57 protein-coding genes and 1 tRNA gene (2 of these 58 only partly in view) are annotated in these 57,671 nt (G+C 39.7%); 28 read left to right on the top strand and 30 right to left on the bottom strand.

Annotated elements, in window-relative coordinates:
* The 3 genes in view from mlaD to ACMUMJ_RS01400 are tightly spaced (at most 1 nt apart) and all read right to left on the bottom strand, a layout consistent with a single transcriptional unit that may run on beyond the window.
* On the bottom strand, positions 1-203 hold the 5' end (the start) of the coding sequence (gene mlaD / locus ACMUMJ_RS01410; protein ID WP_414677010.1) for an outer membrane lipid asymmetry maintenance protein MlaD. 265 nt of this gene lie to the left of the window's left edge; only the first 203 of its 468 coding nucleotides appear in the window; its start codon is at positions 201-203; its stop codon lies off the left edge, out of view.
* Position 204: 1 nt separating this feature from the next.
* Entirely contained in the window at positions 205-987 is a 783-nt protein-coding gene (gene mlaE, locus ACMUMJ_RS01405; RefSeq protein WP_414677009.1) for a lipid asymmetry maintenance ABC transporter permease subunit MlaE, read from the bottom strand.
* Positions 984-1,757: an ATP-binding cassette domain-containing protein gene (locus ACMUMJ_RS01400; RefSeq protein ID WP_414677095.1), complete on the bottom strand. Its 774-nt coding sequence runs from the start codon at positions 1,755-1,757 to the stop codon at positions 984-986. Before ACMUMJ_RS01400 ends, mlaE begins: the two co-directional genes overlap by 4 nt.
* Before the next feature lie 199 nt (positions 1,758-1,956).
* On the opposite strand from ACMUMJ_RS01400, the gene ACMUMJ_RS01395 reads away from it, so the two are divergent.
* The 9 genes from ACMUMJ_RS01395 (at position 1,957) to yjgA (ending at position 8,942) form a co-directional block, all read left to right on the top strand.
* Positions 1,957-2,919, top strand: coding sequence for a calcium/sodium antiporter (locus ACMUMJ_RS01395; RefSeq protein ID WP_414677008.1), 963 nt, complete (start codon positions 1,957-1,959; stop codon positions 2,917-2,919).
* Positions 2,920-2,951: 32 nt separating this feature from the next.
* Positions 2,952-3,512, top strand: a complete 561-nt coding sequence (gene lptC / locus ACMUMJ_RS01390; protein WP_414677007.1) for an LPS export ABC transporter periplasmic protein LptC — start codon at positions 2,952-2,954, stop codon at positions 3,510-3,512.
* Positions 3,487-4,002 (top strand): lipopolysaccharide transport periplasmic protein LptA, encoded by a 516-nt coding sequence (gene lptA / locus ACMUMJ_RS01385; RefSeq protein WP_414677006.1) that lies wholly within the window; start codon positions 3,487-3,489, stop codon positions 4,000-4,002. Before lptC ends, lptA begins: the two co-directional genes overlap by 26 nt.
* Positions 4,002-4,727 carry an LPS export ABC transporter ATP-binding protein gene (lptB, locus tag ACMUMJ_RS01380; protein ID WP_414677005.1) on the top strand — a complete coding sequence of 242 codons (726 nt, stop codon included), beginning with the start codon at positions 4,002-4,004 and terminating at the stop codon, positions 4,725-4,727. The genes lptA and lptB overlap by 1 nt, the downstream gene beginning before the upstream one ends.
* A gap of 74 nt (positions 4,728-4,801) precedes the next feature.
* Positions 4,802-6,283 (top strand): RNA polymerase factor sigma-54, encoded by a 1,482-nt coding sequence (locus tag ACMUMJ_RS01375; RefSeq protein ID WP_414677004.1) that lies wholly within the window; start codon positions 4,802-4,804, stop codon positions 6,281-6,283.
* A gap of 17 nt (positions 6,284-6,300) precedes the next feature.
* A complete protein-coding gene (locus ACMUMJ_RS01370; protein ID WP_414677003.1) occupies positions 6,301-6,756 on the top strand; it encodes a PTS sugar transporter subunit IIA in 456 nt (151 codons plus the stop codon).
* A 2-nt stretch (positions 6,757-6,758) separates the two neighbouring features.
* The gene (locus ACMUMJ_RS01365) at positions 6,759-7,028 is read left to right on the top strand and encodes an HPr family phosphocarrier protein (protein WP_414677002.1); all 270 of its coding nucleotides are present in this window, start codon (positions 6,759-6,761) and stop codon (positions 7,026-7,028) included.
* Positions 7,029-7,052: 24 nt separating this feature from the next.
* Positions 7,053-8,405, top strand: coding sequence for a magnesium transporter (mgtE, locus tag ACMUMJ_RS01360; protein ID WP_414677001.1), 1,353 nt, complete (start codon positions 7,053-7,055; stop codon positions 8,403-8,405).
* A gap of 6 nt (positions 8,406-8,411) precedes the next feature.
* A complete protein-coding gene (gene yjgA, locus ACMUMJ_RS01355) occupies positions 8,412-8,942 on the top strand; it encodes a ribosome biogenesis factor YjgA (protein ID WP_414677000.1) in 531 nt (176 codons plus the stop codon).
* Positions 8,943-8,981: 39 nt separating this feature from the next.
* Here the strand turns inward: yjgA and ACMUMJ_RS01350 are convergent, their stop codons facing one another.
* The 7 genes from ACMUMJ_RS01350 to ACMUMJ_RS01320 all read right to left on the bottom strand — a co-directional run bounded on the left by ACMUMJ_RS01350 (position 8,982) and on the right by ACMUMJ_RS01320 (position 18,060).
* Positions 8,982-9,809: a carbon-nitrogen hydrolase family protein gene (locus ACMUMJ_RS01350; RefSeq protein ID WP_414676999.1), complete on the bottom strand. Its 828-nt coding sequence runs from the start codon at positions 9,807-9,809 to the stop codon at positions 8,982-8,984.
* Positions 9,810-9,815: 6 nt separating this feature from the next.
* Positions 9,816-13,610, bottom strand: a complete 3,795-nt coding sequence (locus ACMUMJ_RS01345; RefSeq protein ID WP_414676998.1) for a YhdP family phospholipid transporter — start codon at positions 13,608-13,610, stop codon at positions 9,816-9,818.
* A 12-nt stretch (positions 13,611-13,622) separates the two neighbouring features.
* A complete protein-coding gene (gene rng, locus ACMUMJ_RS01340; RefSeq protein WP_414676997.1) occupies positions 13,623-15,077 on the bottom strand; it encodes a ribonuclease G in 1,455 nt (484 codons plus the stop codon).
* Positions 15,070-15,681 (bottom strand): Maf family protein, encoded by a 612-nt coding sequence (locus ACMUMJ_RS01335; RefSeq protein WP_414676996.1) that lies wholly within the window; start codon positions 15,679-15,681, stop codon positions 15,070-15,072. The genes rng and ACMUMJ_RS01335 overlap by 8 nt, the downstream gene beginning before the upstream one ends.
* Before the next feature lie 12 nt (positions 15,682-15,693).
* Positions 15,694-16,167, bottom strand: a complete 474-nt coding sequence (mreD, locus tag ACMUMJ_RS01330) for a rod shape-determining protein MreD (RefSeq protein ID WP_414676995.1) — start codon at positions 16,165-16,167, stop codon at positions 15,694-15,696.
* Positions 16,164-16,946: a rod shape-determining protein MreC gene (gene mreC / locus ACMUMJ_RS01325; protein ID WP_414676994.1), complete on the bottom strand. Its 783-nt coding sequence runs from the start codon at positions 16,944-16,946 to the stop codon at positions 16,164-16,166. The genes mreD and mreC overlap by 4 nt, the downstream gene beginning before the upstream one ends.
* Before the next feature lie 70 nt (positions 16,947-17,016).
* Entirely contained in the window at positions 17,017-18,060 is a 1,044-nt protein-coding gene (locus ACMUMJ_RS01320) for a rod shape-determining protein (protein ID WP_414676993.1), read from the bottom strand.
* A gap of 249 nt (positions 18,061-18,309) precedes the next feature.
* Here ACMUMJ_RS01320 and gatC point away from each other — a divergent pair, with 249 nt between their 5' ends.
* The 3 genes from gatC to gatB are packed head-to-tail and all read left to right on the top strand — an operon-like array spanning position 18,310 to position 21,520.
* Positions 18,310-18,597: an Asp-tRNA(Asn)/Glu-tRNA(Gln) amidotransferase subunit GatC gene (gatC, locus tag ACMUMJ_RS01315; RefSeq protein WP_414676992.1), complete on the top strand. Its 288-nt coding sequence runs from the start codon at positions 18,310-18,312 to the stop codon at positions 18,595-18,597.
* Between the two features lie 14 nt (positions 18,598-18,611).
* The gene (gene gatA / locus ACMUMJ_RS01310; RefSeq protein WP_414676991.1) at positions 18,612-20,075 is read left to right on the top strand and encodes an Asp-tRNA(Asn)/Glu-tRNA(Gln) amidotransferase subunit GatA; all 1,464 of its coding nucleotides are present in this window, start codon (positions 18,612-18,614) and stop codon (positions 20,073-20,075) included.
* Positions 20,075-21,520 carry an Asp-tRNA(Asn)/Glu-tRNA(Gln) amidotransferase subunit GatB gene (gene gatB, locus ACMUMJ_RS01305; protein WP_414676990.1) on the top strand — a complete coding sequence of 482 codons (1,446 nt, stop codon included), beginning with the start codon at positions 20,075-20,077 and terminating at the stop codon, positions 21,518-21,520. Before gatA ends, gatB begins: the two co-directional genes overlap by 1 nt.
* 126 nt (positions 21,521-21,646) lie before the next feature.
* Here the strand turns inward: gatB and ACMUMJ_RS01300 are convergent, their stop codons facing one another.
* Positions 21,647-22,885: a diguanylate cyclase gene (locus ACMUMJ_RS01300; RefSeq protein WP_414677094.1), complete on the bottom strand. Its 1,239-nt coding sequence runs from the start codon at positions 22,883-22,885 to the stop codon at positions 21,647-21,649.
* Positions 22,886-23,056: 171 nt separating this feature from the next.
* On the opposite strand from ACMUMJ_RS01300, the gene ACMUMJ_RS01295 reads away from it, so the two are divergent.
* Together ACMUMJ_RS01295 and ACMUMJ_RS01290 are read left to right on the top strand one after the other, a co-directional pair.
* Positions 23,057-23,320 carry a YkgJ family cysteine cluster protein gene (locus ACMUMJ_RS01295; protein WP_414676989.1) on the top strand — a complete coding sequence of 88 codons (264 nt, stop codon included), beginning with the start codon at positions 23,057-23,059 and terminating at the stop codon, positions 23,318-23,320.
* A 17-nt stretch (positions 23,321-23,337) separates the two neighbouring features.
* Positions 23,338-25,014 (top strand): L,D-transpeptidase family protein, encoded by a 1,677-nt coding sequence (locus ACMUMJ_RS01290; protein ID WP_414676988.1) that lies wholly within the window; start codon positions 23,338-23,340, stop codon positions 25,012-25,014.
* Between the two features lie 77 nt (positions 25,015-25,091).
* On the opposite strand, the gene rlmM is transcribed toward ACMUMJ_RS01290, so the two are convergent.
* From rlmM to puuE, 5 genes are all read right to left on the bottom strand, one after another.
* Positions 25,092-26,144 (bottom strand): 23S rRNA (cytidine(2498)-2'-O)-methyltransferase RlmM, encoded by a 1,053-nt coding sequence (gene rlmM, locus ACMUMJ_RS01285; RefSeq protein WP_414676987.1) that lies wholly within the window; start codon positions 26,142-26,144, stop codon positions 25,092-25,094.
* Positions 26,145-26,209: 65 nt separating this feature from the next.
* Positions 26,210-26,887: a pseudouridine synthase gene (locus ACMUMJ_RS01280; RefSeq protein WP_414676986.1), complete on the bottom strand. Its 678-nt coding sequence runs from the start codon at positions 26,885-26,887 to the stop codon at positions 26,210-26,212.
* 52 nt (positions 26,888-26,939) lie between these two features.
* On the bottom strand, positions 26,940-28,031 hold the full coding sequence (locus tag ACMUMJ_RS01275) for a GGDEF domain-containing protein (RefSeq protein WP_414676985.1): 1,092 nt from the start codon (positions 28,029-28,031) through the stop codon (positions 26,940-26,942).
* A gap of 131 nt (positions 28,032-28,162) precedes the next feature.
* Positions 28,163-28,687, bottom strand: coding sequence for a 2-oxo-4-hydroxy-4-carboxy-5-ureidoimidazoline decarboxylase (uraD, locus tag ACMUMJ_RS01270; RefSeq protein WP_414676984.1), 525 nt, complete (start codon positions 28,685-28,687; stop codon positions 28,163-28,165).
* A gap of 42 nt (positions 28,688-28,729) precedes the next feature.
* Positions 28,730-29,641 (bottom strand): allantoinase PuuE, encoded by a 912-nt coding sequence (gene puuE / locus ACMUMJ_RS01265; protein WP_414676983.1) that lies wholly within the window; start codon positions 29,639-29,641, stop codon positions 28,730-28,732.
* Between the two features lie 368 nt (positions 29,642-30,009).
* On the opposite strand from puuE, the gene ACMUMJ_RS01260 reads away from it, so the two are divergent.
* The 7 genes from ACMUMJ_RS01260 to ACMUMJ_RS01230 all read left to right on the top strand — a co-directional run bounded on the left by ACMUMJ_RS01260 (position 30,010) and on the right by ACMUMJ_RS01230 (position 37,170).
* The gene (locus tag ACMUMJ_RS01260) at positions 30,010-31,557 is read left to right on the top strand and encodes an ABC transporter ATP-binding protein (protein WP_414676982.1); all 1,548 of its coding nucleotides are present in this window, start codon (positions 30,010-30,012) and stop codon (positions 31,555-31,557) included.
* Positions 31,554-32,627: an ABC transporter permease gene (locus tag ACMUMJ_RS01255; protein ID WP_414676981.1), complete on the top strand. Its 1,074-nt coding sequence runs from the start codon at positions 31,554-31,556 to the stop codon at positions 32,625-32,627. Before ACMUMJ_RS01260 ends, ACMUMJ_RS01255 begins: the two co-directional genes overlap by 4 nt.
* Positions 32,628-32,630: 3 nt before the next feature.
* Positions 32,631-33,563: an ABC transporter permease gene (locus ACMUMJ_RS01250; protein ID WP_414676980.1), complete on the top strand. Its 933-nt coding sequence runs from the start codon at positions 32,631-32,633 to the stop codon at positions 33,561-33,563.
* An 80-nt stretch (positions 33,564-33,643) separates the two neighbouring features.
* A complete protein-coding gene (locus tag ACMUMJ_RS01245; RefSeq protein ID WP_414676979.1) occupies positions 33,644-34,711 on the top strand; it encodes a BMP family ABC transporter substrate-binding protein in 1,068 nt (355 codons plus the stop codon).
* Between the two features lie 160 nt (positions 34,712-34,871).
* Positions 34,872-35,225 carry a hydroxyisourate hydrolase gene (uraH, locus tag ACMUMJ_RS01240; RefSeq protein WP_414676978.1) on the top strand — a complete coding sequence of 118 codons (354 nt, stop codon included), beginning with the start codon at positions 34,872-34,874 and terminating at the stop codon, positions 35,223-35,225.
* A gap of 72 nt (positions 35,226-35,297) precedes the next feature.
* Positions 35,298-36,128: a xanthine dehydrogenase accessory protein XdhC gene (xdhC, locus tag ACMUMJ_RS01235; RefSeq protein ID WP_414676977.1), complete on the top strand. Its 831-nt coding sequence runs from the start codon at positions 35,298-35,300 to the stop codon at positions 36,126-36,128.
* Between the two features lies 1 nt (position 36,129).
* Positions 36,130-37,170 carry an adenosine deaminase gene (locus tag ACMUMJ_RS01230; protein WP_414676976.1) on the top strand — a complete coding sequence of 347 codons (1,041 nt, stop codon included), beginning with the start codon at positions 36,130-36,132 and terminating at the stop codon, positions 37,168-37,170.
* Between the two features lie 16 nt (positions 37,171-37,186).
* On the opposite strand, the gene ACMUMJ_RS01225 is transcribed toward ACMUMJ_RS01230, so the two are convergent.
* Positions 37,187-37,615, bottom strand: coding sequence for a GNAT family N-acetyltransferase (locus ACMUMJ_RS01225; protein WP_414676975.1), 429 nt, complete (start codon positions 37,613-37,615; stop codon positions 37,187-37,189).
* Positions 37,616-37,817: 202 nt separating this feature from the next.
* Here ACMUMJ_RS01225 and ACMUMJ_RS01220 point away from each other — a divergent pair, with 202 nt between their 5' ends.
* The 4 genes from ACMUMJ_RS01220 to ACMUMJ_RS01205 all read left to right on the top strand — a co-directional run bounded on the left by ACMUMJ_RS01220 (position 37,818) and on the right by ACMUMJ_RS01205 (position 41,929).
* Complete coding sequence (locus ACMUMJ_RS01220) at positions 37,818-38,543, top strand: substrate-binding periplasmic protein (protein ID WP_414676974.1); 726 nt, start codon at positions 37,818-37,820, stop codon at positions 38,541-38,543.
* A gap of 223 nt (positions 38,544-38,766) precedes the next feature.
* The gene (locus ACMUMJ_RS01215; RefSeq protein WP_414676973.1) at positions 38,767-41,364 is read left to right on the top strand and encodes an intermembrane phospholipid transport YdbH family protein; all 2,598 of its coding nucleotides are present in this window, start codon (positions 38,767-38,769) and stop codon (positions 41,362-41,364) included.
* A gap of 36 nt (positions 41,365-41,400) precedes the next feature.
* Positions 41,401-41,598, top strand: coding sequence for a YnbE family lipoprotein (locus ACMUMJ_RS01210; RefSeq protein WP_414676972.1), 198 nt, complete (start codon positions 41,401-41,403; stop codon positions 41,596-41,598).
* 10 nt (positions 41,599-41,608) lie between these two features.
* A complete protein-coding gene (locus ACMUMJ_RS01205) occupies positions 41,609-41,929 on the top strand; it encodes a YdbL family probable chaperone protein (protein ID WP_414676971.1) in 321 nt (106 codons plus the stop codon).
* 425 nt (positions 41,930-42,354) lie between these two features.
* On the opposite strand, the gene ACMUMJ_RS01200 is transcribed toward ACMUMJ_RS01205, so the two are convergent.
* The 9 genes from ACMUMJ_RS01200 to ACMUMJ_RS01160 form a co-directional block, all read right to left on the bottom strand.
* Complete coding sequence (locus ACMUMJ_RS01200) at positions 42,355-42,951, bottom strand: class I SAM-dependent methyltransferase (RefSeq protein ID WP_414676970.1); 597 nt, start codon at positions 42,949-42,951, stop codon at positions 42,355-42,357.
* Between the two features lie 199 nt (positions 42,952-43,150).
* A complete protein-coding gene (locus tag ACMUMJ_RS01195) occupies positions 43,151-44,377 on the bottom strand; it encodes an ABC transporter substrate-binding protein (RefSeq protein ID WP_414676969.1) in 1,227 nt (408 codons plus the stop codon).
* A 448-nt stretch (positions 44,378-44,825) separates the two neighbouring features.
* On the bottom strand, positions 44,826-45,155 hold the full coding sequence (locus ACMUMJ_RS01190; protein ID WP_414676968.1) for a hypothetical protein: 330 nt from the start codon (positions 45,153-45,155) through the stop codon (positions 44,826-44,828).
* Positions 45,152-45,322: a hypothetical protein gene (locus ACMUMJ_RS01185; RefSeq protein WP_414676967.1), complete on the bottom strand. Its 171-nt coding sequence runs from the start codon at positions 45,320-45,322 to the stop codon at positions 45,152-45,154. Before ACMUMJ_RS01185 ends, ACMUMJ_RS01190 begins: the two co-directional genes overlap by 4 nt.
* A gap of 403 nt (positions 45,323-45,725) precedes the next feature.
* Positions 45,726-46,235, bottom strand: a complete 510-nt coding sequence (locus ACMUMJ_RS01180) for a hypothetical protein (RefSeq protein ID WP_414676966.1) — start codon at positions 46,233-46,235, stop codon at positions 45,726-45,728.
* Positions 46,236-46,697: 462 nt separating this feature from the next.
* On the bottom strand, positions 46,698-47,129 hold the full coding sequence (locus ACMUMJ_RS01175; RefSeq protein WP_414676965.1) for a GNAT family N-acetyltransferase: 432 nt from the start codon (positions 47,127-47,129) through the stop codon (positions 46,698-46,700).
* A gap of 162 nt (positions 47,130-47,291) precedes the next feature.
* Positions 47,292-49,220 (bottom strand): molecular chaperone HtpG, encoded by a 1,929-nt coding sequence (gene htpG, locus ACMUMJ_RS01170; protein WP_414676964.1) that lies wholly within the window; start codon positions 49,218-49,220, stop codon positions 47,292-47,294.
* Between the two features lie 161 nt (positions 49,221-49,381).
* The gene (locus ACMUMJ_RS01165) at positions 49,382-50,083 is read right to left on the bottom strand and encodes an O-methyltransferase (RefSeq protein ID WP_414676963.1); all 702 of its coding nucleotides are present in this window, start codon (positions 50,081-50,083) and stop codon (positions 49,382-49,384) included.
* Entirely contained in the window at positions 50,073-50,804 is a 732-nt protein-coding gene (locus tag ACMUMJ_RS01160) for a DUF599 domain-containing protein (RefSeq protein WP_414676962.1), read from the bottom strand. Before ACMUMJ_RS01160 ends, ACMUMJ_RS01165 begins: the two co-directional genes overlap by 11 nt.
* A gap of 343 nt (positions 50,805-51,147) precedes the next feature.
* On the opposite strand from ACMUMJ_RS01160, the gene ACMUMJ_RS01155 reads away from it, so the two are divergent.
* Positions 51,148-51,232 (top strand) — tRNA-Leu (locus ACMUMJ_RS01155).
* Positions 51,233-51,384: 152 nt separating this feature from the next.
* On the opposite strand, the gene pyrC is transcribed toward ACMUMJ_RS01155, so the two are convergent.
* The 3 genes from pyrC to ACMUMJ_RS01140 form a co-directional block, all read right to left on the bottom strand.
* Entirely contained in the window at positions 51,385-52,419 is a 1,035-nt protein-coding gene (gene pyrC, locus ACMUMJ_RS01150) for a dihydroorotase (protein ID WP_414676961.1), read from the bottom strand.
* 159 nt (positions 52,420-52,578) lie between these two features.
* Complete coding sequence (locus ACMUMJ_RS01145; protein WP_414676960.1) at positions 52,579-53,145, bottom strand: hypothetical protein; 567 nt, start codon at positions 53,143-53,145, stop codon at positions 52,579-52,581.
* 474 nt (positions 53,146-53,619) lie between these two features.
* Positions 53,620-55,488: a DEAD/DEAH box helicase gene (locus tag ACMUMJ_RS01140; RefSeq protein WP_414676959.1), complete on the bottom strand. Its 1,869-nt coding sequence runs from the start codon at positions 55,486-55,488 to the stop codon at positions 53,620-53,622.
* A 615-nt stretch (positions 55,489-56,103) separates the two neighbouring features.
* On the opposite strand from ACMUMJ_RS01140, the gene ACMUMJ_RS01135 reads away from it, so the two are divergent.
* Complete coding sequence (locus ACMUMJ_RS01135) at positions 56,104-56,418, top strand: hypothetical protein (RefSeq protein WP_414676958.1); 315 nt, start codon at positions 56,104-56,106, stop codon at positions 56,416-56,418.
* A gap of 128 nt (positions 56,419-56,546) precedes the next feature.
* The gene (locus tag ACMUMJ_RS01130; RefSeq protein WP_414676957.1) at positions 56,547-57,227 is read left to right on the top strand and encodes a helix-turn-helix transcriptional regulator; all 681 of its coding nucleotides are present in this window, start codon (positions 56,547-56,549) and stop codon (positions 57,225-57,227) included.
* Between the two features lie 122 nt (positions 57,228-57,349).
* Here ACMUMJ_RS01130 and ACMUMJ_RS01125 read toward each other — a convergent pair whose 3' ends face one another.
* Positions 57,350-57,671, bottom strand: partial view of a methyl-accepting chemotaxis protein gene (locus ACMUMJ_RS01125; protein ID WP_414676956.1) — the 3' end only. Its footprint extends 1,496 nt past the window's final position; the window shows 322 of its 1,818 coding nt (coding positions 1,497-1,818); its start codon lies beyond the right edge, outside the window; the stop codon is at positions 57,350-57,352.

Raw genomic sequence — 57,671 nt, 5'->3', positions numbered from 1 at the left:
ACACTACCGATAGTCACCCCCGCAACAGCAACTTTTGCTCTTGCGGTTAATCCACCTATGTCATCGAATCTAGCAACAATTTGGTACGATTTTTTTTTATCTGAGAAAGCCAGCCCACTAACTTGAATGGCTAAGTAAGCTAATGCAAAAAAACCAAACACAATAAAAACACCAACGAGCAATTCAATTTGCTTGTTTCTCATATTAAAAATCCCCAAACATAGCAGCAGTCAAAATAAAATCTAACACCAAAACAGATAATGACCCCAATACAACGGTTGTTGTTGTCGCCTTACCAATACCTTCAGAAGTCGGAGTACACTCATACCCTTGATAAACAGCAATCCAAGTAACTGCAATCGCAAAGCAAAAAGATTTAGTGACACCATTAATCACATCATTACTGAATAATACAGACTGCTGCATCAAACTCCAAAAACTTCCATCATGAATTCCCAGCCAATCTACAGCAACAAACTCCCCTCCCATAATGCCAACGGTTGAGAAGATAACGCTTAAAATTGGCAAACAAATTAAACCAGCGATAAATCGCGGAGCGATAATCCGGCGATAAGGGTCTACCCCCATCATCTCTAAACTTGATAATTGCTCTGTGGCTTTCATCAATCCAATCTCAGCGGTTAGCGCAGAACACGCCCTTCCAGCAAATAATAAAGCAGTCACTACTGGACCAAGCTCTCGCAACAAGGTTAACGCAACCAGTTGGCCTACCGATTGTTCAGAGCCAAATTTCACTAAAATCGAATACCCTTGAAGAGATAAGACCATCCCAATAAACAAACCTGACACAACCACAATCACCAGAGATAAAAATCCCACTGAGTAGATTTGTTTATTTAATAACGTCAATGCCCCCATGAATGAACGTGGCCGATGAAAAACCGACTGACAGAGTAATAACCCCGCTCGGCCGACGGCTTCCAGCCAATCAAACACAACGCCACCTAAAGTTGAAATACGCTTCATTGTTTTTTCAAACCCAAATCGTCCAAATAAGAACTCGCAGGATAATGGAACGGAACAGGCCCATCTGGTAAGCCCCCTAAAAACTGCACCACTCTCTCATCTTCAGAACTGCGAATTTCATCAGGCGTCCCATGGGCAATCACGCTCGCATTCGAAAGAATGTACACATAATCTGCAATTGAAAGAGATTCAGTAACATCATGAGAAACTAATACTGACGTAACCTCTACAGAGTCATTCAAGCGTTTAATAAGCTCCACAACCACCCCCATAGATATAGGGTCCTGTCCAGTAAAAGGCTCATCATACAAAACCAAATCAGGATCAAGAGCAATAGCCCTTGCTAGCGCCGCTCGCCTAGCCATGCCACCTGAAAGTTCGGATGGCATAAGTTGAGCCGCACCTCTTAAACCAACACTTTCAAGTTTCATTAAAACGATGTCTCTAATAATGTCTTCTTTATAGGCTGTGTGCTCTCTTAGTGGGAAAGCCACATTATCAAAAACAGTCATATCCGAAAATAAAGCACCGCTTTGAAAAAGCATGCCCATTTTTTTTCGTAACAGATAAAGGTCTGATCGAGAAAGCAAAGGCACCTCTTGATCATTTACAACAATGCGCCCTTTTGAAGGATACAACTGCCCACCGATTAAACGCAGCAAAGTTGTTTTCCCCGTACCGCTTGGCCCCATAATCGCCGTAATTTTCCCTTTTGGAATACGAATAGAAACATCTTCATAAATGGCTCTATCACCCCGAGAAAAACTCATCCTTTGAATATCAACATAGTATTCTGACAAAGACCCTTCCTTCTTTCATACGCTATAAAGCGATACTACCATCGACATTAATTAAAGAGAATGCAAATAGAAAGGATTTATCTGGATATAAACCGAGGTCAAGTCTTGAATTTAACTCATAAACTTCATTAAATAACACTCCTTTCGAAAAATGAGAGTTAAACCTTAAATGCTACTTTTTATTGCTGCACTGATATCTGGCTTAATCATACTGGTTATTAGCTCTGATAAGTTTATTGAGCACTCTGCATTAGTCGCAGAAAAATTGAATATTAGCCCTATAATTATTGGCTTAACACTTGTAGCATTAGGAACCTCAGCGCCTGAAATGGTTGTTTCTGCAATCGCTGCAATAGACGGTGCGCCTGAAATTGCTATCGGTAACGTTTTAGGCTCAAATATCGCCAACGTCGCTTTGGTGTTTGGGTCAACCTTATTCATTAACGCAATATCAATAAAAAAAGGCTTGACTACAAAAGAAGTGCCTTTATTAATGTTTATCACCTTACTTGTTGGTGCAGTTCTTTACGACTTACACCTTAGTCTCTTTGATGGTCTCATACTTATCAGTGCTTTCATTGTGGTATTAACCCTTCTTCTCAGAGGAGGAAATAGCCTTGAAGAAGAATTTGGCGATGAATTACCAGATGCCGATTCTACCACCTTATCAAAATCTCTTTTAATTGCTCTTATCGGTCTTGCTGCGCTAATAGGCAGTTCAAAACTATTGGTTTGGGGCGCCATTGGCATCGCTCAGTTCTTCGGTGTCAGTGAATTATTAATTGGCTTGACCATCATCGCTATTGGCACCAGTTTGCCTGAGCTGGCAGCATCAATAACCAGCGTAAGAAAAGGTCATCACGATATTGCAATCGGTAACATCCTTGGGTCCAACTTATTCAACCTTGCCACAGTACTTCCATTACCAGCAATTCTCGCTCCTGGAATTATCTCCAGCAGCATTTTAAACCGAGATTATTTATGGGTGCTTGGCACAACAACACTCTTTTGTTTGCTTATTATTTTGTTCAATACAAGAAAGCAATCAAGCATACCGAAATGGGTAGGAATTCCACTCATTGCAGGGTACGCATCGTATTTGTATATCCTTTATCAATCCAGCATTAGCTAACCAGAAACTCACGACAACCAAAAGGCTAGCAAATGAAAAAATGGCAACTCCTCTCCCTATTTATTGGTGGATTACTCTTGTTTTTTTTCGCTTTTTACATGGGACTTACACCTAAAAAATCCTTGATTGAAACTAGGGCACTCGATAGTGCCCCTGACTATTTCTTGATTGATGTAAACATTATGGCATTTGATCTCACAGGCAAACAAATTGAGACACTCAATGCAAAAGAGCTAAAACACTACAATAAATCAAACGAATCACATTTAGAAAAACCAGATTTAGCTCGATTTCAACAAGGAAAAAGTTGGATTGCAAAAAGTGACTTTGGCCTTATAAATGAATCAACTAAAGACATCATATTAAAAAGTAACAGTGAAATTATTCATACTGGAAAAACGGGTAATGCTATCCATTTAAACTCGGATAAAATAACCTATAACGAAACAAAGCAGCAGTTTCTTGCCTCAGGCAACTCAATCTTACAGTCAGGCGAAGGCGTCACTCAAGCTAACATAATTAGCGTGAACATTAATGACGAAAAAATATCATTAAGCGGAGAAGTAAATGGTCAATACACAACAGCTAAGTAAACAACTGATCGCACTCGCCATCTTAACTTCCAGCACTCTAACATTCGCGTTAGACAATGATTTACAGAGCCAGTTAAACATCGAAGCGGATACAGCCTATTTCGATCAAAAGACGGGAACTGCTATTTACGAGGGCAATGTCACTGTCAGTCAAGGCTCCATCTTAATTTCAGCAGACTACCTAAAAGTTACCAGCACACTTGATACAAAACAATTCAATCAACTTGATGCCACAGGCTCTCCTGCAAAATTCAGCCAGCAAATAGATGCCGATGGAAACAAGATAATCAGCCATGGAGATAAAATTCTTTATCGAACAGTAGACGCAATACTTGAACTGAATGGCCAAAGCTATGTAAATTTAAAAGGGGATGAAATAAAAGCCGACTTCATTCAGTACATGATTGATAAAGGCACTTTCACAGCTCGGAAAAATAACTCTGGCCGAGTTAATATGACCTTAACACCACAGACAAAAGAAGCACAATAATGGCATTACTAGAAGCAAAAAATCTTGCCAAAAGCTACAAGAAACGACCTGTGGTAATCGATGTTTCTCTCTCTGTCGAGTCAGGCCAAGCGGTTGGGCTCTTAGGGCCAAACGGAGCAGGTAAAACAACCTGTTTTTATATGATTGTTGGTATGGTAAAAAACGATGCAGGTGAAATTTTAATTGACAGAGAGCCTGTCACACACTTAGCAATGCACTCGCGAGCTCAAAAAGGCATTGGCTATCTTCCTCAAGAAGCATCCATATTTCGTAAAATGTCTGTAGAAGATAACATCCACGCTATTTTAGAAACAAGAAAGGATTTGAATACAAGTCAACGTAAAAAAGAACTTGAAAAGTTACTGGAAGAATTCCACATCACACACATCAAAAAAAACCTAGGAATGGCACTTTCTGGTGGAGAACGCCGACGAGCTGAAATTGCTAGAGCGTTGGCAACCAACCCAAAGTTCATTTTACTTGACGAGCCCTTCGCGGGCGTCGATCCTATTTCCGTTGGCGATATCAAACAAATAATTAGACAACTGCAAGATAGCGGCATTGGCGTACTCATTACAGACCATAATGTTAGGGAAACATTAGATATTTGCGATAAAGCCTACATAGTAGGAAATGGTCATATTATTGCATCTGGCGATGCAGAGACTATTATTAATAACGATCAAGTAAAAAAGGTTTATTTAGGAGAGAACTTCCGTCTTTAGTCTTTTAATTTTCCCTAAAAAGGGAGTACTATGCATAACTCGTTCCAACATAACCACACAAAAAGCGTTTCTATATGAAGCAGTCTCTACAATTGAAAATGGGTCAGCAACTGACCATGACACCACAGTTGCAGCAAGCAATACGCTTATTGCAACTTTCTACCATCGACTTACAACAAGAAATTCATGAATTCCTTGAATCGAACCCATTATTAGAAATTGATGATGAAGAAAATGCATCTGAATCTACTCAAAACGAATTAAACTCAGAATCGGATCAAAAAAAACAAGAAGACTTAAACCATCAAAATCAAGAAGAAGCCAAACTTGAATCTGAATGGACAGACAATATCCCTGAAGAGTTGTCTATCGATAGCTCTTGGGAAGATACATTTCAAAGCTCAGCAGCTGTTTCTGATTCTCAAAGTTTTGAAGGTGATTTTGACTTCGAAAGTCGAAACTCTGCTGCGGAAAGTATACAAGACCATCTAATCTGGCAATTAAATCTCACAACAATGTCAGATAGAGACCTTGAAATAGCTTATTCTTTTATAGAAAGCGTGCAACCTGATGGCTACCTGAGCACACCTATTAATGAAATATGGGTGTCCTTACAAGAGCACATTGACGATCTGGAAGAAGACGAGATTCTTGCTGTCCAACACAGACTTCAGCGCTTTGATCCTATTGGGGTATGCTCTGTTGATTTAAGAGAGTGTTTATTAGTTCAGCTAGAAGCTTACTCAGCACACCCTCTATACAAAAACACCCGTCTGGTTGTTGATCAGTACTTACACCTTTTAGGAAACAGAGACTTTGCTCAGCTTTGCCGACGAGCAAAACTCAAAGAAGACACCTTAAAAGAAGTCATTCAACTTATTCAACAACTCAATCCACGCCCAGGAAGCCTGATCGACGTAGATGATACAGATTATGTCATTCCGGATGTATCGGTGAAAAAGAAAAATGGTGTGTGGCAAGTAGAACTCAATAATGATGCATTGCCTCCAGTGAAAATCAATAAAGCCTATTCCACTATTGCGAGCACACTCAAAAACACCGAAGATGCAACGTACATAAAAAACTCCTTACAAGAAGCCAAGTGGTTTATTAAAAGCCTTCAAAGCCGAAATGAAACACTGTTAAAGGTAGCGAGTTGCATCGTAAAAAAACAAATAGACTTTTTTGAACTCGGTGAAGAAGCAATGAAGCCAATGGTTTTACATGATGTTGCCGAGGAAGTCGGCATGCATGAATCCACGATTTCCCGAGTTACAACACAAAAATACATGCATACACCAAAAGGAATCTTCGAGCTAAAATACTTTTTCTCTAGCCATGTAAACACCGCATCAGGTGATGGATGCTCATCAACAGCAATTAGAGCAATGATTAAAAAACTGGTTGCGGATGAACCCGCAAAAAAACCGTTAAGCGACAATAAATTAGCCACTATACTGGAAGAACAAGGCATAAATGTAGCAAGACGAACTGTTGCAAAATACAGAGAAGCAATGAATATTCCACCATCAAATGAAAGAAAACGTTTAGTTTAATTTTGGATTAAAGACTCATGTCACTTATCACTATGTTAAAACCGGAACTTGTTCTGGCAAAACAAAATATAGTTAGTAAAAAGCGAGCCCTAGAAAGCATCGCCAACGCGGTATCCGATAGATTGCATTGCGATAAAAATGCCATATACAGCGGTTTATTATCAAGAGAGAAACTCGGAAGCACAGGCATTGGCGAGGGCATTGCCATCCCCCATTGCCGTTTAGAATCCGCTAACCATGCTGCTATTTTAATCATGTCTTTGGAAAGTCCTATTGATTTCGACTCTATTGACCGTAAACCAGTAGATTTAATTTTCGCACTAATTGTGCCTCCGAATGAGTGCGATGCACATCTTTCGACACTTGCACAAATTGCGCAGTTGGCCCAATCTCCTAATGGCTTAAACTCATTAAGAGAAACACAAACCAATGAATCATTATTTGTAGCGTTCGAAAAATTACTACAAGGATAATTATGCAAGAACAATCTATTACTATCATCAATAAGTTAGGCTTGCATGCTAGAGCGGCAGGTAAACTAGTAGAAACAACGTCTCGGTTTGGTTGCGACATTACCATTGAAAAAGACGGTCGCAATGTCGACGGAAAAAGCATTATGGCAATGATGATGTTAGCGGCAGGCAAAGGAACTGAGATTACGATTAAAGCCAATGGTGACGATGAAGATAATGCATTGGTAGCGATCATTGATCTTATCAACAATCGTTTTGGTGAAGAAGAGTAGATTTTTACCTAAGAAAAAGAAAACATGTCTAAGCAAGAAACTTTAAAGCATTTAAAAACCGTTACAGCGTCTTTAGAAGCTGGCACTACTTCTCAGATACGTTATCTACTTAATGGCGCACTTCCTGCTCAGGATGTAGCTCGCCTATTAGAATCCTCTCCTCCAAAAGAAAGGCAACTTCTCTGGGACTTTGTCGATGATGAAAATGAAGGAGAAATCCTACAGTATTTAACAGAAGACGTTAGTATCCCCTTTTTAAAAAAAATGGATACCAAACAACTTCTCGCTGTATCAGAAAAGTTTGAAACCGATGATCTTGCAGACATTCTTCAACACCTACCAGAAACCATTGTTACAGAAGTGCTGGCATCCATGTCAGCACAAGACCGCTCTAGAGTCGAAACACTATTAAGCTATCCAGAAGACTCTGCCGGCGGCTTAATGAATACCGATACGATAACAATCCGCCCCAACATTACCGTAGACATTGCCTTTCGCTTCTTAAGAAGACACAACAAACTCCCAGACATGACGGACAATTTATTAGTCGTAAGTCGGTCTGATCGATTTTTAGGAACACTTCCACTCACTAAATTACTTGTCGCAGACATTAACTCAACCATTCGTGAAATAATGGATACGGAAACAACCATTATTACAGCCAATACTTCATCAAGCGAAGTCGCCCAACTATTCGAAAAATTAGATTTAGTCTCAGCTCCAGTAATCGATGAAAAGAACGGTAAACTATTAGGCCGAATAACAATAGATGACGTAGTTGACGTTATACGAGACGAAGCAGAGCACTCCATGCTAAGCATGGCAGGTCTTGATGATGACGAAGACACCTTCGCCCCTGTAATGAAAACAACCAGACGAAGAGCCGTTTGGCTAGGCATTAACTTAATTACCGCATTTATTGCCTCTTATGTTATAGGCCTTTTTCAAGGCACATTAGACCAAGTCGTTGCCCTAGCCATCCTGATGCCCATTGTTGCCAGTATGGGGGGTATCGCTGGCTCACAAGTTCTTACATTAGTGATACGGGGGATCGCATTAGGACAGATTGGATCGACAAATACACGTTGGTTATTAAACAGAGAAATCATTGTTGGCGTGCTAAATGGCATACTCTGGGCCACAGTTGTAGCCATATTAACTGCATTCTGGTTTGACAACTTCAAGATAGCCTATATTATAGCTGGCGCAATCATTATTAACCTTTTGTTTGCCGCTATGACAGGTACACTTTTGCCAATAGCATTGAATCGCCTTGGAATTGACCCAGCCCTTGCAGGAAGCGTGATCTTAACCACAATAACAGATGTAGTGGGATTCCTTTCCTTTCTTGGATTAGCAACAATATTTCTTATTTAGGTTAACATGACAGAATTCGAACAGTTAGAAGACGACGAAAACTACAAAAGTAAAACTCAGATAAAAAGAGAAGTAGAAGCCTTACAAGTAATTGGTACTAAATTACTTGCTTTGAGTAAACAGCAACAGTTAAAAGTTGAGATGTCAGAAACATTGCGTGCAGCTCTTTTAGAGGCCACTCGAATAAAACAACGAGAAGCAATGCGCAGACACATGCAATACATTGGTCGCATTATGCGCAATGAAGATCATGAAGCTATTGCAGCAAGAATTGCTTTGTTTGACAGCTCATCAGCCGCTCATAACAAATTATTTCACTCTTTAGAAAGTCAAAGGGATTCTTTAATTGGAGAAAATAGCGCGACTGAAGTGCAAAAATATTTAAAAGAAAACCCAAGCATCGATATTCAGCACTTTAGACAGCTTGTTAGACAGTCAATAAAGGAACTTGCTGAAGGTAAAAAAACATCTGCTCGCAAAAAACTGTTTAAATATCTGCGTGAAATAAAAGAAACAAAATTAGGTATTAATCTGTAAACGCATTTAAATATCACTAGGAATGTACTTACGAGATAGTTAAATAAAACGTCTATGTTCTAACACTGGCATAGACGTTTTGCATTCTAAAATACGATTCGTATCTATCTCAACATACAAGTTATCTGGGACATTCTCTAATTGTCCAAGATTCTCTCCCCAGGGCGAATAACACACACTATGACCATAAGTTTGTCTAATTTTTGTATGATAACCGCATTGGTTCACCCCTAACAAAAACACTTGATTTTCTATCGCTCGTGATTGCAATAAAACGTCCCAATGGGCCTCACCCGTCACATAAGTAAATGCCGCAGGAACCACTATTAACTCAGCCCCCATTTCAACCAAGATGCGAAATAACTCAGGGAAGCGCAAGTCATAGCAAATAGACAAACCTACTTTTACCCCATCAACATCGATTACAACGGGCGTTAGATCCCCCGGCTCAATAAAATCAGATTCTTTATACTTCCCTACACCATCAGAGACATTGACATCAAACAGATGAATCTTGTCATAACGTGCACACAAACCAGAAATAGGGGAAAAAACCAAACAAGACTGCCTTACTCTTTTTCCTTGCACAACACTGCCATTAGGCCTTGCTAAAGAAGGGTGTGAGCCGAGAATAATCCAAACAGAGTTCTGTTGAGATAACGCGGTTAACGTTGCATAAATTTCATCTTGAACCTGCTCTTGCTCAACCAGTACCCTCATGTTCTTCCCATCAAACAAGAGTGCATTTTCAGGTAAAACAATTAATTGAGAGCCCGCTTCAACGGCATTGATAATACGTAATTTAATTTCAGCTAAATTCGTCCTCCAATCTGAACCACTGGTCAATTGAACTGCACATAACTTCATTTTAAATTACCTTTGTATTGGTTGATACTTGATTGTTTTTATCTCGGGATCATCAAAAGAGCCTTTTACTTCATACTGAACACTGGTCACTTTCGACAGCTGATCTCCTATCAACTTATCTGTAATAAATAACAACCCAGCCACTTGTGGTGCACCCAAAAGAAGACCTGCAATGGGTAAACTGTTGCCCAATGGAAAACTCGCTGTAAGCCTTTCATCAAGAGTCTCAGTTATCAAGTTTGCCTCACCCGCAAGAACAAACTCTGCGGTTGGAGAGCTAATCTCTATTGGCGATGCTGTATTTACAATACCATCTTTTAAAGAGAGCCCTCCTTTAAAAGTGTCGTATGTCAAACCTGGTTCATACACATCCGTAAAATCAAGAGCAAGTCGACGGGCTAACGCATTAATATTAAAAATGCCCAATGCTTTCAAAAATGGAGGCAAGCGATCAATTTGAGTAAATTTACCTTTTTTAGCATTAAACACAATGCGACCAGATACTGACTCTTTATCAAAATAAAGAGGATGCCCCAACCAACTCAAATTCACATCAACACTGTATTCTTTTGATGTTAAAAACGGTGTGGGCGCAAATTTTCTGGTGAGCTCTGCCGCATCTCCCCCTTCGATAGAAATAACCAATTCCACATTTGAACGTCCATCTTGATCTTGCCAAAACAAACTGCCGCTGAAATGCCCTTTCGAAAGCTTTGTCGTAATAGGCTGGACCCTTACTCGATGCCCTTCATTAATTAAAGACATCGCCCAGTCTCCGTAACTCGCTCCATTGTAAATAAGCTCATCAACCTGAACATCGATGTTAGGGACCTGTGACGCTTTAATAGGTGACTTTTTAGCGTCTTCAGCATCATTGGACTCAGGAGAAGACCAATTAATATACCCTGCGTGTAATAGGTATTTATTGTCTGTTTTACTCAACTTTATATTGGCCTCATCAGAATCTATTTGAAATACTTCAGGGGCAATTAAACGATCATAAGACAATTTAACATTATGAAAATCATTTGAATCATTTATCAATACAGCGTCTGCTATAAACTGAATTTGATTCAGCCAGCTCGGGATCTCTACAACCTCCCTTGATGTAACATTATCAACGTCATTAGCGTATTTTCCATAAGCGCTCAACCAATCAGAAAAATTCACAAATGGTAACTGGCCTATTAAATTGAAACCGGGTTCAATTTTATCCACTAAAGGACGATTTGAACCAACCAGCAGTTCCCCCCCATTAATTTCACTGTCTTTTACTTTAAATCGAGTACGAACCAATTCATCATATTGCATCGTTACAACAAACTCTTGTTCAGCACCAAAAAGGCTCAATGAAAAATCTTTTATCTCCTCATCTGTTTTTTGAAAAGGCGTAGGTAAATCAATTGCACTACCAATAAGAGTGCTTTTCACATCAAGAAAAACATCGCCAACTGTATGGCTATTAATTGATAAATCAGCCTCATACGGAATGCCGCCAGAAGATGACTCAACCAACAATCGTGGTACATTTTGCCACTCTAAAACTTGCTTGAGATCGACCTCTCCCTCTAACGCAACTTTAATCTCTGTCACATCGTCACGTATTTTTGATGTCAAGATTGCTGTCGACTGCCCTCCGAATGCATCAAAGATCAACTTAGAATTCGTTAACCCATCATTCGAATGAAAATGTACCGCCCCCGACACCTGCTCGGCATCAAGATCCAAATTGTTAATTCTCAGATAATTGTCTAGAAACTCTAAATTTAAACCGACAACAGGTTCCCCTTCCTGTCTAAACAAAGGTAGCGACACAGCAAAGTCCCCTGAAACAGCACCAGAAGCAGCCCAATCACTAAACGGAGATAAAACCGATTGAGACAAATCAGTACTTCTCAATAGAACCAACAAATCATTCAACTCATATGATAAAGGACCTGATATAGACAGATCATTAGCGCCTTTTTCAAAAGGTAACTTAACATCAATATCTGCCACATCTAACGTCGATAACCGTGCACGCTCTACGTGAACTAAAATCCCATCTTGATCCAATTGAAAGCGCCCTTTTACATCATTAGCCAAAGGCCAATCAGGGGCAAACTGAATATCCACATCACTTAGATCCATATCTAATCGTACATGAGGGACAGACGTTTTATCCAATTCACTTTGAATAACCAATTCCAAGGAGTCCACTTGACCCGCTTTCAATGAAGATCGAATCCACTCTTTTGTTTCGTCATCTAACGCCACGTTTGGAATGTAATCTAAGCGGTCCTGAATAGGAATATTCTTTCCTTTAATATCCAATAAGAACCAGTCTGGATAATCTTGCTTTACTTCTAAACGAAATCCAGCATCGATATTCGCACCATTACGCTCAATATGCAGATCTTTACCACTCACTAGAAACACATCATTTAGCTTGCCCCATTCAACTAAACCAGACAGAGCCATTACATTCCATGTATCATCATATAAAGTTGGAAAACCAATGCTCGTGTTTTTCCCATCAAATTCAAGATAACCGTCAGACTCAGATAAACTTAATATCCCGTTCAGCCCGCTAACTTTAGGGATACCATTAAAACCATTAGCAGATGCATTTTTTAAATTACTAACGTATTCAAAATTAAAAGGGTTGTCGATTGAGATATGCAAAGAGCCATTTTTTGCCTTCCCTTTAAAATCCATTTCGTCAAGTAACTTACGAGCAAACCACTTGGGATTGATATAAGTGGATGCCCATCGACTTACCAATGACAAATCCACCTCATCAAACAATACATCGATATTTCTCTTCCCTTTCAGACTTAAATCTACAGAAAGGTTTGTCGATCCATATGCGTTTTTCTGTGCATCAAAAAGCTGCAAATCAGACACTTCTAAGCGCCCACTTTCTTGCCTTAGATTATAAAAACCACTAAATTTAGATGAACCAGAAAGCGTTTTATTATCCGTCGACACCACATTTAGGGCGTTTAATAGCCCTGTAGTTTGAATCATTTGATTATGTTGATAGCGTACCCACAATTCAAATTGTCCAGAGAAAGAATCAAAACCAAACTCAGGTAACTCGGTAATACTTTCTCTATCTAAACGAATTTCTGGAGAGGTAAGATGCGCATTAATTTGATAATCATCCCCAGGGTGCAATTCAATCTCTAAAGACAATGAAAATGGACTTTCTAATTGGCTATGATTCAGGTCCGTTTGAATTCCAATTCCATTATTAATTCGTTGCATATAGAAAGTGTCCGTTGAGAAAACACCATTACCATACGAATCACTCTTTAAATGCACCTCCCCATCAAGCAATGTAATTTGCCTTTGGGTAACAAGATAGTCCATCAACCTTACTGAACCAACACCACTGCCATCATTACCACCCGAATGACTTCCTGCAATGCGCCACTGCCCTAGCGATTCAACAACATCTACTCTGGGCTTAATAAATCGAATGTAAACAAAGTGAGGCGTTAAGTTCATGAACGACTTTAGTAAATCAATTCGAATTGACAATGCGTCCATTTGAATTGCGGATGACACCTCCTCCGTATCTAAAGCAATGCCACGAACAGTAAATGTTGGGTCTATACCTTCAAGAGAGGCGGTAATCTGATCAATTTTAACTGGGTAGCCTATAATTTGAGTTAAGTTACTCTCAATCTGAGGCTTATACTCATTGGCAAAAGGAAGGGTATATTTGAATACAACCAAGCATGAAATGAAAGAAATAAAAAATAAAACCGCCACCCACCAAATAGCACCAGTGATTATATTGACGACCTTATTCATCTTTACTACCTATTATCTTAAAACAACATCATATTGATCTTGAGTGTATACGGGGTCTACTTGAAAATGAATTGTTTTTCCAATAAATGCTTCCAATTCAGCAACAGCCACACTTTCTTCGTCTAAAAAGCGCTCAACCACAAAACTCGATGCCAACACTGTGTATGTTTGAGAATTATACGCTCGATCCGCTCGTAAAATTTCTCTAAACACTTCATAACACACCGTCTCTGGTGTTTTTACTAAACCGCTGCCTTTACAAGATTTACAAGGCTCACATAAAGTTTGGCCCAAACTTTCTCGAGTCCTTTTTCGAGTCATCTCAACCAGACCAAGTTCAGATACACCGGTTATCTTAGTTTTAGCATGATCTGTATCCAATACTTTCTCTAACATTCTTAATACTTGACGCTTATGCTCTTCATCTTCCATATCAATAAAGTCAATGATGATGATGCCGCCAAGGTTACGCAATTTTAACTGTCTTCCGATCGATGTTGCCGCTTCTAAATTGGTTTTATAAATGGTTTCTTCTAAATTTCTACTTCCAACAAAAGCACCGGTATTAACATCCACAGTCGTCATCGATTCTGTTTGCTCAACCAACAAATAACCACCAGACTTTAGCTGAACCTTACGATCCAATGCTTTTTGAATTTCATCTTCGACGCTGTACAAGTCAAAAATAGGCCGCTCTCCTGGGTAATATTCAATACGATGACCCAAGTCAGGAATAAAATCCTCTGCAAAAGCTTTTAATTTGACGTAATTTTCTTTTGAGTCTATGCGAATTTTTTCCGTTTTCAGGCTAACCAAATCCCTCATAGTTCTAAGGTGGAGTGGTAAATCATCATAAATTACCGCTGGCGCTTTTACCTGAGTCATACGTTTTTTGACCGACTGCCATAACCGTGTCAGAAATTTAATATCAGATAGAATTTCTTCTTCGCCCGCACCTTCTGCGGCGGTTCTTAGAATATAGCCACTGGTTTCATCCGCATTAGTTAATGCAGCCGATACCAATTGCTTTAAACGCTCTCTTTCTTCTTCATCTTCAATTCTTTGACTCACACCCACATGCGCTTGGTCTGGCATATACACAAGATAACGAGATGGAATAGATAAATGCGTTGTTAACCGCGCCCCTTTTGAACTAATCGGATCTTTAGTAACCTGCACCACAAGAGACTGACCTTCACGCAAATAATCTCCAATTTGATCACTTGGGTTGACCGCATCACGACGTACAACTTCCGACACATGGATGAATGCCGCCCTTTCAAGACCAATATCAACAAATGCAGCCTGCATACCTGGCAACACCCGAACAACCTTACCTTGATAAATGTTACCAACAATCCCTTTGCGACTTGAGCGCTCGATATATACTTCCTGTAGCCCACCATTTTCAATCAAAGCAACACGAATTTCCATTGGCGTAACATTAATTAATACGTCTTCACTCATGCAACATCTCCTGTAAAGGGTGTATTCCTATTTGCTCAAACAATTTAGCCGTTTCAAATAAAGGCAATCCAACAATGGCCGAATAGGAACCTTTAATCGACGCAACGAATACAGACCCTAAACCCTGTACAGCGTAAGAACCTGCTTTGTCTTTCGGCTCGTTTGTTTTCCAGTATTGCTCTATTTCTAAATCTGAAATAGACCTAAACTCAACTTCCGTTACAACGTTAACCTCATAAACTTGCTCAAATCGACTGTCGAATAAACAAACTGCCGTCATAACGTGATGAGAACGTCCTGACAAAGCTCTTAGCATTCGTTTTGAATCTTCAATAGAAGTGGGTTTTCCTAAAATAGTATTATCTATTACCACACTTGTATCCGAGCCAATGACAATCGGGTTAATAGCCGAATCAATGCTAGACAATTGCCATTTATCAAAAGCGGCGTATGCTTTCTCTCTTGCCATTCGCAACACATAACAGTCCGCTAATTCAGACTCATGAACAGACTCATCAATATCTGCTGGCAATATACTAAAACGAGGAATAAGCTGCTGTAACAGCTCTTGCCTTCTAGGTGATGCTGAACCTAAAATGATCATGAATGAACATCCTTACCGAATAGAATACATACGACGAACACTACGTAACACAATAAAAGACCAAGGCCATAATAATCCAGTAATAAGCGCGGGCATAAAAATCATTAATGTTGGTTCGGCGCCCCCTGAATAATAATCAATCCAGAAATCAATTAATTGGTTTAAGCTCACCAATAAGGCGACAAAAATACCTTGCTGCCAACGATGATACATGCGCAACCGCTTATAAAATACAGCACAAGAATACGTAATAATGACATATGTTAGTGAATGCTGCCCCATAATGCCGCCCTGAAGCAGATCCACCATAAGTCCAAGAACCCATGCAACACCAACACCCACTCTAAATGGTAAAGCAATAACCCAATATAAAATAACCAACAAAGCCCATTCAGGGCGATACCACAACAACGCTTCAGGAAAAGTTAATGCTTCTAGCATCAAACCGGCAATCAACGTTAATATAAAAACAAAGCTGGATTTCATTGCGCTTCCTGCCCTGACTGATCTATTAACATAACATGTCTACTTCGAGCCAATTGAGCAAGAGGAACAACGTCAACATCAGCATAGGGCTTCCCAAGAACATGTCGCACCGCTCGAACCACCCCTACTGGATAATCACTTGGAAAACGAGTATCCAAACCAGACGTTGTCAATATATCCCCTTTCTTTAAATCCGTTGAGTGAGGGACACTTAATAGCTCCATCTGTCGCAAATCTCCAACCCCTCTTAAAATGCTGCGAAACCCAGTTCGAGACAACTGCACAGGTACATAATGGCTCGCATCCGCTATAAGTAAAACGCGACTATTATACGCACTTGTTTCAATCACCTGCCCCAATACCCCAGTTGCATCAAGTACAGCCTGCCCAACGTAAGCACCAGTCGAAAAACCTTTATCAATTAACACCTTATGACTGTATGCATTTTGATCAAAGCCAATCACTTCCGCCATAATGATTTTTTCTTCAACTCGCTGGGAGGCATCAAGTAACTCTCGTAACCGTACATTTTCTGCTCTTAACGAATCCAGTTTTTGCAATCGACTACGCAATGTCAGCAACTCTTGATTTAAAGATTGGTTTTCTGCCACCAAGTCTTCCCGGCTGGCAAGATGCTCAAAAGACCATGAAATGACTTTTTGAGGAGTGGTTACAACAATTTGAATAGGGGTAACTAACCAGCTAAGATAAGGTCTAAACGGAGAAAATATGGAGTGACGAGTATCACCCCATATTAAGAGGACAGATAAAAGAACCAAAAAGACAAAGCGTGCCGAGGAAACCTTGCCTTCAAAAAACAGTGAGCTATTGATAAAAAACTCCTAAGCTCTATTCGTTATCCGCAGTAAATAACTCGGATGCGTGTTTATCCATCATCTCTAAAGCCATACCACCGCCACGCGCAACACAAGTTAATGGGTCATCAGCAATAATGACAGGTAAGCCCGTCTCCTCGCTAATCAAACGGTCAATTTCACGAAGTAAAGCGCCACCGCCAGTAATAACTAAACCAGATTCAGCTATATCACCAGCAAGCTCTGGAGGCGATTGTTCAAGAACACCTTTAATCGCTTGCACTATCTGAGCCAACGGCTCTTGTAAAGCCTCTAGAATTTCACTACTTCTCAGAGTAAAGCTACGCGGGATACCTTCAGCAAGATTACGTCCTCGAACATCAATCTGTAGCTCTTCGCCCGTATGATAAGCCATGCCTATTTCAGTCTTAATGCGTTCAGCGGTAGCATCACCAATTAAACTACCATACTGACGACGAACATACGTTGTTGTTGCTTCATCAAAACGGTCACCACCAACACGGATCGACTCAGAGGCAACAATGCCATTCAAAGAAATGATTGCAATTTCTGTTGTACCACCACCAATATCAATAACCATAGACCCTGACGCTTCAGCAACAGGTAACCCTGCTCCAATTGCGGCTGCCATAGGTTCTTCAATTATATAAACTTCTCTTGCTCCAGCACCTAGCGCAGACTCTTTTATTGCTCTACGTTCTACTTGCGTAGATTTACAAGGCACACACACCAAGACTCTTGGACTTGGTTTTAAAATACTATTTTCATGGACTTTTGAAATGAAGTACTGCAGCATTTTTTCTGTTACATGAAAATCTGCAATTACTCCGTCTTTCAATGGCCGAATAGCCGTTATATTACCAGGCGTCCTACCTAGCATTCTTTTTGCATCAGTACCAACAGAGGCCACTGTTTTTTGATTTCCGTTATGACGAATAGCAACAACAGATGGTTCATCAAGAACAATTCCGCGATCACGAACATAAATAAGGGTATTAGCCGTCCCTAAATCGATCGATAAATCACTTGAAAACATTCCCCTAATTTTCTTAAACATGAATTTCTACACCCTGATAGATACATTACGAAACAGCATGAAAATGTAACAACCATAAGGCTTTTGAGCAAGCTGAAAGACACGAAATTTGCAAATTGACCCCATCTATTTTGTTGTTTCATAAAATTATTTTGTTTTTCATACTTGTCAGCGAGTTTTTACAGTTAGAAGCTTTCTACTCAAGTTCTATCTAGATACAATAGAAGCCATTTTATTTTCATTCATATATAAAATTTATTTAGGTGAAATATGTCACTCAACAAACAAGATGTGCAAAAAATCGCTCATTTAGCCCGACTGTCATTATCGGACAATGAGTCTGAGCAATATCAAGAATCTATATCGAGTGTGTTAACGCTCGTTGAGCAAATGCAGTCAATCAATACAGACGGCATAGAGCCTCTATGCAATCCGCTTGAGATGACTCAGCGATTACGTGAAGACGAAGTTACGGAATCCAATCAGCGCGATTCATATACAGCAATCGCACCTCAGTCTGAAAAAGGACTTTACTTAGTTCCGCAGGTTATTGATTAATAGGATTTATCAGCATGCACAGTCAAAACATCACACATCTTGCGCAAAAGCTGCGTGAAAAAGAATTTTCAAGCGTTGAACTTACACAGCACTACCTTGATCGTATCAAGCAATTCGATGGCTCTTTAAACAGCTTCATTACACTTACTGGAGAGAAAGCGTTAGAGGCAGCAAGAACAGCCGATCTGCGCATCAAAAATGGTGAAAAAAATCCATTAATTGGCATACCTGTCGCCCATAAAGATCTTTTCTGCACACAGAATACTCTCACAACCAGCGCATCAAAAATACTGCATAACTTTGTGCCACCATACGAATCAACAGTCACGCAAAGAATGCTGGATTCAGGCAGCATAATGCTCGGAAAGACCAATATGGATGAATTTGCCATGGGTTCTTCAAATGAAAACAGTTATTTTGGCGCTGTAAAAAATCCATGGGATCTAAACAAGGTTCCAGGTGGCTCTTCAGGTGGCTCAGCGGCCGCCGTTGCTGCGGGATTAACCGTTGCGGCGACCGGGACAGACACAGGCGGCTCCATTCGCCAACCTGCCTCTTTCTGTGGCATTACCGGACTCAAACCAACCTATGGTCGCGTTTCTCGCTTCGGCATGATCGCCTTTGCTTCCAGCTTAGATCAAGCAGGAACAATGGCTCGTTCAGCAGAAGACTGCGCACACATCATGAACAGCATCGCTGGCTTTGATGAAAAAGATTCCACATCATCTAATACCAAAACGGAAGATTACACCGCCCAACTAAACCAACCTCTTACTGGGCTAAGAATCGGCCTACCAAAAGAGTATTTTGGCAGTGCTTTAGACCCAGAAGTTGCCAAAGTCACATTGGATGCAGTTAAAGAGTTTGAAAAATTAGGCGCAACAATTGTAGATATTTCTCTACCAAACCTAAATTTAAGCATTCCATCTTATTATGTTATTGCACCTTCTGAAGCATCATCAAACCTATCTCGCTTTGATGGGGTACGTTTTGGGTATCGCTGCGAAGCCCCTAAAGACCTTCTAGATATGTACATGCGTTCTCGCTCTGAAGGCTTTGGCGCTGAAGTTCAAAAACGTATTATGGTAGGCACATATGCTTTATCGGAAGGCTATTATGACGCCTATTATTTGAAAGCCCAAAAAATTCGTCGCTTGATAAAACAAGATTTTGTTGATGCCCTCACACAAGTTGATGTCATCATGGGACCTGTCGCCCCAACAACAGCGTTCAAGCTAAATAGCAAAAACCAAGACCCTGTCGCAATGTATTTAGAAGACATCTATACATTATCCGTTAACCTTGCGGGCATTCCAGCCATGTCTATTCCGGCAGGATTTATCAATAACATGCCTGTTGGTTTGCAAATTATGGGAAATTACTTTGCAGAGTCAAAATTGCTAAATATTGCCCATCAATTCCAGCAACACACAGATTGGCACACCCAAACCCCAAACTTGACTGAAGGAGCATTATAATGAGCTGGGAAATTGTAATCGGTCTTGAAATTCATGCTCAATTGTCCACAAAATCCAAATTATTCTCAGGCGCAGCTGTTGGTTTTGGCGCAGAGCCAAACACTCAGACTGCGTTAGTCGATCTAGGAATGCCAGGGTCACTCCCTGTTTTGAACAAAGAAGCCTTACGAATGGCGGTTATGTTTGGGTTAGCAGTGAACGCTGAAATTGGCATGAAATCTGTCTTCGCTCGTAAAAATTACTTCTATCCAGATCTACCAAAAGGCTATCAAACAAGCCAAATGGACGACCCAATTGTTGGTATTGGCCATTTAGATATATCTCTTGAAGACGGAACAACCAAACGAATTGGCATCACTCGTGCTCACTTAGAAGAAGATGCAGGTAAATCATTACACGAAGATTTCCATGGCATGACAGGCATTGATTTAAACCGCTCTAGCACACCACTACTTGAGATAGTTTCTGAGCCAGACATTCGCTCAGCAAAAGAAGCAGTTGCGTATGTCAAAACCATACATTCGATTATTACTTACCTAGGCATTTGCGATGGAAACATGGCCGAAGGATCGATGCGTTGTGACGTAAACATTTCATTGAGACCAAAAGGCCAAGAAGAGTACGGCACACGAACTGAAATAAAAAATGTGAACTCATTCCGCTTCATTGAAAAAGCCATCCATACCGAAGTAGAAAGACAAGCAGACATTCTAGAAGACGGTGGCAAAATCGTTCAAGAAACCCGCCTGTATGATCCAGAAAAAGATGAAACTCGTAGCATGCGTTCAAAAGAAGACGCTAACGACTACCGCTACTTCCCTTGCCCTGATTTATTGCCAGTTGAACTGACACAAGAGTATGTGGACGTCATCAGAAACACACTACCGGAGCTACCTGCTCAAAAAACACAACGCTTTATGCAGGAGTACCAACTCAGCGAATACGACGCTAACGTTCTTTCCTCTTCTAGAGAAATGGCCGACTACTTCGAAACCGTCACAGCCGTGGCAAAAAACGCAAAGCTATCTGCTAACTGGGTGATGGGTGAGCTAAGTAAATTACTAAATCAAAACCAACTTGATGTATTCAAGTCACCTGTTTCAGCAGAAGGTTTAGGCCTATTGCTTCTTCGTATTGAAGACAACACCATCAATGGGAAAACGGCTAAAGACGTTTTCCAAGCGATGTGGAATGGTGAAGGGTCCGCTGATCAGATAATTGAAAACAAAGGACTAAAACAAGTCACCGACACAAAAGCCATCGAAGAGATGATTCAATCTGTACTGGATGCAAACCAATCTCAGGTTGATCAATATCGTTCATCCGACCCGGATAAACAAAAGAAAATGAACGGTTTCTTTATAGGACAAGTAATGAAAGCATCTCAGGGCAAAGCAAATCCAAGCCTAATTAACCCGATACTGGCAAAACTTTTAAAAGGCTAGTCCAAAAAAAGCCCTCAACCAAAAAATTGAGGGTTTTTTATTCTCGGTTATTAACAAAAGACCACTTACACAAGGCTATTTGCACAAGTAAAATACAACCACCTTACTCATGCTCATGTTTAACCATTAATCACTGGATACAAGTTTATCTCGCCCAGTATTTTTAGCCATATAAAGCCTTTCATCTGCAATTTCTATAGCCTGACTCAAGGTTGTCTGCATATCGCAAGCAATCCCTCCGCTACACGTAATACTAATATCGCATTCCGTAAACTGCATCACTCTTAATGACTCAAAAAGCTTACTCACTTTACTTACTGCACTTTCTTCATTTTCAGTTGAAAGCAATATACAGAATTCTTCCCCCCCAAAGCGACTAATCATTTCATTGGGAAAAGCACTTTTTAAGTAGGCAGAAAAACTTTCGAGTAAACTGTCACCAACAATATGTCCATACGTGTCATTAACTTTTTTAAAGTAATCTATGTCCAACATAATCACACTAAGAAGTCGACCTGATGCAATGGCTTTTTGATAGGCTGATTCACCTTCAGCAAATAGGTATCGACGATTAAACAGCTTTGTTAGCGGATCAACATTCGCAAGGTCACGTATCGTTTGCAACATTTCTTGCGCTTCCAAGTTATGATTAACTCGACAATGAAATTCCTCATGATAAAAAGGTTTCTTTAAGAAATCATTTGCACCTGACTTGATAAATTTGGCGGAAAGGGAGGAGTCACCCTCTGCTGATAAACCAATGATCACCAAACATTTAAACCGCTCATTATGCCTCAACATTCGAACGAGATCATAGCCATTAACGAGAGGCATATTATAATCAGTAATAAGCATCTTGATAGTATGGTCTTTCTCAAGGATCGCTAATGCCTCCTGCCCATTTTCAGCCTCCACAACCTGAAATTGATATTGCTGCAACAAAATCTTAATAAACAATCGACTTGTTGACGAATCTTCAGCGACTAACACTTTGATGTTTTTATTCTTTTCTAAACGGTCTAATACTTTCATCGCATGATTAAAAGAATAACGACTGTCTTTAGTAATATAATCGACAACGCCTTTATTCAGCAACTTTAAGCGGAGCTCATCATCAAAGTTCCCAGTTAAAACGATACAAGGTATTTTTCGATCTAAGATCAAATCAACAATTTCACCGTTTTCAGCATCTGGTAAGTTCAAATCAACAATAGCGGCAAAAAAATCGTCTTTATATTCAATCAGTGACGCCTTAGCTTCTTCATAGCATGTCGCCAAAATCGGAATAAATAAATCGTTCTGTGATACGAGATATCGAAGCACCTTAAGCACAACAGGGCTATCTTCAACTAATAAGACTTTCATTTTCACGTATCACATCTCTTTGTTTTCATTTATTTATTTAATCAAAATGTATTTTAGAATACGGCACATTATATGATTAAGTACATAGATGAAAAGTTATTTAATGTTACTATCCTTAGTATAACAACATTTTCAATATTCACAGAACCTATTAGTTAGTAAGGATTCAATTTGGAATGTCAATCAAACTGTGGGGCATGCTGTATCGCTCCCTCTATTACTAGCCCAATACCTGGAATGCCGCTCGGCAAACCGGCTGGTGTAGCATGCATTCATTTATTACCAAACATGGACTGCGCCATCTTTGGCTCCAGTGATAGACCACAAGTTTGTCATGACTTCAAAGCACATAAAGAAACTTGCGGTAGTAATAGAAACGACGCTATTTTATTATTAACAATAATGGAACAATCGACCCAATTCTCTGCAACATGATTATAAAGGAAGACTCAATGAAGTTTAAAAGTATCACTTATTGCACTTACATTTTTATCGCTTCGACTTTGCTTGTTGCATGCTCTTCACCGAAATCTAAAAACACTTTTGTTATAACACCACCAAGTCAAGAGCAAATTGAAACAAACGTACAAGCTCAAGTTTCATTAATGCTGACGGCATTCACACCTGTTGCGGGTCAAGCCATACCAAACGAAGCGGTATTAAATGCGTATGAACAGAGAGACTACAATCCCTTTTGGATTCAAAAAGATGCCATTAACCCTTCTATCTATAAACTATTAGACATCTTAGAAGCATCTTATACTCATGGACTCAATCCCGTTCATTATCACACCCAAGAAATAAAAGACTATTTATCACTCCCAACTCCCAGTCAAAAACAATTGGCTGAATTAGATGTTATTACTACTGTCGCATTTTCAAGCTATGCACACGACTTGAGTATAGGTCGATACGAACCTCAACTGATTGACCCTAATTGGCAGCTAGACGCACCAACAAATGATTGGTCAGAAATACTTTTTTTAGAAAGTACGTCTGACATGATTAATTTTTTACCACTTTTAGCACCACGACACCGTAATTACCAAGTGTTACAAAGATGGTTGGTTTATTATCAGAACTTAAATGAAAAAGAACCGGATATTCGCATTAAAGCAGGCGTACCTCTTTCAGTAGGCGATCAGGGCGAGCGCGTTGCCCAGTTACGAGCGAGGTTGGTACAACTCGGAGACATTCGTTTCTCAACTAGAAAAACCAACGAAGATGTGTTTGACGAAAAACTAAAACAAGCCTTAATACAGTTTCAAGAACGTCACAACTTACTTTCTGATGGACACGCAGGCGCTCAGACAATAGAAATGCTCAATGTCCCAGTGAAAACAAGGGCACAACAAATAGCATATAACCTCGAACGCTGGAGATGGCTACCGTCAGTACTTGAGTCAGAACGAATTTGGGTGGATCTAACCGATTACAAAGTACACACCTATTTAAACGATCAACATTCAACAATGAAAGCCGTTATAGGCAAAAACGCCAGAAAAACACCTGTATTTAAAGCTAAAATGACCTATATGGTGACCAATCCAACTTGGAGGGTACCGCACCGTATAGCACGAGAAACATTACTACCAAAAATCCATCAAGATCCAAACTATCTAACAAAACATGGCTATCAGGTCTACTCTAATTGGACGGTTGGAGCAAAACCTCTCGACTCATCTTTAATTGATTGGTCAAAAGTCACCCATAGTAACCTTCGCTATCGTTTCGAGCAAACACCAGATGAGGGAAACGCACTTGGTGCTTATAAATTTATGCTCCCAAATAAGAACGACATTTATTTACATGACACTCCCGCAAAACACCTTTTTAAAGAAGACCTCAGAGCTTTTAGCTCAGGCTGTATAAGACTTGAAAAACCTGAAGAATTTGCTGAGTTATTAGTCGCCAATTCCAGACGCGCTGTCGAACTTATAGACTCAAGAAATTCAAAAACGACGACGGTTATTTCATTACCTAAAGAATTGCCCGTATACCTTGTGTACTTCACCGTAGTCCCTAATGAGAATGGCATGCCTGAATTTCGACAGGACATTTACCACAGAGACGAGTTAATGAAAGAAGCCATGGGCTACTACCCTTTTAACCCGAAAGAAAATATCTAGCACTTTAAAAAACGAACAAACAAAAACGCCCTATCAATTGACATTAATAGGGCGTAATAACTACTCTATAAATCACTTTAGTGAGTAATAATACAGACTGTCACTTCTTCACGATCATGATACAAATGCTTAGCTTGCAAACTGTATGATACTCCGGCCTGTTTCAATTCAGACTGAACAAACTCCAAACACTGACCTACTTCTTGATAACGCTTCTTCATCGGCAGTTTCAAATTAAAAATAGTTTTTCGAGTCCAGCCTTCTACAAGCCATTTCGACATCAAAGATGCCACTTGTATTGGTGTTTCTATCATATCACACACCAACCAATCGACTGGTCGCTTAGGCTGATATCTAAAGCCATCTGATTTTTCATGCTCAACCAAATTGGTTGCCATCAACTCTTTTTGCATAGGACCATTGTCAATCGCAATAACATGAATCCCACGCTGCACAAACTGCCATGTCCAACCACCAGGGGCAGCACCAAGATCAACAGCAACCAACCCTTCAGACAAGTGCTTTTCCCATTGATGAGCAGGAATAAACTGATGAAAAGCTTCCTCTAACTTTAACGTTGAGCGGCTTGGTGAAGAGGAAGGAAAACGTAATCGGCGGATACCCATCAAATGATCGCTACAACATTTCGCATAAGAAACACCTAGATAGGCTGACTCGCCATCCAACAAAAATAGATGATGCCTAATACCTACCGCTTTTGTACGAATTAAACCAGACTTTTTCCATCCTGCCCTTAAAGGCTTTTCAAACTTTTTAATCAGACTAGAAAGCGATTTTGCCTCATTTGTGTCTGCGGTTTCTATCCATAAATCTTCGGCAAGAGGTAAAGCACGCGCCGCCTCAAGCAGTGACTCTACACGAGACCCTTGAGACATTTCCAACACATCATTAACCGCAACAATTTGTCTAGCAAATACCAAACCATTAAAACTTAAACAATCAATTAAACGCTCACCCGCATCTTCTTGATCCATTACATATAACACATACCCAGAATTTTCAGTGACTTTTGCATAGCCATAAAATCCCTGCTGACTAGACTGGTCCGTAATTTCGGCAGCACAATCTTTTTCAAAACCTTGTCTACAATAAAGTAATACATTTTTCATAAAAATACCTCTGGCTGCCATTTTACATGTTAATTCACAGAGCCGAGCAGATAATCGTATTATTTTTATTTAATCAATAGGCTTTCATCATAAAAGTGCTGAATTAACACGTTAGCATCACAATTAAATTCCGTACTGGCATCCGGCAGTTGAAAAAAAGACCGTTTTTCTCCATTCCAGTTAAATGATAAATAGCAAGCGTGTAAATACCCTCGATCCGCTACGGAGCCACTGTATCGAACATCCCCCAATATAGGTGCACCCAAACTCTTCATAGCCACTCTTAATTGGTGCGTCTTCCCCGTCTTAGGCTCCAAGAAATATAAACGTTTTCCTGGAGATAACAAACACGATACAAACTTCGTCTCGACATAGTTTTCATTGCCTTTGGTTAATTTCCACTGTCCCCGTCGACTTGGAGCCATACTGCCCTTTACAGTACCTTGTTTCTTTTTAGGCTTTTTATCCGATATAGCCACATACAGCTTATGAACTTCTTTCGCTTCAAATAACCGACCAAACGTTTGAGCTGCCGCTTTATTAAGAGCCACCACGCACAGCCCAGATGTCATCTTATCCAAACGATGGACAGGATACAGCGCCTTATATGACGTCAACTGATACAGAGACTCAATAAAACCTTCAGACTCTGACTCTGCATGAAAACTCATCCCTTGCGGTTTATATACAACCAAAAAATCCGCATTTTTGTTTAAAATGCGGATTTTATTCAACTCATTCATAGTGCTCTCTAATATTTCAATACCTAACCTACATCATGCCATGCATCACACATTAGTAAATAGAAAATGATTTAACTTGATTACGACCTTCATGCTTGGCCATATATAAAGCTTGATCGGCTTCGGATAATACTTCTTCATAACGTACCGTATTAAAACTAACGGAAGAAATACCAATACTGACAGTTACAGGAACCAGTATGCCTAATTTTGTTTCTATATTAAGGCAATTTACAGAATGTCTTAATACTTCCATGTGTTTTTCCGCCTGCTCTTTCGTCGTGTTTGGCATAATAATGACAAACTCCTCACCGCCATATCTACCCAACTTAAATAAAGAACCAATTCGGTGTTTCATCTCTAGGGCAACATCTCTTAACACCAAATCACCAGCGTCATGACCATAGGTATCATTTATTTTTTTAAAATGATCCAAATCCACAATGGCAAAAGAACATGGCTCTCGATTTTCAATAGAGCCTGAAAATACACTAAAGGCATCTGATAATACTTTTCGTCTATTTGAAATACCTGTTAACTCATCAATTTCGGATAAGTGTTTCAAGTTTTGATTTGCTCGCACCAATTGTGTAATGACCAAATTAACAATAAGTGAAGCAAAAAGCATAGAAACCAAAAACGAATAACTGCTCACCCAAACCTGTTGCTCAGGAGTAACAAGGACAGATTCTTTAGGTGCGACAAATTCGCAAACGAAAAAACCTACGACCCCCAATAAAACAACAGCAATTTGTTTAAATAGCTGCTTTCGCCGAAAAACAGTAAAGGCGTAAATTGGATACAAACAAATAACCCAATGAAGCTCGCTGTCTGCACCAACAAATAAAAAAGTAATTAACAGCAAATGACCGGTTAAAAAATAAGGCAAAAACATGGCGGTTCGACCATAACCACCTTTTAAATTTAACCTAAAACCCATAATACCAATGAAAGTCGAAATAGCACTAAAACCAAAGATGGTCCACTGAGATAAGAAAAAGAAACAAACACCGACAAACGCAATGTTTGATATAGTTAACATATAAGACAAATTAATGATTTTTATATAATACAAACTGTCATTTGAACGATCAGAAATCCCTAAATATAAAATATCATTCATTTTTTTTGAAATATAATTCAAAGAAGCAACCTATTAAGTTTGTATTATGGAAAACTAGATCAATAAATAATCAACACTCTAGATAGTGCTGACTGTTATAGCCCTATTCGTACAGGTCTACATAAATTAGAAGTGTATTTACTAGATAAACATTATTTCTCTAGCAACCTAAACAATGCAATCTTATGCACCTCTTCCATAGCAAATGCAAACTCGTCATCGACACTATTATTTATACGTGCCTCAAAACTTTCTAATATGATTTTTTTCGTTGCGCCTTTCACCGCCATAATAAAAGGAAACTCATTTTTCTCTTTATACGCTGTATTCAGGTAATGAAAATGCGATAACTCCTCTTTGCTGCACGCATCCAACCCTGCTCCAGCTTGTTCATTACTTGAATCTCTCGTTACCCCCCCAGCTAGAGCGGCTTTTCCAGCTAAATCAGGATGAGCATTCAAAAGTGATAACTTTTTGTCCTTATGGCTTTTATCGACAATTTTCTTCATTATTAAAGCCAAATTAAAGCCATCATCAAAAAAACCCTTTTCATCAGACAAATCGATTTCGGTCCACGCCTGCTCAGCGACCCAAGGAGAGTGTTCATATACGCCTTGAAAAACCTCAATAAAGGATTCATAACTTAATAAACTGGGTTTATTCTTCAATATCGTCATTATTAATTACGTTACTCCAAGTCAGGATAAAAATACGTTATTTTATTGATAAGGAAAATGCGTCCTCCAGTGATTCGCTATGTCAATACGACGACATAACCACACCCTGTCATACGTTTTTACATAGTCTAAGAAACGTCGTAAGCCTGCAGTTCTCGCTGGACGCCCTATCAAACGGCAATGTAACCCAATTGACAACATTTTAGGAGACAACTCACCCTCTCGATAAAGAGTGTCAAAGGCATCTTTTAGATACTGAAAAAAATGTTCCCCTGTATTGAACCCTTGCATAGAAGCAAAACGCATGTCATTCGTATCCAATGTGTAAGGCACTATTAATTGAGGTTGATTACCATCAAGATTATCTCTCCAAAAGGGCAAATCATCACTGTAATCATCTGCGTTGTATAAAAAACCGCCTTCTTCTGCGACTAAACGATGTGTATTTGGACTGGTTCTACCTGTATACCACCCTAAAGGTCTCTCCCCAGTGATACGCGTAATAATCTCAATGGCTTTGTGCAGATGTTCTTTTTCAGTCTCCTCATCAACGTACTGATAATCAATCCAACGATACCCATGACTACAAATTTCATGGCCAGCATCCACAAACGCCCGTGCCACATCAGGATGCTTCTCTAACGCCATAGCAACAGCAAAAACGGTTAACGGTATATCAAACTCTTTGAATAGATCCAATATTCTCCAAACCCCCGCTCGACTTCCATATTCATAAATCGACTCCATGCTCATATGCCGCACACCTTGACGAGCATCTACACCAACGATTTCCGATAAGAAAGCTTCTGAAGCGTTATCACCGTCTAAAATGCAATTCTCCCCTCCTTCCTCATAATTCAATACAAATTGAATAGCGACTTTTGCATTATTAAGCCAATTAGGGTGTGGGGGCTTTCCACTATAACCAATTAGATCTCTCGAATAGGTTTTCATTATTTTCTCTCTAATGGCACTTTATAGTAAATTCCTCTGTATTTTTAACATATTTAATATTTGACCAAAAAGACAAACATTAAAAATTTACGTATCATTTTGTAAAGATCAAAAAAATCACACAAAAAAACAATTGGCACATAACTTGAAGGCATAAAATTAAAATTTCAACATTTTTGCATTTCAACTCAATTTTTGTGGGCTTAAGCCCTTTAACAAACACGTTTAATGCACCAATAAAGAAAAACTTCTGTATCATTATGCTTTTTTGAGCCATAAACGATCAATAATCGTTCATCTTCAGAATTGTGTTCACACTTAACGAAAACTCAGCCATTACTTCATGGCTTATAGATAGAGAGTACATTGTGTCAATATCTGCTGATCACACTGACTGCCGAATAGAATTAAGCAATATTACTAAGCAATACCCTGGGTGCTTAGCAAATGACAATATCAGCTTGTCCTTACGTCCAGGCGAGATTCATGCTCTTTTAGGTGAGAACGGAGCAGGTAAAAGTACACTGGTAAAAACAATATACGGTGTCGTGTCTCCCGATCAAGGAGAGATAGTATGGGATGGAAAACCCGTTACAATTAAATCTCCTAGCGATGCCCGAGACTTAGGTATTGGTATGGTTTTTCAACATTTTTCCCTGTTTGAAACACTTACCGTTACAGAAAATATTGAATTATGCCTAAGCAAGAAACAACTGTCCGCTATCGAAAACCTATCAGATCAAATACAGACTCTGTCAAAAGCCTACGGGCTGGGTGTTGACCCAAGCCGTTATATCCATTCTTTATCTATTGGTGAGAGACAACGGGTAGAAATATTACGCTGTCTCGTTCAATCCGTTAAGTTACTCATTTTGGATGAACCGACATCGGTTCTTACCCCTCAAGAAGTCTCTAACTTATTTGTAGTACTTAACAAACTGTCTAACGAAGGATGCAGTATTTTGTTCATTAGTCACAAGCTACATGAAGTCACTGAAATCTGTCAAAAGGCGACTATATTACGTGGTGGAAAAGTCATTAGTACCTGCTCCCCTAGAGAAGAATCGCCTGCAAGTATTGCAAAAATGATGGTTGGAGACCTTGCTGAACAAGATGCTGGTTATTCTAAAAAAGAAGGCTGCACTGTCGTTTTTGAAGCAAAAGAATTGAACCTGCCAACCAAGCAACCTTTTGGTACTGAACTGAAAAAAGTAACATTTTCTTTAAGGGCAGGTGAAATACTCGGTATTGCAGGTGTAGCTGGCAATGGTCAAGATGAACTGATGGCAGCAATCAGTGGTGAAGATGGTCGTGCGATTGATAATATGTTGTTTCTTAACCAGCAAGACATTGGCAAACTGGATGCAGGCAAAAGGAGAGCACTCGGAATGGCCAATGTTCCAGAAGAGCGTCTGGGACGAGGAGCCGTGCCCGAGATGTCGCTTACCGAAAATACATTATTGACCCAAAGCAAGGGTTTTATCCATAACGGCTTAGTCAATTGGAAAAAGGTACAGGGCCAAGCTCAAAAAATCATCGATCAATACAAGGTAAAATGCCATGGCGAATTCTCTGATGCGAAAAGTTTGAGTGGTGGCAATTTGCAAAAATTCATCATGGGAAGAGAAATCGCTCAAGACCCCATTGTACTCATTTGTGCTCACCCAACATGGGGTGTAGATGTGGGGGCCGCATTGTCTATTCATCAAGCCTTACTTAAATTAAGAGACGAAGGCGCAGCCATTTTGTTGGTATCAGAAGACATCGATGAATTATTCTTGCTCGCTGATAGAATGGGAGCCGTTTGTGATGGTTATTTGTCACCTCTGGTTAAAACAGATGAAACAGACATAGAACAAATTGGTCTATGGATGGCAGGCAGTTTTATTTCTGAATCTTTAGAGGCAACGCAATGATTCGTGTACAAGCAAGGGTTGAACAAAGCACCTTGATGAAAATCACATCCCCCATCTTAGCCATTATTCTCACGTTAATTTTTGGTTCGGTTCTCTTTTCTATTCTTGGGAAAGACCCTGTACAAGCAATGCATGTATTGCTTATTGCCCCCTTATCCGATTTATATAATATCGGAGAAATGTTCGTCAAAATGGGCCCACTGCTCTTATGTGCCGTTGGGCTGTCTCTTTGTTATCGTGCGAATCTATGGAATATAGGTGCAGAAGGACAATTACTGATGGGGGCTTTAGGTGGTAGTGCGTCTGCTCTTGCGCTTATTGACTCTACTTCTGTCTTTGCTTTACCAATATCACTGCTTTGCGGTGTCGCCTCAGGTATGGCATGGGCAGCATTTCCTACCTATTTAAAACTGAAATTCAATTCAAACCTGATTTTGACAACAATCATGTTTAATTACATTGCTCTTTACTTATTACTTTGGGCTGTGCATGGCCCTTTAAGAGACCCTGAAGGATTCGGTTTCCCTGAATCGGCCTTGTTTACCGATGTCACCACCCTACCCGTTCTGTTTGAAGAAGGCAGAATACATCTTGGGGTTTTCTTTGCTATTATTGCTGCTTTGGCGGCATGGATATTGCTAAATAAAAGTCATATTGGTTTTCAAATTCGTGTTTTTGGTGAAGATGAATCCGCCGCTCGTTACGCTGGCTTCAATGGGAAAAAGCTTAGCTGGATCGTAATGCTCATTGCTGGTGGCTTAGCAGGTCTGGCAGGCGTGGCTGAAGTAACAGGGCCAATAGGCCAACTTATACCTAGTGTATCACCTGGATACGGCTATTCAGCCATCATTGTTGCTTATCTTGGTCGCTTGCACCCACTTGGTTCCTTACTGTCCGCTACATTTATGGCTGTGCTTTACATGGGCGGTGACTTAGCGCAAATCGAAATAGGCATACCAACGGCTGTCGTAGGCATGTTCCAAGGCGTTCTACTGTTCTTCCTATTGGCGTGCGATTTTTTCATTCGCTACCGTTTAACATTCATTTCCAATAAAACCATTCAGGAGTAATGTGTGGACGCTGAATTATTGTCTCAAATTCTTTTCTCAGCCATTAAAACAGGAACCCCACTACTACTGATTGCATTAGGCGAAGTTATCTGTGAAAAATCAGGTGTACTTAATTTAGGCCAAGAAGGCATGATGCTTATGGGTGCCGTTGTTGGCTTTCTTGCCGCATACAATTCTGGTTCAGTGGGGTTAGGTGTTTTAAGTGCAATTGTCATCGGCATGTTTATGAGTTTGATCTTCGCTTTTCTAGTCTTGCATTTGGGCGCAAATCAAGTCGCAACAGGGCTCGCATTAAGTATTTTTGGTACGGGTTTAAGTGCCTTTGTTGGTTCTGACATTGTCGGCCAAACTCTTCAAGGCTTCCAACCCCTTATCATTCCCATTCTGTCAGATATCCCATTTATCGGACACATTTTATTCACTCATGATTTACTCGTTTATGCATCATTCATATTAGCGGCATTGGTTTCCTATGTAGCAACAAAAACTCGCATAGGTTTAATAATTAAAGCCGTTGGTGAAAACCCACAGGCCGCCAATGCAATTGGCATAAAGGTATTAAGAGTACGATATCTTGCTATCATATTTGGTGGTGGTATGTCAGGTTTATCTGGTGCTTACATGTCATTGGTTTACACACCAATGTGGATTGAGAACATGACCTCTGGCCGCGGCTGGATTGCATTAGCGTTGGTTGTCTTTGCGTCATGGCGTGTCGGTCGCATTATGCTTGGAGCCTACTTATTTGGCTTAGCGAGTATTATGCACCTTGTGCTGCAAGGTATGGGCTGGTCTATTTCTCCAAACTTACTTGCTATGCTGCCTTACATTGCTACCGTAATAGTAATGGTCATTATTAGCGCAGATCATTTTAAAGAGAAATTATTAGCGCCAAGGTCCCTAGGAAAACCCTTTGACCCAAGAGAAATGGCCTAAAAGCACTCTATGTGCAATCACGTTTAGATTAAAGTAAGTACAACCATGAAGAGCGCTTTAAGCGCAGAGGAGTTAAATCGATGAAGTTAAAAAGCTTATTGATCGGCCTTGGTCTTGTTGCTGGGTTATCTACAGCACAAGCAGAAGATCCATTCAAAGTTGGTTTTGTTTATGTTGGCCCTGTTGGCGACCATGGATGGAGCTACGAGCACAATCGTGGACGTGAAGAATTAGAAAAACACTTTGAAGGTAAGGTTAAAACAACTTACGTGGAAAGTGTTTCTGAAGGTGCCGATTCTGAACGTGTAATCACTCAATTAGCAAAATCAGGAAATGATCTTATTTTCACAACCTCTTTTGGTTATATGAACCCAACTATTAAAGTGGCAAAACGCTTTAAAAAGACAACCTTTGAACACGCCACAGGCTACAAGCGCTCTAAAAACGTAGGTACTTATACATTGCGTACTTATGAAGGCCGCTATGTATCAGGCATTGCCGCAGGCATGATGACAAAAACCAATACTCTTGGTTACATTGCATCCTTCCCTATCCCTGAAGTAATTCGTGATATCAACTCAGTCTACATGGCAGCGAAGTCCGTTAATCCAGACGTTGAACTTAAAATTGTTTGGGTCAATACTTGGTACGATCCAGGTAAAGAAACGGATGCGGCAAATGCATTAATGGATCAAGGTGTTGACGTTCTTCTACAACACACTGACAGCCCAGCGCCGCTTATTGCGGCCGAAAAGCGTGGTGTTCGCGCAATTGGCCAAGCCTCTGACATGAGTCACTTCGGTCCAAATTCTCACATTTTCTCTGTCCGTGATGATTGGGCTCCTTACTACATCAAAACCACTGAAGCCGTTATGAATGGCTCTTATAAGCCAATGGATTTTTGGGGTGGGTTTAAAGACGACATGTTAAGCATCGCATCGGTAAATGACAATCTGCCTGCTGATGTAAAGTCAAAAATACAAATGACGTATGATAACATTCGTGATGGCAAATTCCATCCGTTCACTGGGCCTATCACAAGCAATGAAGGTAAGCTTGTTGTTGAAGCAGGCCACACATTAACTGATGCCGAATTAGCACAAGTTAATTGGTATGTTGAAGGAATCAAAGACTCAATTCCTAACTAAACATAAAAAGAACAGTTGCTGAACCCAGTAACTGTTCTTTTCTCCCATTCCCTTCTTAAAAATCAAAATAGTTGCCTATAATGTCAAAAAACAATTGAATATCTTCTCAAAAAAACCAAAACTGATGTTTCTAAGTTTTCTTTATTGAAAGGAAAATACCATGGGATACCTAACAACCCACATACTAGATACAATGAGTGGCACACCAGCAGTTGGAGTCGCTATCACTTTATTTAAAATTCAAGGTGATAAGAAAGTTAAAATTGCCGCTTCCATGACCAACAGCGATGGCCGCTGTGAGAACCCTATCCTTCCTGAAAGTATGTTTGAGATTGGTAAATATGAGCTTGAATTCTCCATCAGTGAATATTTTAAGAATAAGGGCATACAGCAACAAGATCCTCATTTCCTTGAAGATATTGTTATTCGTTTTGGAATCAATAACCCTCACGATCACTATCATGTACCACTTTTAGTCTCACCCTATGGATACAGCACTTATCGAGGTAGTTGATAAGACACACTTATTGAGTATTTAACAATAGATTGTCATTCAGTTTAATATTTATCCCATCAAGGAGCCTTAATGCGAGCACATTGGATTCAACAAGCCGCATCACTAGAAGCATCAGGAATCGATTTTATTATGGTTTCTGTTATCTCTATAAAAGGCTCCACCCCAAGAGAGCTAGGTGCTCGTATGTTAGTCACGAAAGACACCATTTTTGGCACGATCGGAGGTGGGCATTTAGAATGGCAAGCCATGGCTTATGCTCGGGAATGCTTAACGGCAAAATGCGTCGATGATAATGTCAAAAAATACTCACTTGGAGCAACACTTGGCCAATGCTGTGGTGGAAAAATATCTCTATTATTCGAAGGCGTTTTTCAACCAGATTTTACTTGTGCTATTTTTGGCGCAGGCCATGTCGGTAAAGCCATTGTTCACTGTTTAAGCCAAATTCTATGCAAAGTCTATTGGATAGACAGCCGAGATGCAGAGTTCCCATCTGAATTGTCTCCTAACATCATTAAAATACAATCGGATTATCCAGTAGATGAAATACCAGACATGCCAAGCAACTGCTATTATTTGGTATTAACACATAACCACCAGCTTGATTTGGAGTTATCTGAAAAAATACTTAAACGCACCGACGTCGCCTATTTAGGTGTCATTGGTTCAAAAACAAAAAGCGCACGTTTTAAACATAAACTCAGAGACAAAGGGTTTAATGACAAAACCGTTAATTCAATGATGTGCCCAATGGGTGATATGGATATCACCAGTAAACAACCTGGCGAAATTGCTATTTCAACCTTATCTCAAATTCTAAAAATTAAGCAGTTAAATGATAAGCACAAAACCATAACTCACGAATCTGATCACCATCAAACTGTTTCCAAAGAGGTATAAGATGCGCACAAAAATTGAACTCATTACACTCGCAAAACAGATGCCCAAAGCAGAACTTCATCTTCATATTGAAGGCACATTGGAACCTGAATTACTGTTTAAAATCGCCAGCCGTAACCAAATCACGCTAAAATATCCATCCATAGATGCGCTTAAAACGGCTTACAAATTCAACAACCTTCAAGACTTTTTAGATATTTACTATCAAGGCATGTCCGTTCTACTGACTGAGAACGATTTTTATGATCTGACCATAGCATACCTTGCAAAAGTACATGCTCAAAATGTTGTTCACGTTGAAATATTCTTTGACCCTCAAGGGCATTTAGAGCGAGGGGTAACCTTCGAGATACAAATCAATGGCATTAAAAAAGCACTTGACGAAGCACACATAAAATGGGGAATGACATCAAATCTCATTATGTCTTTCTTACGTCATCTAAGTGAAGAAAGCGCATTTGAAACACTCGAGCTCGCCACTCCTTTTTTAGATAAAATAGACGGTGTAGGTTTAGACAGTTCTGAAATGAACCACCCTCCAAAAAAATTTGCAGAAGTCTTCAAAGCTTGCAGAAAATTAGGTTTAAAAATAACTGCTCATGCAGGGGAAGAAGGACCTCCAGAATACATTTGGCAAGCGTTGGACATATTGCAAGTTAATCGAATTGATCATGGCAACAGAGCATTAGAAGACACACAACTCACCGCTGAAATTCAAAAACAAAGGCTCACACTGACGGTTTGCCCTTTGTCTAATTTAAAGCTCTGTGTTGTTGATTCTATGGAAGGTCACCCTATTCAAAAAATGCTTCAGCTTAACCTCAATGCAACAGTCAACTCAGATGACCCAGCCTATTTTGGGGGCTACATAAACGAAAATTATCAGGCATTGATAGAGAGCAGCGATTTAACAGAAGCAGAGCTTTATCAATTGGCAAAAAATGCATTCGAAGGCGCTTGGATAACAACGTCAGAGAAAACATGTCATCTTGTTGAATTAGATAAAATGTTTCAAAAGTCACCCCCTTATCTTTATACATAACGATTGATACAAAGTATTAGTCTCTCATATTTTGATATACATTTGGCTGCCAAATCTCCATAAAGGTTCCTGGGGTTGCCAATGCCTTAAAACCAAATTGTTCATACAGACCATGGGCATCGCGCGTAGCCAATACCGTGCGCCTTAAGTTCTGTAATTCATGGTGCTCAACAATCGCTTGCATTAACAACTTACTTAAGCCCAACCCTCGATACTCGGGTAAAATAAAAACATCCGCCAAATACGCAAATGTTGCTTTATCTGTAATCATCCTTGCAAAACCAACTTGCTGCTTACTTTCCGTTATAACAGCAAAACAAAGTGAATTTCCCAAAGCCTTTTCTAAAAGAGAAAGAGGAATCCCTTCAGACCAATATACATTCGTCAGTACGGTGTGTATCAGGTTCACATCCATTTCATCTATAGCATTAGTAACACAATACACTAATCAGTCCTCCTATTTTTATACATCTACAAGCCTGAAAACTACCTAACCAATACACACAGCACTGCTATCAAGTAGGGTATGAATTACAAAAAGCTGCATTTTTTTGCACAACAATAAAATCTAACCTTTTAGACTAGCTTATAGTTAGATATAACGACTATCAAGACTCTACAAAGTAGTGTCATTAGGATCTAAAAAAATGAAAGTACTTTTTCTCCTTGCCATATCATTATGTCTTTCCCCTAGTGCAGCGCTTTCAACAGAATTGACATTTTCAGCGGTCGATAGTGGTAGAAACCAAAAAGTCGCAGCAAGAGTACTGAACCATATTTATCAAAAGATAGGCTATTCAATTGTAATACAATATGCTCCGGCCAAACGAGCTGAATTTTTAGCTATGACAGGCAGAACCGACGGTGAAATCATGAGAATCTGGGATTACGGAGTAAATAAAACAGAATTGATCCGCGTTCCAACGCCTTACTACGCACTAAAAACGATGGTTTTTACCAGAACAGATAGAAATATTTTAATTAGCTCTATAGCCGATCTCAAAAATTTTCATTTAGCTAAAATTCGCGGCATTAAACATACAGACGCTATAACGAAAGACATTGAAGGTGTGTATGAATTTGAAAGCACCACTCAAATGATGAAATTTTTGCTTTCTGGTCGTGCCGATGCGGCTTTGACGAGTCTGAATGACGGTCTTCTAACACTCAAAAAAATGAACATTTCAAATATAAAACCCAACTCTAGGCCGTTAGTCATACGTTACTTATACCACTACATCCATAAGAAAAATGCACATTTGGTCCCAATTATCGATCAAACATTCAAGGATATGCAAACCAGTGGCGAACTGCAACGATTGTTTAAGGAAAAAGGTCGAGAACTTGATCATGAAGCACTGCTTTCCCAATAGCCAATACATCTTTGTTCTCATTGACATAAAATAGAATGCAGCAGTGACTTTTATGTCTGTCCATGATTCATAAAAACCTATATAAACCACACATTAGCATGATGGAAGTGAAATAAAACAAGTTCCCTAGCCTCGCAAAAACTTACTTGCCATAATACCAAGTAATAACCATTCAATTGATTAAAGCACATCAACTTACTAGATGAGATAGGTAAAGGACTCAATGTTAAAACGTGTTGGAATACTATCCATTTTAATACTGCTACTTGCAATTGCAGTAAGTTACACCTTGCGCTTAAGCATTACTAAATGGTTTTTAGAACCGACACTCAAGTCCGCTGGTGTTGAATTAACCTGTATTGATTGGTCCATCACATCCAAACTAACGTTAAAAGCCGATAAAGTGTGCATTGATTATGACGGCCAACAACTCGACTTAAGAGGCATAGAACTCAGTACGACACATCTCGATATAGATGAGGCAGAGCTTCATGTACACACATTAGACAGACAATCAAAGAGCGTTGAGCATTCGCTCTCTTCTAACAAAAATGCACAACCTCTGCGGTTAAATTTGCCCACAACACGCCCCTTACTTAGCATCCACTCTCTAAAAGTTTACAACGATCGATTCACGGCCCCATTCACTTTAACCATTAAGGAACCGGAACGAAATCAACTCTCTATTATTGGTGATATAAACGCAAACATAACACTGTCTGAGCAACTCATTGAAGGCGATATAAACCTTACCTCCAATGCCTTTATGCAAACAGCCCTCAATGACCTGTTATTAAAAAATATACCTAAGCTAAAAGAAACACACTTCGATACCCGCCACCGTATTCGTTATGATGGAGAAACACTCCAACTGCTCAGTAACATAGATCTTCAATTGGCTTACTTTCAAACGAATGAGGATACTCAGCAAAACACATCTGCAACACACTGCATTGGAACTCTAACGAATAAAGGCCAATTAAGAACAGACATTAATCTCAGTGACACGTTAGTACGATTGGATGCCAGCAAGCTCACTACCCATTTCGCTTTATCCAATGAATGCTTAACCTTGATGCCTGATTCTCAATATCGTGATTTTTTGGTTGATCAACTGGCGTTAAATTGGCAATTACAGCTACCTACTCCCATTGAAATAACGAAACAACGAATGGCCATTCCAGATGCGTTATTTGAAAGCAAGGATCAAAACCAATTTCAATTCAAGTTCAGCACCGTTTCACTCGATTTTAATCAGCCACTTCAAACAGCAGCCAGCTTACAAACAGAGATTAAGACCAAAGACATTCAACATTTTCAATTAAATGCTCACCTTAAAGACAAGCAGCTATCTGGTAGCTATGCGGTTAATGAAGCGAAAGCACCTGCTTTTTTGGACATCAAGGCAAAAAACACCACCTTAAATGGCCAATTTCACCTATTGGATATCAGTCATAAGCAACCAACAGGAAGAATAGAAAGCCAAATAACGATCGGCGAAGGGGAAATAAATCAATTTGCATTTCAAGGTTACAACGGCACACTAGACATCAATATAGATGATCACTCAAATGCCATGATCAATCTAACCAACCACCTTGCCAAAGCCAGCATGATCGGCGTAACAGTCAGAGATCTGAACAACACCACTGACGTTGTCACCACTGTAAAACAGATTAATACTTCGGCGAAAAACTCTCAAAAAGCCAAACAACCCCCAATTTATATCAATGCAAGAACCACATTAGAAAACATTCGGCACCCAACTCTCACAGTAACCAACATCGATGTTGAAACCGAAGCCGAAGCCATGAATGGAAAAATACCCCAAGTAAAAGCAACCCACCGAATTTCATTAGACGATATAAAGACCGTTGTAAATCACACATTCACAGAGAAAAAACACCCTTTTAGATTGACCATTCCACCTCTTGACGCCATCACGCTCAATCCTTTTATTAAACAGTTTGATCCTGCGGTACAGCTAACCAAAGGAACGCTTTCTGGTGTGATTGAAGGAGATATAAACACTCAAACCGCCAAACTGAGAATGCAACTAAAACAGTTATCGGGTCTATACAATGATTATCTAATCGATGGTTTTTCAACCCATTTTTCAGGTCAAGTAAACAGCACACCCTCCTCTGAATTAGTAAATACAGACAATTCACCACGTATCGCACAGGTCACCATGAAACAAACCGACTTTACACTCGATGAATTACGTTCAGGGGTAATCGTGCAGAAGATCGCAGGACAATGGCAAATAGAGCGTAATCAACTCCGTATTCACGATTTACAAGGCGAACTTTTTGATGGTAACTTTTCTCTAGATCAATACGTCCTAGGCGCCCCCAAACAAATTGCCCACGTGCGTTTTTCCGACATTGATGCCAGTAAACTGATTGCTCTCTACGATGAGTCAGGTATTCTGCTAACGGGGAGATATGGCGGCACACTGCCCATTGTATTTGAAGGCGATAAGGTAGAAATACTAGAAGGAATGTTAGCTAATCAAAATCAAGGGAAGCTCATTATAAATAACAATGCCGCCTTCAATGCCATTAAGAACCAACAAAAAGAACTTCAAGACGTATTAATTTTGTTAGAAGATCTAGACATTACAACATTACACAGTAATGTAAGATTGCAACCCAACGGAGAATTAGCACTTAGTATGAATTTAAAAGGCTACAATAAAAAACAGTCTCAAGAGGTAAATTTTAACTACAATCACGAAGAGAATGTGTTTACATTACTCAGAGCGCTACGCCTAAGTGATGAAATCACCCAACTAGTTGAACAAGAATTCCTAAAATAAGCGAATATTTATGACATCGCCAACAAGGACATAACAATGAGTAACCCACTACCCTTAAAAATGCTGATCGTTTTTATGGCATTTTTTATTTTAAGCGCCTGCACTCACAGAGTCGAAGTCGCGACAAAAGAACCCATAACCATCAATTTAAATGTCAAAGTGGATCATGAAATTCGAGTCAAAGTGGACAAAGAACTTGACGATTTATTCAGCGACGACAGTGATTTATTCTAAGGAGCACACCATGAACAAACTGAAATTAATCACCATCGTTACCGCTCTATGTGTTTCCTTCTCGGCATGGGCACTGTCTCTTAATGAGGCAAAAGACCAAGGTTTAGTAGGAGAAAACACGTCTGGTTACCTAGGGCTGGTGGTACAAAACAATCAGGCTAAAGCCGTTATTACGGCAATTAACGCAAAACGCAAAGCCACCTACATTAAGCTAGCGAAAAAAAATGGGTTGACCCTTGCCCAAGTAGAAAAGTTGGCCGCGGCTAAAACCATCAAAAAAACCCAAGCTGGTCATTATGTCGAATCAAATGGCCAATGGATTAAAAAGTAGTACTTAAAAACGACCAGCCTACAATCTCTGTAGGCTGGTCGTTTAGTGTTGATTGCTCACCATTCTTCATTGCTACAACATTATTATTTAAAGACTTTTACCGTCTACAATTATAAAACCCAATAAGGCAACGGCTGAAACCAACACATCTAGCTAAGCAAACAGGCTAATGGGTGGGGCTCACCATCGCTTCTTTCAACAATAAAGGAATGTCAAATCCATTGGTCAATGGTCAAGGAATAAATGCGCCATAAGATAAAAACACACCTAAGAAAGTAAGAACCAAATAAAATCGAGTCATCTCACCATCCTTGTTAAGGTCAGTAGTCAATCCTAATACCCAAATAGTATTTAAATATCCGTTGGTTAAAATAAGCTACTCAAGAATAAAAAACAACGTTTGCTCGCTCTGAACACTTTACCTATCATATACACTTAACGGCGATCACAGAATACGTGTGCCAATGCTTCATTCTACCCAATGATGTTTTTGCTGCTTCATCACGCTCAGAGAACTTTACCACATCAAAACCTGAGAATAGGCTCCTTACTTCCGACTCTAATAATGATACAGTAGGACAGCGATATTCCTTAGCCCAATCGTCTTTTCTACCCATAAAATCACCAGCAAATACACCACCGATGTTTACGGAAGATTTGATATTATTCCAAGTAGTACCAAACAGAGTAGGATCAGCAAAGAACAAGCTAGAATTTGCGATGACGACACCAGCCTTTGGATAGACAAAAGACTCAAAAGAAGATTCTGTAATTGCAACTCGTGGTTTCATATTGAAGCGATCTTGGCACATAGCAATAGCGTCAGGATTAATATCAAAACCATGAACGTGATAACCACACAACTCCAAGAATTCAATGTCGTTTCCAGTACCGCAACCACAATCAATAGCAACCTGAGAGTTTGACGCGTTTAACGTCACTGCAAATGCTGTTCGTTTCGAATGAGGGCGCAATAATTCCTTCTCATAGTACTTCCGCCAGATGTCAGTATTTTCATCCATAAATTAAATATCCCTCCAAATTTACATAACTACTAGCCGTTTTGTATATAATAAGTTTTCATAATATCTAATACGCCTGCCATCTCAATTAAATCTTATTAAAAGAAGGACTAAAGGCTCTACTACTACAATAAAGGATCTGCATTACTTACACGGAAAACGCCTTTGATTACCACCAAAATCGCTTTCCCCCGTCCTATTAAAACGATTTCTGTCTCACTTTTTCGAGTTCTTTAAGAGTAAAGTCTACATCACCCGTCTTTAGAAAATCTGAAAATAGCTTTATACCAGCAGATGCCATTTCTTTTGACGTATCTCGATCATAAAATTGTGTAATCCCTTGGGCCTCCTTCAAGGTTTCTGAACCAATTCGAGTAAAGTAATTCTCACTCGGTTTCGCTTTAATATTAGGAGAGATGTAACCTAACCCTTGGTTCAATGTGACTTGAACATCAGGGCGTCCCATAAATGCCAAGAATTTTTTAGCAGACTCTTTATTAGATCCATGTTTAGGAATCATAAAAATTTCAGTAGGCGCTTCTTCATAAAATGCAAGATTTTCGTTTATTTTAGGAAACTTGAAAAACGCCATGTCTTCAACCAACTGAGAGGGTAAATGCTGAGCCACAAAATTCCCAATCAAAATCATCCCAACTCTATCCCTGTATAAATATGGTAACCCTTGCTTCCAATCTCTTTCTTCAGGGGATTCCGAAAAAAAGCCTTGATCCACAAGCACCTTCCAAGTGTTAAAAACCTGACGAACCCTATCATCTGTATAAGGTACCTTTCCTCTCATTAATGCCTGATGAAAATCCAAGCCATTAATACGCAGATTTAAATAATCAAACCAACCAGCGGCAGGCCAATGATTTTTTGTTCCTATAGTAATTGGATCAATGCCGTTGGATTTTAGCACTTCGCCAACCTCTAGAAATTCTTCCCACGTTTTAGGAGGCTGAAGACCCAATTTTGCAAAAAGAGACTTCTTATAATAAAACCCCCACTGATAATAAGAGAAAGGTAAGCCGTAAACATTTCCCTCCAACATAACTGCATTTTTCACACCTTGAGTAAAAGACGCATCCCATTGCTCTTGGTTCCACACGCCATTTATAGGATCGATCAAACCTTGGTTCACTAGTTGATATAAACGTTCTCCAGCTTGCCAATACAATACATCTGGACCATTTTTGTCAGTTAGCCACTGCTCTAGAGCGAATTTATAGCCTGCATCATCCCTCACGACATAATTAACGTGGATAGTTGGGTTCTCTTGCTCAAATTGACGAACCACTTTATGGTAAGCAATTCGTTGACCTTTACTCGCTATTAACAAGCCAATATCAAGAGTGTCTTTTACACCAGCTTTAGCTGGATGTATAAAAAAAGTTAAAATGAATGTAACAAGAAATAGTCGGTTCACAGTATTGTCCTAGATCAATGGATGCTCTTTACTTTGTGTAATAGCAACACAGAGCTTCTTTAAGATAGTCTACATCAAAGAGCATATTAACATCACTCAACCATCTAATTTTTAAAATATAGACTGCAAAATTCATGTAATTAACCTGTGTCGTTTAACAATCTGAATTGTATCAATGATGAGTTTAGTAACGAACCCATTCAATTGACAGTTATTTTAATCATGCAAAACAACGACAACTGGCGGAGGATAGCCTAGCAATTGGCATAGCAACTTCGAACGAATCTTAATTTAATTGTTTGTTAACGGGCATTCATTCGTAACCAATTTAGCTGTTGATGATAAGCGGTTTGATTGTAATTAGTTGAATACAAATTCATAAAGCCATGCAAGTAATCTACTTGTATGGTATTTACATTTTTCTTTTTCGATAATTCTCTTTGTAGCTCTAGCACATCAAAATGAGGCTTTTTTTGGGAAAAATCAACTCAACTTCAAACTGAGGATTAACGTCTTTAAAGTTTCTAATTTGAGAACCATAATAGCAAATTGCACGGTTTATATTTTTAACAGGGTGCTTATCAGACAGCCTCCAAATGATAGAAGCACCGACACTAAAACAAATTAGGGTGCTCACAGAAATCATTGATGCCATCGTTTTTAGTAGTATTGATAAATAGCCTTCAAACCCAACGTTCTCCATAAAGTAAGAATGGGCTTCTGCTTCATCTTTAAAAGCCATATCGACGCCACCATAAGGAGCAGCAGAGAAACTCATAATGATGTTTCCAGTAACTCAACACCAATGGCAAGTTCTACTAATATTAGCGTTATCCACTTAAATAAAGAAAGTTCCGATTTCAGTTTTTCACTTCGTAAAAACACCGTAGACAGGTAACTTTTGCCATTAAAATCTTGTTTATCTAATACTTTTAAACTCTTCATTTGCTACATTTCATTAAATTACATAACTATTAAGGAAGGTGCGAATAAGTCCTCTTGTCTCAGCATGTGGATAAAAGCCGGCTATTCGAGGCGAGTATCGAATGTGAATAGCGGGCCTATTTTCGAGATACTCAACAAAGAATACTGGCTTTTAGACCATGCCCTGCGAGTCTTAGTAGACTTATTCGCACCTTCCTTAAGCAGTTATACCTCGGTGCAGCCATGGTTATAACCGCCTGTTGAACGGCCGCTTTATTTATGTCTCGGTGTTTTTTGTATTTTCGAAATCCACTTTTTAAAATTTTTCGAATTCTAAGTGTTAGTCAAAAAATTAGCAGCGCAGGAGCAAAACCAACTATTTTTGTCCCTGTTTAATGGCTTGTAATGCAGCTTGGCAGCATTATTAAAGCTTAATTATCTCGCCTCCTTCGATTACGATAGCTGTAACATTTGTTTTAATTGAACCAGTGCCATTAGTTACCATGCTCAGCAGTTTGTCATAATTCTCCCCACCAATGAATTGATTATCCTTGAATACATAGAGCAAATTAGCTGTAGATTTCCCCCCTGGCTTGATATTTTCTTCACTATTACCATTAATTTTTAAAACTACATCTCCGAATGGGTCTAAAAATTGAGATGTGAATTTAACTGCGATAACATTTTTATCTAATAGATTGGTGAATAAAGGCATGAAGTGGATGGATTTTTGAGAATATTTATCTGTTTTGTGTTCAAACATATGAGACTCAACCTTGAGCATAGCTTTATTCGCACTAGACTTGATTTCAACTATCTGATAGGTCCCATCCTTATTTAAAATTATTGTTCTTCCATCTGTTGTTTTAACTGTCTCTGCATATACGCTCGACACAAATAAAGCGATGATCATGTTTAAAACCAAATATTTCATATACTCTCCGTAATTTTTAGGAATACCCTAGCTGCATAACGAGGTTGTAGAAAGAAAAACCGTCTCAAAAATAACGTTAAAATAAACCTAGGGAATTTGCTTTTTCAAGATTGGCGACGTCCCTGTTTATATCGCGGTGTTTTTTGGCACGTTTCGAAGACTTTTCAAAAATCTCCGTGCTTCCTTACACTTTTACTCGAATTATAAGTATTAGGCAAGCAATAACCATCAATACAGCTAATCCAATTATTTCAAACCGTTAACTTCCGTTTTATATGAACAACTCGATCAAAAGCACAATGGCTTTTGTCTTTTCTGCGCTGACGACGACAGTGACGCAAGCAGAAAAGGCGAAGGCAAATGATCCATTTTATTGCATTTCACACTGTCGAAAGGCGCCTGAGGCTTTTCCAACGCGCTTTGGCCGACGAGCATTAACCATTCATGACTGTGGTGATGACACTAGAGCCTAACCGCCATTTTATAGTAGGGAATGTCTCCTTTATAAAAGCAGCTTCCTTCTGGTTCTAAACCGAATTTTTGATAGAAGCTGATGGCGCTTTGACGAGCGTCACACCAGAAGTACGTTACGCCCGATTCTTTTAAACGCGGTATGACGGATTCCAGTAAAAAGCGTCCTGCTCCTTGCCCTTGATACTCTTGCAGTGTGCCGAATTTACGCAACCGTGCAGTTTCATTGTTTCGATAAAACGAGCCAACACAAATCAAGGTATCCGCTACGATGACGCCGTAATGCATACCAAGCTCATCGTCTTCTACTTTGGAGAAATCCATCGGTTTATTTGGCCAAAGAACTTGATGACGGATCGGTAGCACGTCTGCGGCGGTGAGTTCAACGAGTTGGAACATAGCGATCTTTAAATCTTGTTTCATAATAAGTGCGATGAATCGTTACCATTAATTAGACATTAACGACGATAAATATAGAATACAAAAAGCCGCCTGTTATTGCTAACAGACGGCTTGATAGTAGGCCTCATTAAGCAGTGATGTTCGGTGAATGACGCTCAATTAAGAGTGTCATTCAGTACACAATTATTTGCTTAATTGAACAATCAGTTTGTTCATACGATTAACAAACGTTGCTGGATCTTCAAGTTGACCACCTTCAGATAATGTTGCTTGTTCAAACAGCAACCAAGCCATATCAGAGAAACGTTCTTCGTCTGATTCGCTGTCCATTTTCACCACGATTGGGTGCTCTGGGTTGATTTCTAAACTGGGTTTAGACTCAGGCAAATTCTGACCTGCTTGCTCAAGTAAACGGCGCATTTGTAGGCCCATATCGTATTCACCAACTACTAGACACGCTGGAGAAGACGTTAAACGATCCGTTGTCTTAACGTCAGTTACTTGATCTTTTAAGATCTCAGTCATGCGCTCTAACAATGGCTTCATTTTTTCAGCTTGTTCTTCTTTGGCTTTTTTCGCTTCTTCTGAATCGTCTTCAGCAAGGTCTAATTTGCCTTTCGTGACATCTTGGAACGATTTACCATCAAATTCTTGCAGAGAAGACATCATCCATTCATCAATACGATCACTTAGTAGTAAGACTTCAAAGCCTTTCTTACGAAGGATTTCTAAATGAGGGCTGTTTTTCGCTGTATTGTGGCTTTCAGCGTAAATGTAGTAAATTTTATCTTGACCTTCCGCCATACGCTCAATGTAACTAGCCAAAGAGTGAGTTTGCTCAGAAGCATCGTCATGAGTTGTGCTAAAGCGCAATAGACCAGCAATTTTATCTTTATTACCCATGTCATCGGCTGGGCCTTCTTTGATAACGTTACCAAACTCATCCCAGAAAGACTGGTACTGCTCAGGCTCATTTTTCGCCATTTTTGCCAGCATGTCTAAAACACGTTTCGTCAATGCAGAACGCATGGAATCAACAGCATGGTCATTCTGTAGAATTTCACGGGAAACATTCAAAGACAAATCATTAGAATCCACAACACCTTTTACAAAACGCATGTAAGGCGGTAGGAATGCTTCTGCTTCATCCATAATGAAAACGCGTTGTACATACAATTTAAGACCGCGTTGCATATCACGGTTCCAAAGATCGTATGGCGCTTTAGAAGGAATGTACAACAAGCTTGTGTATTCCAACTTACCTTCAACTTTATTGTGAGACCACTTCAAAGGGTCTTGGAAGTCATTAGAAACGTGTTTATAAAATTCTTTGTATTCGTCTTCAGAAACATCATTACGACCACGTGTCCACAATGCTTTTGCAGAGTTAACCGCTTCGAATTCTGGCGCTTTACTTTCGTCAACAGGCTTTGGATTGCCCTCTTCGTCCATTTCTGGGTAAACCACTTTTTCCATTTCAACAGGAATGGAAATATGATCAGAGTACTTAGTGATTAGCGTACGTAGACGATAACTTTCAGCAAATTCCAGCTCATCTGCTTTTAAGTGCAATGTGATACGTGTGCCACGAGTGGCTTTTTCAATAGTTTCAATGGTAAATTCACCAGAACCATCAGAAACCCAACGCACAGCTTCGTTCTCTGCTACACCGGCATAACGCGTTTCCACAGTAACGGAATCCGCAACGATAAATGCGGAATAAAAGCCCACACCAAACTGACCGATTAACTGGCTGTCTTTTTTCTCATCGCCACTTAGTTTTTCCAAGAAAGACGCCGTACCAGACTTAGCAATAGTCCCCAAGTTTGCAATGGCGTCATCACGTGTCATACCAATACCATTATCATCAATAACAATCGTTTTAGCGTCTTTATCAAACTCAACACGGATACGTAGATTAGGATCTTGAGCTAAAAGATCGGAATTAGAAACCGCTTCAAAACGCAGTTTATCAACCGCATCGGAAGAGTTAGAAATTAGCTCACGTAGAAAGATTTCTTTATTAGAATACAAAGAGTGAATCATCAAATGCAGAAGTTGCTTTACTTCAGTTTGAAAACCTAACGTTTCTTTTTGTGTATCAGTTGTCATGCTACAAATTGCTCCTCTAATATGACCGACCACTTAAAAAGTGATCCTTGTTAGTTCTTACGAATACTCACTAGGTAATGCCATTAAGAGGGATTTCAAGAGAAGAAACTTTAAAAAACTCAACAAAATTCAAATATAAAATGAAATCAAAACAGAAACATTTATTTTTTACGAATTATGGTTAATCCATCACCAATGGATAGCATGGAAACATCCACGTCTTGATCTTGATAGACCAACGTATTGAGTTCACGAACAATTTTTGTGTCTTTGTCAATAAACGCCTCATCGGCAACATTGCCCCACCACAAGGTATTGTCTATAGCGATACAGCCACCCGAACGTAGTAACAATTTACACGCGTGGTAATACTCGATCAGGTTGGCTTTGTCTGCATCGATAAAAACAAAATCAAACGTCCCTTTTTCCGTTTTAATAAGACTCGTTAACGAATCTGATGCTTTTCCACACACCGTACTGACTTGATTACTTAATCCAGCTTTTTCTATGTAACGACAAGCAATGTCTAGCCACATTTGTTTTTTTTCCAATGCGATCAACTTAGCGTCTTTACTCATCGCTTGCGCCATGGAAAGCGTGCTGTAACCTGTGAACACACCAATTTCTAACAGTTTTTTAGGCGAGGTTAATTGAATCAGCAATGCCAAAAATTGTCCAACTTCAGGCGAGATCTGCATTCTCGACATGTGATATTGAGCCGTTTCTTTACGTAATTGTGTTAACAGCTCCGACTCACGCACTGAATGAGACACTAAATAGTCATACAGTGCGTCATTCATTTGTACAGTACGGTTTTTAGGTGCCAAATCATCTGGCACCTGTGCAGGAAAATTAGGAAGCATGTTCTTTAATAACCAATCCACGATTTAGAGTTTTAAAGGTCTTTGAGCGAAATTCTCGACGGTATAATACAAGCACAACGCACAAGCTGCTCACCATACAAAAATACGGCCCAATAAACCAGCCACAAAAAGCCATAGCAAAATAATAAGCACGTAATCCATAATTGAATTGATTGGCGGCGAGCGAACACACCTTCGCCATGTGCAACGCATAATATTCTCTTTCTTCATCGGAGGTGCCGACTTCAGATGCCAAAGGCGCACTGCCCACTAAAACAGAACAAAAGTTGTATTGACGCACAGACCACGTAAAAGTGAAGAAAGCATAAGCAAAAATCACCACCAACATGATAATTTTCAACTCCCATTCACTTGAGCTACTTGGTGCAAGAATGTAAAAATCAGAGATCACATCAATGGCTTTTTCTGAATAGTTAAACGCCGTAAAAAGACCGGCGATGATAATCAAAGAACTGGACGCGAAAAACAAACTGCTACGTTCCAAATTGGCCATGACCGATGTGTCCGCAATACGGTTATCACGCTTTAATAATCGGCTCATCCAAGCAATACGATATTGATGTAACACACTAACTAAACACGTTTTTCGACGAGAATTGTATTGTGCGTACCACGCATACCCCCACCAGCAAAACAAAAAAAACATAAGTGTTAATACGTTTACCGTATTTAACATGAATAGATTCGACAACATTGCCATACGGTACAACCTAACCCATCAATACATTGAGATCTTTGCACGAGGTCATGAGCGACGATAAGACGAGGCAAAAACAGACGAAAAAGCGGGGTTTATGCGTTATAAATGCGCATATTTGAGTCTGTTTTTAACAAAGTATTAACAAGCGTAGTAGTCGTGTAAAGGTCTCACATTAGAATTTCTTTATTTAATCATGTTCTATTTCACATGTCTCAACTGTATTCCTGATTTATATCCGTGGGAAACATTAAAATAATTCATCTATTGCATCTATTCGTTAAGTTCCTTAAAAAACACTTGCCCTAATATTTAAAAAGCGTACTATTCATCGCACTTCATTTATGCGGATGTGGTGGAATTGGTAGACACGCTGGATTTAGGTTCCAGTGCTTCACGGCGTGAGAGTTCGAGTCTCTCCATCCGCACCATCTATAGTATCCAATTAAATTACAATCTCAAAAATTCAATCCTATTTTTAAATTTTACAGTTATTACGTTTTTTTTGGCACAAAAAAGTCAACACACATAATGCGTTGACTCCTCTTGCGTTACCTATCCAGTCAGTTATACGTATTCTGTATCACGCTTTTAATGTCCAACTTACTTCTTTCCCAGCAAAGAATGGCACGATCAAATCACCACCAGGAAGAACAATGCTTTCTGGTACACGCCACGACTCTTTAACCAAAGTCACGGTCTCTGTATTACGCGACAAGCCATAGAAATCCGCACCATGTAAACTAGCAAAACCTTCCAATTTATCCAATGCGCCCAACTCATCAAACACTTGCGTGTAAAGCTCTAGCGCTGACCATGCACTGTAGCAACCTGCACAACCACAATCCGATTCTTTTCTATGCTTCGCATGAGGAGCGGAATCCGTCCCTAAAAAGAATCGATTAGAACCCGATGCCACTACCGCTCGAAGCGCTTCTTGATGAGACTGGCGCTTCAGAATCGGCAAGCAGTAATTATGAGGGCGAATACCACCATCCAGCATATCATTACGATTGAGCAATAAATGCTGAGGGGTAATCGTTGCCGCCACACCATCTCGTGCAGACAATACAAATTCCGCTGCGTCAGCCGTTGTAATGTGTTCAAAAACCACTTTCAATTGAGGAACACGCTCTACAATTTTCACCATGTGTTGATCAATAAACTCTTTTTCACGATCAAAAATATCAACGTGTTTCTGCGTCACTTCACCATGAATTAAAAGCAACATACCCTCTTCGGCCAAGGTTTCAAACACAGGATAAAGTGAGTCTAACGAATTCACCCCTGAATCCGAGTTTGTCGTCGCACCAGCAGGATACATTTTCGCAGCAACAGCACCAGCCGCTTTCGCCTGCCTAATGTCTTCAATGGATGTTTTATCTGTAAGATAAATCGTCATTAAAGGCTCAAAGTCAGAGCCCACCGGACGCGCCGATAGAATTCTCTGCCGATATTCAGCGACCAAAGCACCCGTTGTAACAGGTGGAACCAAATTTGGCATAACAATCGCTCTTGAGAAACAGCGCGCAGTCGCTGGCACCGTTTCTTGTAACATATCGCCATCTCTAAAATGTAAGTGCCAATCGTCTGGTTTTACTATCGTAATTTGATTCATACTCTGCCTATTGAGTTGATTTCATTAAAATTGGGTAATGGTTATTATCGATCAAACCATTTATATAAAGCTGCACACATGCATTGTTGTAACGTTAAAGTCAATTTTTGTTGACGATATTTTTGGTTTGGATCAAGTTAACCTTGTAGTCTTGTTATTTTATATGATTTTAAATGGGTTAACTAAATATTTGTCGTCAACTAAAATTGACGAATCTAGTTTTTGAGAGAGGTGATAAATGGCTTCAATTGATAATCTGGAAGAAGCATTTGCTGCCGTAGTAGCTTTACGAAATACAGCAGATAATTTGGAACGAAAGTCGGTTGAGAAAGCTATTGAGCAAGGCTGAAGCTGCTCGCAAATAGCGAGATCTCTAGGAGTGTCAAAATACGCTTCTTTTTCACTCTCGTAGAAGCCCATTCTCTTAATCTCACTTACCTTCTCTCTCATAAAAGTAAATGGCGTATTCAATACCAAAGGCCCTAAGTCAGGACTTGGCCAACTGTATGCAATCAAGCTATAAATGGGCTTTGACTGCAATCCGCCCCGCGCTAAAAACATCAAGCCAAGAACAAATACCAGACTTACTAAAACATAACCTCCAATACCCACCTTTAACTGTGGAAGCCTATTTTTCATTGATGCCATAGCAATAATAAGAAATAAAGTGCTGCACGTAATCACAACTAGCAACCAATATTCCACCACCAGTTGCGAGGTCTGCATCGAACATCTTTCATCATTGATAAACTTTCGGAACCTCTTCGCTTTCCAGTGTAAGGGAAATACCCAGAATCAATAGATTTAAAACCAATGAAAACCCATTAACCAATAGAAAGTAACCGAGAAAAACGTTAGGAACAAAGCAATTCCAACCTTTAAACCAAAACAACAAGCTCAAGACTAAAGATGAATTCAACAGAGCAATAATGCTGCCTCAAAGCGCACTCCGTGCAAAAATGCATAAAAAAACGAACCTAACCACAAGATACAATATAAATAACAACACACCACATTTTAAAATAAAAAGAAAAGATGACATATTTATCTTATTTTTAGCATTACTATGTATGCTCTGACATACAACAGCAATTTCCTAAAGCACTTTTTTGGGCCATTTTCCCATAGACAAGCAAAATCCAAAAGCTATAGGCAAAAAAAAGACCGCTTAGAGCAGTCTTTTTGAAAAATCAATTAACGTTAGCTATCACGACGTGGAGGGCGCGGGCGTCTTTCACCGCCTTCACCATTACTGCGACGACGACGCTCACCACCACTGGAGTTGCGACGACCACCATCACGGCGACCACCATCACGACGACGACCACCATCACGAGCACCAGAAGCCGTGCGGTTATTTAACGCATCCGCATCTTCTAATATCGCAATGTCAGTCTTTTGACCGCAAATACGTGTAGCAGATAATTTAGGCATTGACGTTTTTGCTAATTCAGTTGGTAAATCAACAGTCGCAAAATCTTCATAAATTTCGATGTGCCCAATGTAACGACTTTCAATTTCCGCTTCATTCGCAATCGCACCTACAATATTACCTGGCTTAACACCATCACGATAACCCACCTGAACAACATAACGAGTCATGTCGATACTTGGATCGTCTTTAAGAGGCATAGGCTCTTTAGTCACTGGATTCTGTTTACGAGGTGGACGTTCAGATCGATCACCACGCTCACGACGCTCGTTACGATCGTTGCTACGCTCACGCCTTTCTTGACGAACTTCCATTTCATTCAAGAGTAGAGGCGTTTTTACTTGAGCTAGATAAGCCAAAGCCGCGGCTGTTTTAATTGGATCTTGGTCGTTCTCTTTTTGATACCCCTGAACAAGCTCCAAAAAGAAATCCAGATTAACATTGTCAATTGTATCTGTAATGCCCTGTTTAAAGCGTTCAATACGTTGTTGATTAATGTCAGAAGCCGTTGGCAATTGCATTTTTTCAATTGGCTGACGTGTTGCACGCTCAATCGCTTGCAACATTCGACGCTCACGAGGCGCAACAAACAAAATTGCAGTACCGGAACGACCAGCACGACCAGTTCGACCAATACGGTGAACGTAAGATTCTGTGTCGTATGGAATGTCATAGTTTACAACATGACTTACACGCTCCACATCGAGACCACGAGCCACTACGTCCGTCGCAACAAGAATATCAATCTGTCCACTCTTAATACGATCAACCGTACGTTCACGTAGATTCTGACTAATATCACCATTTAATGCTTCACAAGCATGGCCGCGAGCAGTCAATTTTTCTGCAAGTTCAACCGTCGCGGCTTTTGTGCGAACAAAAATGATCATGCCATCGTGTTCACTCATTTCAAGAATACGAGTCAAGGCATCAAGTTTATGCAACCCACTTACTTGCCAGTATTTTTGAGTGATTGTCATTGCTGTTGATGTTTTGGTAACAATTTTCACTTCTTTTGGATTATTCAAATGGCGGTTAGCCACTTGACGAATCACATTTGGCATCGTCGCAGAGAACAAAGCAATTTGACGCTGAGAAGGAATTTGTTCAAGAATCCACTCAACATCGTCGATGAATCCCATACGTAACATTTCATCAGCTTCATCTAAAACCAATGACTTAATGCCATCCAACTTCAGTGTTTTACGACGAATATGATCCATTACGCGGCCAGGAGTACCTACAACCACTTGCACACCACGACGTAGTTGACGTAGTTGAGTGTCGTAAGACATGCCACCGTAAATTGGCAATACGTGGAAGTCTGGTAAATGACGAGCATAACTTTGAAATGCTTCAGAAACCTGAATTGCTAGCTCACGAGTTGGCGCAAGCACCAACAATTGGGTTGTTTTATCTGCAACGTCTATGCGCGATAACAGCGGTAGCGCAAACGCCGCTGTCTTACCAGTACCCGTCTGCGCTTGCCCTAGAAGGTCATGACCTTCTAATAAGAATGGAATACTTTGCGCTTGGATAGCCGATGGCTGCTCGTAACCGAGATCAGCAACCGCTTTAAGAATAGGGGCAGCAAGGCCCAACGAAACAAATGTAGGCTGATTATCAGCGTCAGACATGTAAATGAATACCTTTTAATTGATGGAGCAAGGCCCATTCATTTTTAGAATAGCCTTACAAATACTCGAGTAAAAAACTCGGTGCCGAATACTACAACATATTAGAAAATTACGCCAGTCGAGTTCTTGCTAATATGCGACTAATTAAAGTCGAAAGCCGCCATTTGTCAAGCTGATCAATAAAAACAATAGTACAGGAATTTAACAAATGGATTTTAACTGACATCACTTCCTATCAAAACCGATCAGAATCCACTAAAAAATACAAAAAACTCTCTAAAAGCAAAGAAATCAGCTAGTTCCGCACAAACAAAACAGTATTATCTAATAATCAAGTATCCACCGCTCAGTCTAAGAAGAACAATAAAAAAACAGCAGTACAGAGCGTTTGTTAGTACAAATTAAAAGCACCATAAATATCTAAAGAGCACTTTATTCCTCCCATTTACTGATTGTTCCTAACTCTCTTCCTTTGTTTAGCTCTCCAACGTTTATCCAGTATATTTTATCCCTACCAAACCCTACTGACACTACACTGTCAGTAGGGGTGACTTATACTTTTCCTCGCTCCAGAAACACTCATTCAAATATTTTTTACAATCAAAGGAAAAGAAAATGACGAACATTGTTGAACAGGTACAATATCGCTTAAAACAAGACGCATCTGAAAAGGATTTAATTGCATCAAGTAACAACCTCAACCTTTGGGTAAAAGAGCAAAAAGGTTTTTTATATAGGAGTTTGGCCAAGTCTGCTGAAGGTGTATGGATAGATATTATCTATTGGCAAGACATGAAGTGCGCATTAGATGCCAGTAAGGCATTTGGTAGTACAACCGAAGGGCAAGCGATGATGGAATTTATTGACGGATCGACTGTGATCATGCAGCATTTAGAAGTCATGACACAAGTCGCTCATGACGCTATGTAATAAAAGCAACAACCCCAAAAAAACCATGTGTCTTTCCCCTTTAAGATACATACCATAGACACACCATTCTTGTTTATTGTAGGTACCACCCACTTAAATAAGAATGGTTTTTCAATAAAGAGGAAATAATGCGTAAAGCGGAGCGGTTATTTCAAATTCTCACACTAATGCGTGGCCGTAGAACGGCAATAACAGGCCAACAGCTCAGCGATACGCTTGAAGTGTCCCTAAGAACCATCTATCGAGACATTGACGCTCTACTGTGTTCCGGCGTTCCCATTGAAGGTGAAGCTGGGGTTGGTTACTTCTTACGAGCGGGATATCACCTCCCACCATTGATGTTCAGTGCGGAGGAAAGCCTGGCATTGCTGTTAGGAAGTAAAATGGTGCAAGCATGGACAGACCCTGAGTTAGCCAAAGCAGCCAACAGTGCCTCAGCTAAAATTCTAAGCATACTGCCTGATGATTTATTAACCCAAGCAAGCAATCTACCTTACGAAGTTCCCTCATTTAATAACACTCTGGACAATCGCATCGTCCATGGAATATTGCGCCAAGCCTGTGAAGCACACTATAAAATCTTCATTCATTACAGTGATGAAAAGGGACAATTAAGTCGTCGCTGCCTTTGGCCTTTGGGCCTTATCTTTTGGGGGCAGCGGTGGACGTTAACCGCATGGTGTGAGTCCCGAGATGACTACCGTCATTTCCGATTAGATCGAATCAAAAATATCGAAACGCTTGATACTCATTACCCTTTCCATACTGAACGCAACTTAAAGCACGTTATGCAACTGTTATGCAACTAATTAAATAACGCTTTCATACTTCCGTACAATATTATTAATCATACAATATAGATGAAAAATATTGTACGGAAAGAATCAACCTTGTCATTTGAATTCAGGTTGTTTAGCAAAATCTTAATAAACTAACGCAGTGTAAACTGCCTTAACAAGGAATCTAAATTAATCGCTAATTGATTTAGGTGTTTAGATTGACCCGCTCCATTCTCGGCATTTTCAAAAAAGTCTAATGACGCATTTTTAATGGACTCCGTGCTTCTCGCCACTTCACCAGTCACTTGATTTTGCTCTTCAGCGGCAGTAGCGATGTAAGCCGACATATCATTAATTTCTTGAATAGAGTCTTTAATTTTAGCGAAGCTGCTGTTCGTTTCAGATGCATTTTTAACACTGAATACAGCTAACTCATGACAGTTCTCCATGGACTTAACTGCAACCAATATAGTT

The organism is Marinomonas phycocola (assembly GCF_047525455.1).
Taxonomy (GTDB): Bacteria; Pseudomonadota; Gammaproteobacteria; order Pseudomonadales; family Marinomonadaceae; genus Marinomonas.
Note: the sequence above shows the minus strand (reverse complement) of the source record. Positions and strands in the feature narration are given on the sequence as shown.

Bases quoted from the DNA above. Each gene is read 5' to 3' on its own strand.
- mgtE (WP_414677001.1), top strand. From the start codon at position 7,053: ATGTCTAAGCAAGAAACTTTAAAGCATTTAAAAACCGTTACAGCGTCT.
- ACMUMJ_RS01140 (WP_414676959.1), bottom strand. From the start codon at position 55,488: ATGTCTGACGCTGATAATCAGCCTACATTTGTTTCGTTGGGCCTTGCT.
- ACMUMJ_RS01165 (WP_414676963.1), bottom strand. From the start codon at position 50,083: ATGCTTCCTAATTTTCCTGCACAGGTGCCAGATGATTTGGCACCTAAA.
- pyrC (WP_414676961.1), bottom strand. From the start codon at position 52,419: ATGAATCAAATTACGATAGTAAAACCAGACGATTGGCACTTACATTTT.
- lptB (WP_414677005.1), top strand. From the start codon at position 4,002: ATGGCATTACTAGAAGCAAAAAATCTTGCCAAAAGCTACAAGAAACGA.
- ACMUMJ_RS01230 (WP_414676976.1), top strand. From the start codon at position 36,130: ATGCGCACAAAAATTGAACTCATTACACTCGCAAAACAGATGCCCAAA.
- ACMUMJ_RS01135 (WP_414676958.1), top strand. From the start codon at position 56,104: ATGACGAACATTGTTGAACAGGTACAATATCGCTTAAAACAAGACGCA.
- lptA (WP_414677006.1), top strand. From the start codon at position 3,487: ATGGTCAATACACAACAGCTAAGTAAACAACTGATCGCACTCGCCATC.
- ACMUMJ_RS01370 (WP_414677003.1), top strand. From the start codon at position 6,301: ATGTCACTTATCACTATGTTAAAACCGGAACTTGTTCTGGCAAAACAA.
- xdhC (WP_414676977.1), top strand. From the start codon at position 35,298: ATGCGAGCACATTGGATTCAACAAGCCGCATCACTAGAAGCATCAGGA.
- lptC (WP_414677007.1), top strand. From the start codon at position 2,952: ATGAAAAAATGGCAACTCCTCTCCCTATTTATTGGTGGATTACTCTTG.
- ACMUMJ_RS01200 (WP_414676970.1), bottom strand. From the start codon at position 42,951: ATGGATGAAAATACTGACATCTGGCGGAAGTACTATGAGAAGGAATTA.
- ACMUMJ_RS01255 (WP_414676981.1), top strand. From the start codon at position 31,554: ATGATTCGTGTACAAGCAAGGGTTGAACAAAGCACCTTGATGAAAATC.
- ACMUMJ_RS01185 (WP_414676967.1), bottom strand. From the start codon at position 45,322: ATGAAGAGTTTAAAAGTATTAGATAAACAAGATTTTAATGGCAAAAGT.
- ACMUMJ_RS01145 (WP_414676960.1), bottom strand. From the start codon at position 53,145: ATGCAGACCTCGCAACTGGTGGTGGAATATTGGTTGCTAGTTGTGATT.
- ACMUMJ_RS01180 (WP_414676966.1), bottom strand. From the start codon at position 46,235: ATGAAATATTTGGTTTTAAACATGATCATCGCTTTATTTGTGTCGAGC.
- gatB (WP_414676990.1), top strand. From the start codon at position 20,075: ATGAGCTGGGAAATTGTAATCGGTCTTGAAATTCATGCTCAATTGTCC.
- ACMUMJ_RS01395 (WP_414677008.1), top strand. From the start codon at position 1,957: ATGCTACTTTTTATTGCTGCACTGATATCTGGCTTAATCATACTGGTT.
- ACMUMJ_RS01375 (WP_414677004.1), top strand. From the start codon at position 4,802: ATGAAGCAGTCTCTACAATTGAAAATGGGTCAGCAACTGACCATGACA.
- gatA (WP_414676991.1), top strand. From the start codon at position 18,612: ATGCACAGTCAAAACATCACACATCTTGCGCAAAAGCTGCGTGAAAAA.
- puuE (WP_414676983.1), bottom strand. From the start codon at position 29,641: ATGAAAACCTATTCGAGAGATCTAATTGGTTATAGTGGAAAGCCCCCA.
- ACMUMJ_RS01300 (WP_414677094.1), bottom strand. From the start codon at position 22,885: ATGAAAGTCTTATTAGTTGAAGATAGCCCTGTTGTGCTTAAGGTGCTT.
- uraD (WP_414676984.1), bottom strand. From the start codon at position 28,687: ATGACGATATTGAAGAATAAACCCAGTTTATTAAGTTATGAATCCTTT.
- ACMUMJ_RS01220 (WP_414676974.1), top strand. From the start codon at position 37,818: ATGAAAGTACTTTTTCTCCTTGCCATATCATTATGTCTTTCCCCTAGT.
- ACMUMJ_RS01345 (WP_414676998.1), bottom strand. From the start codon at position 13,610: ATGAATAAGGTCGTCAATATAATCACTGGTGCTATTTGGTGGGTGGCG.
- ACMUMJ_RS01400 (WP_414677095.1), bottom strand. From the start codon at position 1,757: ATGAGTTTTTCTCGGGGTGATAGAGCCATTTATGAAGATGTTTCTATT.
- gatC (WP_414676992.1), top strand. From the start codon at position 18,310: ATGTCACTCAACAAACAAGATGTGCAAAAAATCGCTCATTTAGCCCGA.
- uraH (WP_414676978.1), top strand. From the start codon at position 34,872: ATGGGATACCTAACAACCCACATACTAGATACAATGAGTGGCACACCA.
- yjgA (WP_414677000.1), top strand. From the start codon at position 8,412: ATGACAGAATTCGAACAGTTAGAAGACGACGAAAACTACAAAAGTAAA.
- ACMUMJ_RS01350 (WP_414676999.1), bottom strand. From the start codon at position 9,809: ATGAAGTTATGTGCAGTTCAATTGACCAGTGGTTCAGATTGGAGGACG.
- mreD (WP_414676995.1), bottom strand. From the start codon at position 16,167: ATGAAATCCAGCTTTGTTTTTATATTAACGTTGATTGCCGGTTTGATG.
- mlaE (WP_414677009.1), bottom strand. From the start codon at position 987: ATGAAGCGTATTTCAACTTTAGGTGGCGTTGTGTTTGATTGGCTGGAA.
- ACMUMJ_RS01215 (WP_414676973.1), top strand. From the start codon at position 38,767: ATGTTAAAACGTGTTGGAATACTATCCATTTTAATACTGCTACTTGCA.
- ACMUMJ_RS01190 (WP_414676968.1), bottom strand. From the start codon at position 45,155: ATGAGTTTCTCTGCTGCTCCTTATGGTGGCGTCGATATGGCTTTTAAA.
- ACMUMJ_RS01130 (WP_414676957.1), top strand. From the start codon at position 56,547: ATGCGTAAAGCGGAGCGGTTATTTCAAATTCTCACACTAATGCGTGGC.
- ACMUMJ_RS01335 (WP_414676996.1), bottom strand. From the start codon at position 15,681: ATGATCATTTTAGGTTCAGCATCACCTAGAAGGCAAGAGCTGTTACAG.
- ACMUMJ_RS01205 (WP_414676971.1), top strand. From the start codon at position 41,609: ATGAACAAACTGAAATTAATCACCATCGTTACCGCTCTATGTGTTTCC.
- htpG (WP_414676964.1), bottom strand. From the start codon at position 49,220: ATGACAACTGATACACAAAAAGAAACGTTAGGTTTTCAAACTGAAGTA.
- ACMUMJ_RS01160 (WP_414676962.1), bottom strand. From the start codon at position 50,804: ATGGCAATGTTGTCGAATCTATTCATGTTAAATACGGTAAACGTATTA.
- ACMUMJ_RS01280 (WP_414676986.1), bottom strand. From the start codon at position 26,887: ATGAATGAGTTGAATAAAATCCGCATTTTAAACAAAAATGCGGATTTT.
- ACMUMJ_RS01210 (WP_414676972.1), top strand. From the start codon at position 41,401: ATGAGTAACCCACTACCCTTAAAAATGCTGATCGTTTTTATGGCATTT.
- ACMUMJ_RS01320 (WP_414676993.1), bottom strand. From the start codon at position 18,060: ATGTTTAAGAAAATTAGGGGAATGTTTTCAAGTGATTTATCGATCGAT.
- ACMUMJ_RS01365 (WP_414677002.1), top strand. From the start codon at position 6,759: ATGCAAGAACAATCTATTACTATCATCAATAAGTTAGGCTTGCATGCT.
- ACMUMJ_RS01245 (WP_414676979.1), top strand. From the start codon at position 33,644: ATGAAGTTAAAAAGCTTATTGATCGGCCTTGGTCTTGTTGCTGGGTTA.
- rlmM (WP_414676987.1), bottom strand. From the start codon at position 26,144: ATGAAAAATGTATTACTTTATTGTAGACAAGGTTTTGAAAAAGATTGT.
- ACMUMJ_RS01290 (WP_414676988.1), top strand. From the start codon at position 23,338: ATGAAGTTTAAAAGTATCACTTATTGCACTTACATTTTTATCGCTTCG.
- ACMUMJ_RS01175 (WP_414676965.1), bottom strand. From the start codon at position 47,129: ATGAAACAAGATTTAAAGATCGCTATGTTCCAACTCGTTGAACTCACC.
- rng (WP_414676997.1), bottom strand. From the start codon at position 15,077: ATGAGTGAAGACGTATTAATTAATGTTACGCCAATGGAAATTCGTGTT.